Genomic DNA, 57,415 nt, shown 5'->3' with positions numbered 1-57,415 from the left:
CAAGAAGCGCGACGTGTCGCCGAGCAGCACCGTCGGCAGCATCGGCGCCGCACGCCGGATCCGCCACACCGCGGCCGCGGAGAATGACATCACCACCGCGCGGGCCAGATCAGCCGACGGCGGTGCCGCGATGCCGTAGCGGTGCAGCAGGGCCAGCACCTTGCTCTCCACCAGCGCGCCGTAGCGAACGGGGTGTTTGGTCTCGATGAACAGCTTGACCGGACGGTTCCAGTCCAGCACCAGCGAGATCAGTTCGTCCAGCGTCAACAACCCGGTGTCGCCGGCGTCGTTGCGCTGGCTGGGATGCCATGAGCCGTAGTCGAGTTCACGCAGCTGCGCCAGCGTCATCTCGCTGACGACACCGGTGCCGTTTGACGTGCGGTCGATTTTGCGGTCGTGCAGACACACCAGATGGCCGTCGCGGGTCAGGCGCACGTCGCACTCGACGCCGTCGGCGCCCTCTTCCAGCGCCAGTTCGTAGGCCGCCAGGGTGTGCTCGGGCCGGTCGGCCGAGGCGCCGCGGTGTGCAACGACAAAGGGGTGAGTCCCGGGTGCTGGCCCGGGACTCGCCGATCCGGCGGCTCCGCCGTCATCCGAAGTCATACGGCGGCGGTTGCCGGGCGCTGCTCCGAAGCCTCGGCCGATGCTGCGGTTTCGGGCTCGGTAACCACCACCCAGCGTTTGGACGGCCGCTCGACGGGTTGCCGTTCGAAGCCCTCGAAGACCTTGTAGGCCAGCAGCAGCGCGGCCAGCGCCAGCAGGTAGGCCACGGTGGTCGTCACGGTGTTGTCGGCGATGCCCTGAGCGTCCTGGGTGAAGCTGGTCGCGATGGACCAGATCGATACGGCGTAGCTGGCCAGCCACACCAGCCACCACACCACCACGGGACGGCGCAGCCACGTCAGCCGCTCCTCGACACCGGCGAGTTCGAGCACGAACACAGGCGCCCACGCGAGGTTGACCAGCGGAACCAGGCATCCGGCCCGCAGCGCCCACGCCGGCCGAGGATCGTCGTGCCCGCGATGGGCGAACGCGGCCGCGCGCCGGGTGACCAGCCAGTTGGCCAGCACCACGATGCTGGCGACCACGCAGAACATCGCGATCACGCTGATGCCGACGCCCAACCACGTCGCCGACCCGGCGATCCACGGGTTGAGCAGCGTGCCGCGGTTGATGATCAGCAGCGCATAGCGCACCAGGTGGATCAGCGCCGCCGCGCCGAGCACCACCATGGTCGCGACGAGCAGCGTGCGCACCTTCGCCGGCACCGGACCCGTCTGCGGCGTCGACTGCTGCGGTTCGACGTGCTCGAAATGGTCGGTGAGCCCCCATCGGGGGATGAACGGGTAGCGCGGCGTGGGGCCCAGCGGTCTGCCTACCCGTCGCGGCGGCGGTGGAGTGCCCGGGCGCACCGCGATCCAGCGATAGCCCGGCGGCAGCCGCGGGGGCGTCGCGCCGGGTGACGACGGACGCGCGGAAGTGGCCGGGGCGCTCCATTCGGTTCCCGGTTCGGGACCGGTCGGGGCCAGGAGGCTGCCGTTGCAGCGCGGGCACCAGACCCGGCGGCGGTCGCGCACGTTCCACCGCGTTCCGCACTGGGAACACACCTGGATCATCCGACCAGCCTAGCGACGGCGGCACACGACCTCGCAGTTGCGGCCCGATGCCCGATGTCAGCAATTTCGAGCTATCCACAGTTTCCACAGGTTCATCCACAGGTCCATGATCGGCCGGTATCCGCTGTGAGCCGCTCAATCTGTGCGGTTGCTGAAGATCACTGTGGATAACCTGGACATCTTCTGACCAAGACTCCACCGAGCCGAGCGAAATCGATAGCTGTACTAGCTGGGCGTCTGGCCGCAGCGACGACTACCCGCCGAACCGTGGCGGCCGGGCGATTTCACGGCACCGTCCACAAGCGCTATGATCGGCGTCACAACTCGCACTTGTGACAGGGCTCACTGAGGAGAACTAGCGAACGTGCAGGTCAGGAGTACTTGATGGGGTCATATCCGATGGGTCCGGGATCCGCGATACCGCCATCTGAGTGGCAGTCCTCCTCGAACGTCTACAACCGCTCGCAGCTGGTGGCCTGCGTGCGCGCCGGCATCATCGCCTTGGTGCTGCTGGGCATCCTCGCCCTGATCGTCCTGTTCTGACCTCGACGCCCTAAGCGATACGAAAAAGCCGCCGGAACTGAAAGCGTTCCGGCGGCTGTGTGCGGGATGGAAAGGGACGTCGATCAGGCGGGCGGGTAGACGCCCATGCCCTTGGCCTTCTCGGTCTGCCAGAAGATGTCGGCGATCTCGTCGATGGTCTTGAGCAGGTTCTCAGCGACGGCCACGTCGGTCGACTTCTTCACGTCACCGGCACCGTGCACACCGTCCCAGAACAACTGGTGCAGGTTGGGGAATTGTTCGAAGTGCTCTTTGGTGAAGAAGTCGGCCCACAGCACCATCAGGTGGTGCTTGACCTCCTCGGCCTGCCGCTCCTTGATGATGACGCAGCGGGTGCGGAAGTGGTCATCGTCTGAATCATGGTACTTCTGCAGTGTCTTCAGACACGAAAGCGCTTCAATCTTGGCCTGGGCGGGGTCGTACACGCCGCAGTACAAATCGCAGTGGGCATGGGCAGGGGTTGCGTTGGCGAACAGTCGATGCAGCATGGCCTCTAACTTACCCTTCGGGGGTGAGCCGCAACCATGGACCGTTCAGTTGGCCGCTGCGTCGATTCACCGTCGTCGAAGATTCGATGCGCCCCACACTGACGCCGGGCGACGGTCTGCTCGCACTGCGTTGCGGAACGCCCCGGCCCGGGCAACTGCGGGCATTCCGCGATCCGCTGCTGTCCACCCGGTGGCTCGTCAAGCGCGTCGGCGAGGTGCGCCGAGCCGGTAGCAGTACGACTTTCGAGGCCCGCTCGGAGAATCCCGGTGTACCGGGCGCCATGGATTCGCGTGAGTTCGGCTGGGTCGCCGCAGCAGATACCTACCGCGTGGTGTGGGTCGTCCGACGGAAAGTTGACCGTTAGCACTCGTGTCGTCTTGTGTGCCAAGCATTTGCAACGCATCCTGAGCCAATAACAATGGCGCGGAGGCGACATGGAACAGAGCTCCGGTCGGGCGATCGGCATCGCCCCGTTTCATTCACGAGGTGCCTTGAAGGGCTTCGTCATCTCCGGACGTTGGCCAGACTCCACCAAAGAATGGGCGCAGCTGTTGACGCTTGCCGTGCGGGTCGCGTCTCTGCCCGGCTTGCTGGACACCACAACGATTTTCGGCGCTCGCGAGGAGTTGCCCGATGAACCCGAGCCCGACACCGTCGGGCTGGTGGTCGCCGAGGGCACAGTGGTCGGCGATTCGGCGGTTGCGCCAGGACATTTCGCGCAGCACCAGCCACCCGCACTGCTCATGCTGCACCCGCCGTCCGAAACCATGCCGTCACTGCCCGAGTGCACAGGCGCCGCGTCGGGTTGTGTCCTGCTGCCCGGGCTTCCGCACCTGGGTCTCGAACACCGCGCTGCGTGGGTGGAAGCTGAAGCCGACGGCACGGTCACCTCGATGGTGAGCCGCGTCGGAGTGGATCCCATCAGCCATCCCGACACCGCGATTCTGGCGATGCTGCTTGCGGCGTAAGGGGTTTCGAATACCCAGATTCGCCTGCCTGAACACTTGATTCGGGCACCCGAAAACCCCCGTATGCGGTGGCGCGCCTCGGATATCGCCGCTATGGTCGGTCTCATCAGCGAAGGGGAGTAGCCCCCAATCGTCGTGTCGACATACTGGCGCGAGCCCGGCCGGCGAACCGCGACCTCTTGAAGGGCGCGGTGGGCGAGACCTTCGACCGAAGCCGGACGGGCCGCTGAGCACGGAGTCCGACGGCGACGCGTCGAAAGGTCGTATTCATGCTTACCGCGATAGCGATCAGCCTCGCCGTGGTATTCGTCGCCGAACTGGGCGACAAATCGCAACTGATCGCCATGACCTACGCGCTGCGGCACCGGTGGTGGGTGGTGCTCTCGGGCGTCGGCCTGGCGGCGCTGCTGGTGCACGGCCTATCGGTGGCCATCGGCCATTTCCTCGGGCTGACGCTGCCCGACCGTCCGATCGCGTTCGCCGCAGCCATCGCCTTCGTGCTGTTCGCCGCGTGGACGTGGCGTTCCGCCCGCACCGGCGACGACGGTGACGTTCGGGTCGCCGAAACCCGGTGGATCATTCCCGCGATCGTGTCGTCGTTCGTGCTCGCCGAACTGGGCGACAAAACGATGCTCGCGACGGTGACGCTGGCCAGCGACCACCGCTGGTCCGGGGTGTGGATCGGCGCGACTGTCGGGATGGTGGCCGCCGACGCGGTGGCGATCGCGGCGGGCGCCTTTTTGCACAGGCGGTTGCCCGTGCGGTTCCTGCACAACCTGGCGAGTGTGCTGTTTCTGTCGTTCGGCGTGTGGATTCTCTTCGACGCGGCCCTCGGGATGCGATGGGCCGCGCTTTTGGGCACCGGTTCGGTGGTCGCGGGCGCCGGCTGCTGGCTGCTTGTCAGCCTCGTGCGGCGTCGACGCGTGCCGGCCGGCGGCCTGCCTGCGCCGACGCCGCCTCGTTACTAAGCTCAACTTGATAACAGCAAACGCTCACAGCGCCCGGCGGCGGCGTGATGGACGTTGCCAGTGGGATTGGACACCATTACTGAGGCGCGGGCGCCGGGCGGGCTGGCAAATCAAATACGACGCGAGCGTCATTATTTGCCAGAACGCCCCACAGGCCTGCGCGATGCGCATACCCTACAGACGTCGCCACCGCCCGTGGCGGCTACCGACAACGACAAGGTGGGTCAACTTTTACGCGGTTTGCACTTGGTTGACAGCACAACACTCGCTACGATGATCAGCAAATATGCCGCCAATAAACCCGCTCGTCTACGCATGTGGAGGTCATATCGATGAGCACGACGTTCGCCGCCCGACTAAACCGGCTGTTCGACACGGTTTATCCACCGGGTCGGGGCCCGCACACGTCGGCTGAAGTGATCGCAGCGCTCAAGGCAGAGGGCGTCACGATGTCAGCCCCGTACCTGTCTCAGCTGCGCTCAGGCAACCGCACCAACCCGTCCGCGACCACCATGGCAGCCCTTGCCAACTTCTTCCGGATCAAGCCGGCGTACTTCACCGACGACGAGTACTACGAGAAGCTCGACAAGGAACTGACCTGGCTCGCCAACATGCGCGACGAAGGCGTCCGCCGTATTGCGGCACGCACCGTCGGGCTGTCCCCTGAAGCGCAGCAGGACATTGCGCAAAAGGTGGATGAGTTGCGTCGCCGGGAGCACCTGGACGATTAGCCCGCCGCTCGCCGGGCCCCAGGGCCCGGCGAAGTACCAGGGTTGATTTACCGCGACGCCGGTTGAGGCTGCGTATTTCCGGACGCGTCCCCCGAGCGGTTCCCGGCTCGGGCGAGCATGCGGTACTGCTCTGCGATTTCGAGTATCCATTCGCGGTCTGAATAGCTTTCCGGTTGGCGCAGCCAGCCCGGACCGGGAAAAACCGCCTTCTCCGCGTCTGCGGCGTCCGGGCGGCCGGTGTAGATCCACTGCGCGATGGCGCGCGCCTGTTCGCGCGGCGGCACGTCCGGCGTCTCGGCCTCCTCGCCAGCCTCCTCGACGTCCGAACCGGCTCCGGTGGCGTCGACCCGTAGCTTGCGCTTGTGGTCTGCGGCGGTGGCCTCCAGAAACAGCGCGTCAGAGATCAGCGACATCCGTTCGGCCACCCGAAAGGCCAGCGGGCCGCGCGGACGCACCCCGATCCCGATGTCCGGCTGCCGACGCCCGAGTTCGGTCAGCAGCGGTTGAATGACCCGCAATTCGCGGCGGGCGCCGAAATAGTCCTCGATGCTGGGCAGCAGCGATCCGGCCGCGACGACGAGCATCGCGCAGCCCAGCAGCGTCGCCGCGGTACGCACCCCCACCGGGCCGGCATCGCCGACCACGCGCAGGAAGAAAAACCCCGCCGCGGCGACGATCAGCACGATGCCGACCGTGAAGACGAACAGCGCACGCCCGCGTCGGCTGCGGTTGGAGTAGCGCATCCCCGCCCACGACACCAACGACAGCGCGAGCAGCACGTAGAGCAGCGGCAACAACCACGGCAGCGAGTTACCGCCGGAATCGAGGTTCTGCCGCAGATACTCGTCGGGCGCCATCTCGGGCTGCTGACCGGCGCTGAAGAAGGCGATCAGGCTGATCGTGGCGATGACGGCGGCGACGCCGTACTGCACCGTGGCGATCTTGCGGATCGTGGCGGGTTTACGGCCGGATGAGACGGTGGTGATCATCACCGAGCTGCCCGCCGCGCAGCCGATCAACGCGATCTGGGTCAGCCCCATCGAAATGTTCGGCCAGTGCAGCGCCGTATCGATCAGAAGGGTCAGCGGCTGCCAGTTCAGCGCGGCGACCAACCCGAGGCTGCCCAACGCCAAGATCATCGCGGTGCTCACCAGCGACTGCTTGTTGACCAGCGCCCAGCCGATGCGCAGACCGGTGGCCAACCCGAGCAGACCGGCGATCACCCAGACGATCAACCAAACGCCTCTCCGAGCCGTACCTGCACGATCGATGAGCGGTCAGATGGCAGCCGGCCCAGCCGGTAGAGCAGCAGCGCGGCAAAGTCCTCGGCCTCCTGCTCGGCGTCCTCACCTGCGGGTCCCATGCAGCCGGTCCGCTGGTTGAGCATGTATCCGATGAGGTCGAAGCTGGCCACCTCGACGTTCTCGCGGGCCGCCTCGACCACCGGTGTGCCCTCGTGGCCGAGTACCAGATGGCCGAGTTCGTGGGCCAAGGTGCGGTCCCAGGCGGGCAGACCCTCCTGGATCAAGAACACGTCGCGGTCGGTGTACTGGCGCCATTGGCCGCACACGCCGGGCGGCAGTTCGGCCATCTTCAGCTCGATCGGGCGGCCGCGGTCCTTGCTGACCGCATCGACGAGACGGGTCAGCGACACTTCCCCGTGTCGCGGGGCCAGATCCAGGACCGCACCCACGGCTCGGGTGACACGGCGGCTGGCAGCCATTCAAACCCCCTATCAACGACGTCCACTATGCTCGCTCCGCCCCGTCGAGGCGGGCGATTCTGCTCGGTTGACCAACCTTGCGGCGCCCCCGTGGGTCCAGCATGCCCGTTACCGATGGTGCTGCCAAGGCCGCCTCGGTCGGCCTCGATCTGCCGGACGATAATGTTGGGCTGCACCGTGACCAGAACCCAGAGCCGGGAGGCAGCCGCGATGAGCCCGTTCAAGCGACGCAAAACCCGCGCCACCCGTCGGGCCGAGGCGCGTGCCATCAAGGCCAAGGCCAAGCTCGAGGCCAAGCTGTCGGCCAAGAACGAGGTCCGGCGCTTCAAAGCCGAGAAGAAGGCCGAGAACAAGGCGCTCAAGGCGCAGCTGAAAGCTCAGCGCGACAGCGACCGCGCCGCGCTCAAGGTGGCCGAGACGCAGTTGAAGGCAGCCCAGGAAGGCAAGGTGTTCGCACCGGGGCGGATCCGCAGGATGCTCACGGTGACCCGGTTGCTCGCCCCGGTCGTGGTGCCGCTGGCCTACCGCGCCGCCACCTCGGTGCGGGGCGTGCTCGACGAACGCCGAGCCGAGCGGCTGGGTGTTCCGCTCAGCCAGCTCGGCCAGTTCTCCGGGCACGGCGCCGAACTGTCGGCACGCATCGCCGGTGCGGAGAACTCGGTGCGACTGGTCGCCCAGAAGAAGCCCAAGGACGCCGAGACCAAGCAGTTCGTCGCGGCCATGACCGAGCGGCTCAGCGACCTGTCGGCCGCCGTCACCGCCGCCGAGCACATGCCGACGCCGCGTCGGCGCTCCTCGCACGCCGCGATCGCCCGCCAGCTCGATGGCATCGACGCCGACCTGATGGCACGGCTTGGCGTGAGTTGAGGTGGCAGCCGAGATGGCAGCTGAGGTGTCCATGTCGCCGGCACGCGTCGCGGTCCGCATCCGCGGGTTGTCCTGCGGTCTGCTGACCGCGGCACTGGCGGTCGCCGCGCACGGGGTGGGCAGCGGTGTGCCGCCGACCGGAGCGTCGGCCACGCAGCTGGCCGTGCTGGCCGCGACGGTGGGCGCGGTGGCCGCGGCCCTACCGCGCGCCGGTGAAATCCGCGTCCTGATCGGGCTGCTGGCGGTCGGCCAACTCCTCGGCCACGCGATGCTGGTCGTCGGCCACGACCACACCCAGGCTGCCGCCCTACCCGCCTGGGTCATGCCGGCCGCCCATGTGGTGGCAGTCGGGGTCGGCGCCGCGCTCATCGCAACCGGCGAGCGGTGGTACCGCGCCGCGCTGCGGGTCGTGCGTGCGGTGGTGCGGGTCGAGCGCCCGCCGGTGGCCGCGACGACGGTCGCCGTCGTTCACCGGGCCGAGCAGCCGATGCGTTCGGCGTTGTTGCTCGCCGCTTCGGTGTCACATCGGGGTCCACCGGTCCGCGCCTGCCGCTGACCCGAACCCCGTAACCGACACCAGAAAGCATCCATACACATGAGTTCCTTCGCGAAGGCGTCTTCGCGCGCCCTGATCGCCGGCGCCGCCGCTGTTTCGACCGGGCTGATCGGAGCGTTGGCGACCGCAGCGACGGCCTCGGCCCACGTCCACGCCGAGGCCGACCACGCTGACCCAGGCAGCACCGCCACCGTCACGTTCCGTGTGCCCGGTGAGTCCGAAACCGGCGCTTTGACAACAGAATTGAGCGTTGAGTTGCCCGATGTGCCGTCCGCGCGAACCGAGGTGATGCCGGGCTGGACGGCTCGCCTCGACCGCGACGTCGCCGCGGGCACCGTCTCGTCGGTCACCTGGACCGCGGCGCCCGGCACCGGCATCTCCTCCGACCAGTTCGCGCTGTTCCGGATTACGGTGCGGCTGCCCGAGAGCGAATCGGTTAGCTTCCCGGCCACCCAGACCTATTCGGACGGCGAGGTCGTGCGCTGGGACCAGCCTCCGCTGCCCGACGGCGGCGAGCCCGAACTCCCCGTGCCCGTTCTGGAGTTGACCGGGTCGACCGCACCGCAGCCCGCTAGCGCCGACACCACGGCGCGCTGGTTGGCCGGCGGCGCGTTGGCGCTGGCCGCAGTGGTGGGGGCCGGAGCGCTGCTGGCGCGGAGGCGGTCATGAAACGCCTTGTCGCGACGGCGCTTCTGACGGTCGCGGTGGTGGCCGGCGCACTGGCGACGGCAGCGGGCGCGTCGGCGCACGCCACCCGCATCGCCACCGACCCCGCCGAGAACGCCCGGCTGACCGAGTCACCGGCCACCGTCGCCGCGACGTTCAGCGAGGCGATGCAACCGCAGTTCGCGGCGATGACCGTGGTGGGACCCGACGACAACCTGTGGTCGACGGGCGAACCGAAGGTCGACGGTGCCGTCGTCAGCGTCGGCGTGCGACCACTGGGCCCGACCGGCACCTACACCGTCAACTACCGGGCGACCTCGGCCGACGGGCACGTCATCTCCGGGTCCTGGGCCTTTGAGCTGACGGTGGCGGGCGCCGGCGCCCCGGGGTCGCCTGCGACGACGGCCGATGATCCGGGCGACGACGGGTTCCCGATGTGGCCGCTCTACGCCGGCGTCGTCGTGATCGTCGGCGGGGCCGTCCTGTGGGCGGTGCGGCGCCGCTCGTGACGCCTCGCAGGGCGGTGGCCGGCGCGACGCTGGTGGTGGCGGCCGCCTCGGTGCTGGCGTGGGCGCTGGCGTATCCGCAGGCGTCGCTGACCGTGACGCTGGTGCGCGCGGTGTCGGTATGCGCGGCGGTCGTCACGCTCGGGTTGGCCGCGGTGCCGATGCTCGACGCAAGCCGGCACCGCGCCGAGGTGATCTCGCGGGCCGCGACCCCGCTGGCGGTCGCGGCCGCGGTGTGGCTGCTCTCGGAGCTGACCCGGTTGGTGGCGGCGGCCGCCGAGAGCGTTGGCGTCCCGGTCCGTGCGCTGGGCGCCGGTACGGTCGCTGATTTCGCGGTCGCGACGGCGGCGGGACGGTCCGGCTTGGTGGCGCTGGTCGCGGCCGCGGTGGTGGCCGTGGCGGCGCTTGCCGCGCCTCGGGCGGTGTCGACGGCGGTGGCGCTGACCGGGGTGGCGGCCATCGGCGTGGTGGCGCGACCGTTGACGGGTCACTTCGCGCACAGTGCGTTGGGCGGGTTGGCGGTGGCGGTGCACATGCTGGCGGCGGCGCTGTGGTGCGGAGCGCTGGCCGCGCTGGTGTTGACGGTCGAGCACCGCGGACAGTGGGCCCGGATGTTGCCGGGGTTTTCGACGCTATCGCTGGGGTGTGTGCTGGCGTTGGTGGCCGCGGGCACGGTCGGCGCGGTGGTCCGGCTGGATTCCGCTGCGGATCTGTGGGCCACCGGATACGGCCGGGTGTTGTCGGCGAAAATCCTGGTGACGGTCGCCTTGGTGGTGCTGGGCTGGCGCAACCGAACGATGTGGCTGCCCGCCGCGCGCTCGCATCGGGCCACCGCGGGGGCATCGCGGTCGCGGTCGATGGTCGAATTGACGATGATGGCCGTCGCACTGGCCTTGGCCGCTGGGCTGGCCGTCACCGGTTAGCGCTTGGCCGACCTGGCATGATGGGACCGTTGCCGGTTCCCGCGCGCATGCCGACAGGCCGAGACAAAAGATACTGCAAAGGAGCAGCCCGATGGCAGACCAGCAGGGCCGACCCGACGAGAAGCCGGAAAATACGCCGCCGGCCGCCGAGTCGAAGCCGCCGGTGCCGGACGCGCAGTCCACCGAACCGCCCGCCAAGGCGGCTAAGAAGGCTTCCCCGGCCAAGGCAGCCAAGAAGACGCCAGCCAAGAAGACCCCGGCGAAGAAGGCGGTCAAGAAGGCGCCAGGCAAGAAAGCACCGGCTAAAAAGGCGTCGGCCAAAAAGGCGCCGGCCAAGCAGGCGCCGAAGCCGCCCGCGGCTGAGGACACCCTGACGTCGGCGGCGAAAGTCACTGCGGCACAGGCAAAGGCGACGGTGGCGACGGCGAGCAACCCGGTGTCGGGGCCCGAACCGGTTCCGCCGCCCGGCCCGGAATCCTCGCGGCTGCCGGTTGCGGCCGCCGTCGCGGCCGGTGTGCTGGCCATCCTCGTGGTGCTGCTGGTGCGCCGCGGCTCCGACAAGAGTTGACCCTCACGCGACGTCATAGTCGATAGTGGCGTCATGGCCGCCAGAACCGTCGGCGCGGTAGCCGCCCGCACGGGTGTCTCTGTGCGCACCCTGCACCACTACGACCACATCGGTCTGGTGGTGCCCAGTGTCCGCACGCCGTCGGGCTACCGGGGTTACACCGACGCCGACGTCGAACGGCTGCACCTGGTGCTGGTCTACCGATCGGTGGGCATGTCGCTCGCGCAGATCCGCACGCTGCTCGACGACGCCGACGCCGATGTGCTCGAGCACCTGCAACGCCAGCACGGTTTGTTGCTCGAGCAGGCCGACCGGCTACAGCACACCATCAAGGCAGTGGAGGAACTGATGAACGCACACCGCAGCGGTATCCAGTTGACCGCCGACGAGCAGATCGAGATCTTCGGCACGACCGCATTCAGCGAGGAGTACGCGCAGGAAGCCGAACAGCGCTGGGGCGATACCGACGCATGGAAGCAGTCCCAGCAGCGGGTCTCGACGTTCACCAAACAGGACTGGATCGACGCCAAAGAGCAGAACGACGCGCTGTTGGCGGCGTTGGCTCAGGCCAAACGCGACGGCGTGACGCCCGGTTCGGCCGAGGGCGACGCGCTCGCGGCCCGGCACCGCGCGTCGATCGAGCGGTACTACGAGTGCAGCGATGACATGCACGTCTGCCTCGGGCAGATGTACGTGGCCGACGAACGGTTCACCCGCTACTACGACGACGCCGAACCGGGCCTGGCCCAGTTCGTGCACGACATCATCGTGGCTAGCATCAAACGGTGAGCATCGAGCCCCGCCCGACTGCAGACCTGGTCGACGAGATCGGCACCGACGTGCGCAGCTGCGATCTGCAGCTGCGCCAGTTCGGCGGCCGCGCACAGTTCGCCGGTCCGATCACCACGGTGAAATGCTTTCAGGACAACGCGTTGCTGAAATCGGTGCTGTCGGAACCCGGTGACGGCGGGGTGCTGGTGATCGACGGCGACGGCTCGGTGCACGCGGCGCTGGTGGGCGACGTGATCGCCGGTCTTGGCGTGGAGAACGGCTGGGCGGGACTGATCATCAACGGTGCCGTGCGGGACGCGGCGATGCTGCGCACGCTCGACATCGGCGTCAAGGCTTTAGGCACCAACCCGCGCAAGAGCACCAAAACCGGTGCCGGACAACGGGATATCCCCGTCGGCTTCGGCGGTCTGGTGTTTGCCCCCGGTGATATCGCCTACAGCGACGACGACGGCATCGTCGTGGTCACCCCGTAAGCGAGTTAAACCGTGACCGGTGCGCGCCGTTTGGTGAACTTCAGCGCCTCGTCGTCGACCTTGCCGTGGCGGATCAGGCGCAGGTCGAGCAGATAGTTCTGCTTGAGCCGCCACGGGGCAACGGCTCCGGCCTTGGGCAGGTAGTCCAGTGCGCGCAGCACGTAACCGGGTGTGAAGTCCATCAGCGGCCGCTCGTCGACACTGTTGCCGGGATGCTGCGGCTCGACGACGTCATAACCCTTGGCGTCCATGTAATTGAGGACGCGGCAGACGAACTCGGACACCAGGTCGGCCTTCAGGGTCCACGACGAGTTGGTGTAGCCGATGGTGAACGCCAGGTTGGGCATGTGCGTCAACATCATGCCCTTGTAGGCCATCGTGTTGTTGAGCTCGACCGCCTCACCGTTGCGCGAGATCGTCGCACCACCGAACAGCTGCAGGTTCAAACCTGTTGCAGTGACGACGATGTCGGCCTCGAGTTCCTGACCGGATGCCAATCTGATCCCGGTCTTGGTGAACCGCTCGATCGTGTCGGTGACCACGTCGGCCTTACCGTGCCGGATGACCCGGAACAGATCGCCGTTGGGCGCCAGGCACAACCGCTCGTCCCAGGGGTTGTACGTCGGGCTGAAGTGCTTGTCGACGTCATAGCCCTCGGGCAGGCGGCGCTCTGCCATCTTCATCAGGACCTTGCGCATGGCGTTCGGGAAGCGCCGGGCGAACTGGTAGCGCCCGGACTGCACCAGGATGCATTTCCACCGGTTCACCACGTAGGCCAATTTCTCGGGAAGTGTCTTGTTCATCCGCACGGTGAACTGATCGACGTCGGGCAGCGCCCCGATGTAGGAGGGTGATCGCTGCAGCATCGTGACATGTCCGGCGCCCGAATTGGCGAGTGCGGGAATGAGGGTCACGGCGGTGGCACCGCTGCCGATCACGATGACCTTCTTACCCTGATAATCCAGGTCCTCGGGCCAGTGCTGCGGATGGATCAGCGTGCCTTCGAAGTCGTCGTAGCCGGCGAACTTCGGCAGGTAGCCCTCGTCGTAGTTGTAGTAGCCGCTGCAGGCGAACAGGAAGTTGCACTTGATCTCGACTTCCTGGCCGTCACGTTCGACCCGAACCGTCCACTTGGTCTCTTCGTCGGACCAGTCGGCGGCCAGCACCCGGTGCCCGTAGCGGATGTGCTTGTCGATGCCGTACTCGGCGACGGTTTCCTTCAGGTAGTCCATGATCGACGGGCCGTCGGCGATGGCCTTCTCCGAAGTCCAGGGCTTGAACCGGAAACCGAGCGTGAACATGTCGGAGTCCGAGCGGATGCCCGGGTACTTGAACAGATCCCAGGTGCCGCCCAGGTTCTCGCGGCGCTCCAGCACCAGGTAACTCTTGTCGGGGCAGCGGTCCTGCAGATGCCAGGCGGCGCTGATGCCGGAGATGCCGGCACCCACGATTACGACGTCGACAAATTCAGTCATGCTGTCAATCTATCAACACACTGTCGAGTAAGTCAACGGGATGTTGAAAAACTCGACATCGTGTAAAGTCGCGCTGGTGACGACCACTAGCCAGCCCCGCGCCGCCCGAGCCCGTCGCACGAACCGGCCCTCCGGCGACGAACGCGAGCAGGCGATCCTCGACACTGCCGAACGGTTGCTCGAGCAGCGCCGGCTGGCCGATATCTCCGTCGACGACCTCGCTAAAGGCGCCGGTATCTCCCGGCCGACGTTCTACTTCTACTTCCCGTCGAAAGACGCGGTTCTGGCGGCGCTCGTCCGGCAGGTGATCAATGAGGCGGACCGTAACGCCGATGAAGCGATGGGCGGTATGGACGCTTCCGTGGATCCCGCCGCTGTGTGGAAGGCGATCAACGCGCTGTTCGGGACGTTCGGCTCACATCGAGCGGTGACGCTCGCGGGTGCGGTGGCGCGCCCGGCGAATGCCGAGATCGGCGCGCTGTGGTCGCGGTTCATGCAGAAGTGGATCGACCACACCGCCGCGTCCATCGACGCTGAGCGCGCCCGCGGTGCAGCGCCGGACACCATCGACTCGGCCGATTTGGCCACCTCGCTCAACCTGATGAACGAACGCACGATGCTGGCGGCGTTCGCCGATGAGCAGCCCGCCGTCGCCCCCGGTCAGCTCGTCGACACCCTCGCGCACGTCTGGGTCACGAGCATCTACGGCACAACCGCGCACTGACCTCCGCTTGTCGGCCCATGATGCGAACATATGTTCGTGTCCTCGTCGGTCGCGGCCATCCTGCACGCCGACCTCGATTCGTTCTACGCGTCGGTCGAGCAGCGTGACGACCCCGCGCTGCGCGGCAGGCCGGTGATCGTCGGCGGCGGCGTCGTGCTGGCGGCCAGCTATGAGGCCAAGGCCTACGGGGTGCGCACCGCGATGGGCGGGCGCCAGGCCCGCCAGCTGTGCCCGCACGCGATCGTCGTGCCGCCGCGGATGGCCGCGTACACCGAGGCCAGCCGGGCGGTGTTCGAGGTGTTCGAGGACACCACGCCGGTCGTCGAACCGCTCAGCGTGGACGAGGCCTTCCTGGACGTCTCGGGGCTGGGGCGGGTGTCGGGAACGCCGGTGCAGATCGGCGCACGGCTGCGCGAGCAGGTCCGTGACCGGGTCGGCCTGCCCATCACCGTTGGCATCGCGCGCACCAAGTTCCTGGCGAAGGTGGCCAGCCAGGAGGCCAAGCCCGACGGACTGCTTCTCGTGCCGCCCGACCGGGAGTTCGCGTTCCTGCACCCGCTGCCGGTGCGCCGGTTGTGGGGCGTCGGTGCCAAGACGGCCGAGAAGCTGCACGCCTACGGCATCGAGACGGTGGCCGAAGTCGCCGAACTCGGTGAGTCGACGTTGGCTTCGCTGGTCGGCGGCGCGATGGGCAGCAGGCTTTACGCGTTGGCCCACAACGTGGACCGACGCCGGGTGGTGACGGGTGTGCGCCGCCGCTCGGTGGGCGCCCAACGCGCGCTCGGCCGGGCGGGTAACGCGATGTCGGCGGCCGAGGTCGACGCGGTCGTGGTCAACCTCGTCGACCGGATCACTCGCCGGATGCGCAAGGCCGGCCGCACCGGCCGAACGGTGGTGTTGCGCCTGCGGTTCGACGATTTCAGCCGGGCCACCCGCTCGCATACGATGCCGCGCGCGACGGCGTCGACGGACGTCATCCTGGACACCGCGCGGGCGCTGGTGGCGGCGGCTGCGCCGCTGATCGCCGAACGGGGCCTGACTCTGGTCGGGTTCGCGGTGTCGGGTATCGACCGTGAAGGGGCCCAACAGCTGGAACTGCCGTTCGAGGCACAGGCCGACCCGTTCGCGATCGACGCCGCCGTCGACCGGGTGCGACAGCGTTATGGCAATGCCGCGGTCACCCGCGGGGTTCTGCTGGGGCGGGATGCGGGCCTGGAGATGCCGCTGCTGCCGGACTAGAAGAACTGTGCAGCAACAAATCCCGCGAGCAGGACCGCAAAGCCGCCGATCTCGCCGATGATCAGCGCCACCATGCCGCCGTGCAGGGCCGAGCTGGGGTGCTCGAACTGGTTGGTGGTGTCGCGGCGGGCGCCGTGCGTGATGTAGCTCGCGATGGCCACGACGAAGAAGAACACCAGCACCATCGCCGCGGTGAGGTTCACCCAGGTGGGCCACCGGCTCAGCTCGACGAACGCCGCGATCAGCAACGTCGCGAACGAGTACAGCAGGGCTGCGCGGTGCGCGATGTCGACGTAGGGGTGCGCCAGGTGGTTCTCCGCGGTCGCCATCTGCCGGTACTTCCATACGCCGAGCACGAGGGCCAGCAGGAAGATCAGCCCCGCGGCCAGCAGGGTAATCGTCGTGTCGATACCGAGGTCAGCGCGCATGCGCGGAGTCTAAGCCGCCGCAGTATGCGGCTTAGCCGCGGCCCACGCACACAGGCGCTTAACGCGGGTCGGTTCGGAAGAGTGCGTTGATGTTTTCGGCCGGTACCCTCGAAATGCCCTCGCGCTTAGTGACATAAACTTCCGGCTGCTGAACATCCGCGAAATCGATGTCGACGAAATCGTCGCCGACCGCAAACTCGCCCAGCACGCCGAGTTCGAGGCTGATCACCGTGACCTTGTTCTCAGCGGCGGATGCGACGAGAAACACCTCGCTGTAGGGCGTGGCGGCCACACTCGTCGGGGTTGCCCAGACGTCGTAAACGGCGTAGGTCTCGTTGGTGAAGGTGTTGATGACGGCCACCCTGTTGTTGAGTCCATCGGCCACATATGCGAAGTCGCCCGCGACGGTGATGCTCGGATCCGCGACGGTGGTCTCATCCCAGGCGCCGCTGTACACAACCTCTTTGGACCCGGTCTCAACGTCGACCGCCCACACTTCGTTGTTGATACTGCCGACGTACAGGGTTTCGGTGTATTCGCTCGCCGCGATGGCGTTGCTTCGAAGACCTATGTCGAGGATCTGCTGTTCCCCGGTCGCCCTGTCGATCATCTTCACGGTGGCGTCCCGATAGTCCGCGACGTACAGGGTGTCGCCATAGCGGTCCAGCGCCATCGCCGTGGCTTCGCCGACCTCGCCGACCGGAGTCGAGGTGCCCGAGCGGAGATCGACCTTTGAGACGGCCGAGACATCGGTGGCGTCCTTCGTGGCGACATAGGCGTAATCTCCGCGAGGACTCACCGCGACGCTCGATGGCGTCGCGCCGAGTTCGACGGTGCTGAGCCACTCCCGCGTGACAGGGTCGACGATTCGCAGTTCGTCATCCGCCAGCACGTAGATTCGGTGCGTGAAGTCGGGGAAGAACGCTTCCGACAGCTGCGCTGCGTCGTCAAAGGTAATCGGGTCTGCGTCCTCGACCGTAACCGCCACGGTGGCGGTGGCGGCTGCGCCGACGCCGTTGGCGACGGTGTAGGTGAACGAGTCGACACCATCGAAGCCGGAGTTCGGCCGGTAGGTGATGACACCGTCGTTCACCATGACAGTGCCGTTTCGGGCCTCGCTCACCTGGACCACGGCCAGTTCCTGGTCGTTAACCTCGAAATCGTTGGCCAGCACATCGATCTCAACGGTATCTGAGTTCGCATCGACGACGACGGTGTCATCGATAGCCCTCGGGCCGCCGGTGACAGGGTCGACCGTGATGGTGACGGTATACGGGTGGCTGACGCGGCCGTCGGCGCCCACCAGTTGGTAGGTGAAGCTGTCGGTGCCGATGAAGTGCGGCCGGGGCGTGTACTCCAGCGTGAACTGCTGTTCGCGTTGTTCAACCAGTCGAACAACACCATTCTCGGAATTGTCGACCCTAATGGTGATGTCGGTCTCGCCGTCGGGGCGGGTGTCTATTACAGATATACGGATAAGCCCGGGGTTATTCTCGTCGGTGTCCGCCGCGATGTCGTTGGCAACAAGCGTTCGCTCACGCACATCAATGTGGACGACGGCGCTAGCGCCGACACCAGTGTCGACGCTGATCTCGTACCGGATCTGGTCGGAGCCACGGTAGTCGGCGGTCGGCGTGTAGGTGATCGTGCCATCGTCGTTCAGTTCGGCGGTGCCCATGTGGGGTTGGCCGATGATCCGCACTGAAAGATGTTCTCCTCCAGTGGGGTTGAAATCGTTTCCCAGCACGTCGATTACGACCGGTATGCCCTCCTCCGTCGACGCAAAGTCGTCGTTGGCGACCGGAGGGTTGTCGACCCACACATGCACAGTCGCGGTCGCGATCCCATCGTTGCCGTCCGAAACGGTGTACGTAAATGAGTCGCTGCCAACGAAATCCGCGCTCGGCGTATAGGTGATTACGCCACCGGAAAGGTCGACGGTGCCGTTGTTCGCGGTCCCCACGTCGGTCACCAGAAGATCGTCGCCGTCGACATCGGTGTCGTTGCCCAACACGTTGACCACAGTCGCGCCGGAGTTCGCCCTGACCGTGACGATGTCATCGGACGCCTCTGGGTCGTCGTTGACGGGATTTACCGTGATGGTCACGGTGGCGACGTCGCTGGCGCGGCCATCGGCGTCGCGCAAATAGTACGTAATCGTGTCGGTACCGAAGAAGTCCGGCCGAGGAATGTAGGTGATCGTGAACCGCTCAGGATCACGCAGGTCAATAGCACCGTCGCCGTCATATTCGATGGTGATGCCGGTGATCGTGTCGCCGGTGGGATCGGAGTCGTTGGCCAAGAAGTCGATGAGAACGGGTGTGTCCTCGTCAGTGACCACATCGTCGTCGTTGGCGACAAGTGGTGCCTGATGCACCGTGATCGTCACCCTAGCGATGCTGCTCGTATCGGTGCCGTCGTAGAGCCCGTAGGTGAAAGTGTCGATGCCACGGTAGTCGGCGTCAGGCGTGTAGGTGATCGTGCCGTCGTCGTTGAGGACAGCGACGCCGTGGGTCGGGGGCCGGAGCAGCGACACCGCCAGCTCGTCTTCCGTATCGGCGTCGTAATCGTTGCCCAGCACATCGATGACGATCGGCGTGTTCTCGTTCGTTGACACCTCGTCGTCGTTGGCGACCGGAGCGTCGTTGACCGAGTTCACTGTCACATACACAGTGGCACTGGCGGTTCCACCATTACCGTCGGAAACGGTGTAAGTGAACGAATCGGCGCCATGGAAATCGGCGTCCGGAGTGTAGGTGATGACGCCGTCGATCAACGTGACCATGCCATTGCCCGCTGCACCGGCGGCCGTCACCGACAATTCATCCCCGTCGACGTCGGAGTCGTTCGCCAACACATCGACCACGGCGACACTGTCCTCATCGACCGCCACGATGTCATCAAAAGCCACAGGAGCGTCATTGACAGAGTTCACCGTCACATGCACAGTGGCACTGGCGGTTTCGCCGTTACCATCGGTGATGGTGTAAGTGAACGAATCAGCGCCGTGGAAGTCCGCATCCGGGGTGTAGGTGACCACCCCACTGGACACCGTGACCATGCCATTGCCCGCTGCACCGGCGGCCGTCACCGCCAACGTATCGCCGTCGACATCGGAGTCGTTGCCCAACACGTCGATAACGACCGGAGTGTCCTCGTCGGTGACCACATCATCATCGCCGGCCACCGGCGCATCATTGACGGGCGTGACCCTCACATACACAGTGGCCGTGGCGGTTCCACCATTACCGTCGGAAGCGCCGTAGGTGAACGAATCCAACCCGTGGAAATTCTCGAACGGTGTGTAGGTGAACGACCCGTCCCCGTTGAGCTCGATGGACCCATGGGCGGGCGAGTTGATCAGGTGCGCTGACAGATCATCCCCGTCCACGTCGATGTCGTTGTCCAACACCCCCGGTGCGGGGATGGTCAGCGGCGTGTCTTCTTCGGTGGTGTAGGCGTCATCTTGCGGCGCCGGCGCATCCTGCACGGCGGCGACGGTGACGGCCACGGTGGCAGTAGCGGTGCCGCCGTTACCGTCGGAGATGGTGTAGGTGAACAAATCTGTGCCGGAGAAATCTGTGTCCGGTGTGTAGGTGATGACACCGTCCGTCAATGTAACGATGCCGTTGAAGGCGGCGCCGACCTCCGTCACGGCCAGCTGGTCACCGTCGCTATCGGTGTCGTTGCCCAACACGTCGATGACGTTGGCCCCGGAGTCCTCGTCCACCGTCACCGCGTCATCAACCGCGACCGGCGCGTCGTTGACCGGTGTGACCGTCACGCTGACCGTGACGGTGGTGGCGTGTCCGGCGTCACCGCCGAAGATGGCCGCCCACAGCCCTTTCAGCCCGTGAATATGTAACGGGCTTTCCTCATCGGAGATGGTGTAGGTGAAGGTGTCGGTGCCGTGAAAGTCGGAGTTGGGCGCGTAGGTCAGCGTGCCGCCCTGAAGGGTCACCGTCCCGTTCTGCGGCTGGGTCACCTCGGTCACGGTCACCACGTCACCGGCGACCGCATCGGGGTCGGTTCCGGTGACCACGTCAACGGTGATCGGGGTGTCCTCGGACGTAGTGACGGTGTCAACCACCGGCTGAGGGGTGCGGTTCAACAGCATGTGCTGCCACTCGCGACGCACAAACGCCAGCAGTGCCCACGCCAACGGCGGTTCGGCAGGCGCGACCGGGCTCGGCGCCAGGAACGGCGACAGCAACGCGGCCACAACCGTGCTCGCGGCTCTCACGATGGTGTCCGGAACCTCCGTCGACGTCGGCGCCGCCTCCGGCTCCTCGCTGACCACTGTCGTCGACACCTGACGCTCGTCGACGAAGTTCTCGACGGCCAGCACCACCTGGCTCGTCAACGACTCTGGCGGCGCCTGCTGCTCGGTCACGTCGTCGGCGTCGCGCTCCACCACGTCCTCGACGACGGCCGCCACGTCGTCGATACGTCCTGAGTCCTCGTCACTCTCATCCAAAACGCCGGATTGCGGCCCTGAATCGCGTTGGCTAACAGCCGGTTCCGTTGTGCCCGAAGTACTTTCCTCGCCGTCGCCTTCGTCCTCGTCATCGGCGTCCGATTCCAGTTCGTCGCCGAGGTCGGACTCGTCGCCCTCTTCCTCGTCGGTAAGCACGGTGGTGTCGGTGGACTGCCCGGCGTCATTGACCGAGGTATCGACCGAACCCGAACTACCGAACCTCGTCCGGGGTTCATCACCGTCGGGGGCGTCAGCTTCGGGCGCATCATCGTCGCCGCCATCCCCGCCCGTCTCGGCGTCGTCGGCGCTGCCGCTGTCCGGCGAAGGCGCCGCGGAGTCCCCGTCGCCGCCCTGCCCCGCCGATGTCCCGGCGCTTTGCGAATCACCGGTTGAACCAGCGTCGGCCCACGCCAACCCCGACCCTCCGGTCGCGATGGCGACGCCCACACCCAGCGCCACTGCCAATGCGCCAACTCGACCCACATAGCGTGCGTAAGCGGTGGAATTCACCGCCTTCGCACAGCCGGAAAACAGCGGCTTGTGGTTGCTGGAGCCGAACTCATACCTTGCTGCGGCGGCCATCGAGTTATCCCTTCTGTCCGATCGCGAATTCAGCGATGCGGTTGGCCATCGGCGGGATGCATTCAAGGCGAGACCATAACAACTTCCGTGAACTGGGGTAACAATTTCGAAAAGTTGTCTACGCAAATTGGTCCCGCATTCATTTGGTGCGGGGAGCGGCCACGAATCTTTGCGCTTTTACACGCTTGTATCGGCCGGACATTCGGCCAGAAGTCAATTAGCTAGCGGCCGACGTTGCATATCCCCCGAGCGAACCGATAGCTCCGACTTACGCTAGCGTCGATTTACGGATTAGTCCAGACCACCAATTGCTCGGCCGGCCACGTATTGACGATCCGCTCGACAGGCACGCCTGCGTCGAGCGCGCGCTGAGCGCCGTATCCGAGGAACTCGAGTTGCCCGGGTGCGTGCGCGTCGGTGTCGATGGAGAACAGGCAGCCGATGTCCAGTGCCAGCTTCAACAGCCGGGTGGGCGGATCGCGCCGCTCGGGTCGGGAGTTGATCTCGACGGCGGTGTCGTTGTCGCGGCAGGCGGTGAACACCTTCTCGGCGTCGAACTTGGATTCGGGGCGGATGCCGCGCCCGCCGCTGACCAGCCGGCCGGTGCAGTGCCCGAGCACATCGGTGTGCGGATTGGCCACGGCTTTGAGCATCCGTCGCGTCATCGCGGCTTCGTCCATCGACAGCTTGGAGTGCACGCTGGCCACCACCACATCGAGGCGTTCCAGCAGTTCCTCTTCCTGATCCAGCGACCCGTCCTCGAGGATGTCGACCTCGATACCGGTGAGAATCCGCATCGGCGCCACCGTCTCGCGCAGTTCGTCGATGACGTCGAGTTGCTTGCGCAGCCGCTCAGCCGACAGCCCGTTGGCGATCTTCAGCCGCGGTGAGTGATCGGTCAGCGCACAGTACTCGTGACCCAAATCCCTTGCTGCCAGCATCATCTCCTCGATCGGCGCCGAGCCGTCCGACCAGTGCGAATGCAGGTGCAGGTCACCGCGCAACGCAGCGCGGACGTCTCCCCCACCGAGATCTGCTGCGTTGGAGCGCAGTTCGACGAGCGCGTCGGGTTCCTGGCCGGCCCATGCCTGCGCGATGACCTTCGCGGTCTTGGGTCCGATTCCGGGCAGCGACTGCCAGGAGTTGGCCGCGCCGTGCCGTTCCCGCTGCGAATCGGACAATCCCTCCACGATGTCGGCGGCGTTGCGGTAGGCCATCACCCGGCGTGGGTCCTCACGCGCGCGGTCCTTGTAGTAGGCGATCTGGCGCAGGGCGATAACCGGGTCCATCCCTCCAGTGTGCCCGGTCAGGGCACGCACCATGCCGGGTCACGCCCGGTCAACGCGATGATGCGGTGCACGATCGGCGCGTCGTCGGCAACGGGAACCGCCGGCCCGAACAAACCCTCGACCGGTCCTTCCGCGGCGCTGTTGGTGACGTGCGGCAACACGGCGGCCGCGGTGGCGGCGTCGACGTCATAGGGCTGCCCGGTCGCGCGTGCCACATCCCATCCGTGGACGACGATCTCGGTGAGCGCGATCAACCCACCTACTTCGCCGGGGAAGTCGACGCCTCCCGCCCGCGTCATGCCGCCCCAGGCCGACGGGTCAGCGTAGGCAGCGGCCAGTTCGGCGAGCCGAACCGGATACGATGTGCGCCAGTCGTCGTCGAGAGGGTGCGCACCCACCTCCGGAGGTGTGTCGGTAAGCGGCCCGAAGTCCTTGCGCGCCGCGGCGGTGAACGCCAACGCCAGCCCACCGATGTGGGCCAGGAGTTGGTCCAGGCGCATGTCCGCACAGGGCGTGGCCGCGCTCAGTTGGTCGTCGGTCACGGTCGCCAACACGTCGGTGGTGCGGCGGCAGGCCGGCGTCAAGTCAATCATGTCGATATCGACCCGCGGGGCGGCCGGAACTCATCGCGGCGTCACAGATCGTTTCCCGCGTAGGACAGGTTGAAGCTTTTGTTGGTCAACGGGAAGTCCGGGACGATCGTGTTGGCCATTGCAACCGGAAGGGCCGGCCAGTTGAACCAGGAGGGGTCGACGATCTTGGCCCGCGCGAGGTTTCCGTCGGCGCCCACCTCGACGCGGTGCACGATGGTGCCGCGCCAGCCCTCCACGATGCCGACGCCGCTGGACGGACCGCGGAACCCGTCGACCGGTTCCTGGTAGTCGAGGGGTCCGTTGTGGGATTCGATGAGCGCGCAGGCCAACTCGACCGAGGCGGCGAACTCGTCGCGGCGCACGGTGTAGCGCGCGAGCACATCTCCGGTGGTGGCACCGGCCTCGGTGACCGGAAGGTCGGTCGTCGGATGGTCGACGCGGGCGTCGGTGCGCAGCCCGCTGGCGCGGGCGGCGTAGCCGAGACACCCCAGGGCCTGCGCGTCGTCCTTGGTGAGCACCGAGGTACCGGCGAACCGGTCGTAGACGACGTTGTTGCGCAGCGTCAGCTCGGCCACCTCGGCCAGATCGACGGCGATCTCACGCAGCACGGCGGGTTCGGGCAGCGCTTTCAGCATGATTCCGCCGGGACAGATGGCGTCGCGCAGCAGCCGGTGCCCGGTCACCTCGGCGTTGATGCGCAGCAGGCGTTCCCGGATCCGCAGCGCGTGGGTGTTGGCGATTCCAAGCGAGACGTCGTTGGCCAACGCGCCGAGGTCAGCGGCGTGGTTGTAGAGCCGTTCGAGTTCGACGACCAGTGCCCGGAGCCGGTGCGCCTCGTCCGGCAGCCGAGTGCCCACGGCGTCCTCGACGGCGAGGCTGTGCGCCAGTGCATGTCCGGCCGAGGTGTCGCCGCTGATGCGTTCGGCCAGCGCGACGGCATCGGTGACGGGTCGGCCCTCGAACAGCTTCTCCACGCCGCGGTGCACGAACCACAACCGGGCCTTCAGCCGAAGCACGGTCTCGCCGACCACCGAGAACCGGAAGTGGCCCGGTTCGATCAGCCCGGCGTGCACCGGCCCGACCGGGATCTCGTACACGCCCGTGCCCTCGACGGTGACGAACGGAAAGCGTCCGCGGGGCTCGAATTGCGGTGGCGGGCCGGCATCGTGGCGCATGGGGTGCCAATCCTGCGGCCAATGGGCGTGACGCACCAACCGTCGTGGGCGCGGATGCCCGACTGGGCGGAGACCGAACAGGTCGGCCATCTCCCGCTCGAAGCGGCTGGCCGGAAACGACAGGTACGCCAGCGACGGCAGCTCGGGATCGTCCGACGGCAGAACACACTCGAGTTCGACACGGCGGTCGGGCCGACCGGCGAGGAACAGATACACCACCCGCAGCACGCCGGCGCCGTCGTCGTGCGCCGCCGCCAACGCCAACCGGAAACCCGACCCGAAGAGCTCTTCGGCCTTATCCCGCAAAGTGCCTCGTGAGACACGGTGGCGTACGGAGTCTTTCATCACAACGCTCCGAGGATGTTGGCGGCTTCGGTGAACAGAGCCGTCAGCGGGCCAGCAGTGACGCCGAGGACGATCGAGACGGTTACGCCCACCAGCAGCGCCGCCGCCACCGAGCCGGGCACCGCGATGGCGGGTGCTCCTGTCGGGGCGTCACCGAGCAACATGCGACCCGAATTGCGCACGAGCGCTGCAAATGCCACGGCGATCAAAGCCAACGCCGCACCAAGCGCCCAGGCCAGGCCGGCGTCGGCCAGCGACCGGGCGATGGCGATCTCGCTGGCGAACATCGCGAACGGCGGCAACCCCAGCAGGACAAGCAGGCCGACGGCGAAGGACCCGCCGACCAACCGCGATCGGCGCACCACACCGCTGATGTCGCGGATCGCCGTGGAGTCGTGCGCGAGCTGCAACTGGCCACCGGCCAGGAACAGCACCGTTTTTCCGACTCCGTGCGCGAGCACGTGCAGCAGCAGGCCCGCGATCGCCAGCGGTGTGCCGGCCGCGGCGGCGATCGCGATCAGCCCCATGTTCTCCATCGAGGAGTACGCGAGCATACGTTTGACATCACCGGTGACGATGAGCATCAGCGCGGAGATCAGCAGGGTCAACAGGCCGAGCACGATCAGCCCGGTGCGCAGGAAGACCTGGCCGGTCGCCGCATCGACGATCGGTTTGATGCGCAGCAGCACCGAGAACGCCACGGCCAGAAGCACGCCGCTCATCAACGCCGACACCGGCGCGGGGGCCTGGCTGTGCGCGTCGGCGAGCCAGGTGTGGAACGGGAACAGCCCGACCTTGGCGCCGTAGCCGATCAGCAGCAGCCCACCGGCCAGCCGGGCCACGCCCGGATCGAGGTTCGCCGCATAGGCGGCCAGCACGTCGAGGTTGAGCGCGTACGCCTCGGGCGCACCCGCGTGCAGCGCGGCGAAGTACATCAGCACCGTGCCCAGCAGTGCCACCGCGATCCCTACGGAGCAGATCATCACGTACTTCCAGGTGGCCTCCAGGGCACCCCGGGTGCGACGGTGTCCGACGAGGAACGCGGTGACCACGGTGGTCGCCTCGACGGCGACCCAGATGATGCCGATGTTGTTGGCGCTCACCGCAAGTGCCATTGACGCGACGAACGCCGGGGTCAGCACGCCGTACAGCCGCGCGGCGCCGACATCGGTGTGACCGTGGTCGAGTTCGGCGCCGATGTAGCCGATGCTGGCCCAGGTGCTCAGCGTGGCGACGACGCCGATGACGATCAGCATGGTGATCGACAGCGCGTCGACGCGCAGCAGACCGTCCAGCGCCAGGTGCGGTGTCGATCCGACTTTCACCGCAAGCACGATGCCGCAGACCAGCACCGTGGCGGCCGAGGCCACCGACAGCGCAGCGGTCCAACGTCGCCATCCGACAGCGAAATTCACCAGTGCCGCCGCGGCGGGAACGAGAACGGGCGCGAGAAGCAGTGTGGTCATCAGTCCCGCAGCTCCTGCAGACGATCTAAGTCGGCGCCGCCGAACGCCCGGCGCAGCCGCCCGGTCAGCACTCCGATGATCAACACCACGAACAGCACGTCCAGCGACGCGCCGAGCTCGACGATCAACGGCACACCCGCGGTCAACAGGAACGCCGCAGCGGTGATCCCGTTGTCCAGCATCAGGAAACCCGCCGCCTGCGACACCGCGTGCCGTCGGGTGACCATCACGAACAGCGCGATCAGAATCACCGCGAACGCCGCGGGGACCGCGTTGACGACCGGGTCGGGTGCCAGGTCGATCAGCGGTCGGGTAATCGCGAACGCGACGACGGTCAGGATGCCGGCGATCAGCAGCGAGGTGGCGGTGTTCACCAATGGCGTCGCCTCGCGTTGCGCCTCCGGCTCGGCGGCCACGGCCCGCGCCAGCAGCCACGGCAGCAAGGCCGCACGCAACACCAGCACCGCGGCGCCGACGGCAACCAGCGCCATTTCACCGTCGTGCAGACCGCGCACCACCGGGATCGCGGCCAGCGCCACGCCCTGCCATGCCAGCAGGTGCACGATGGCGCGCAGGTCACGTCGCCACACGATGAGCACCGCGGCCAGGGTGAGCCCGCCGGCGGCGAACCCGATGAGGGTGATGAAGTTTGCGTCGATCATGAGGCCCCCACCGTGAAGAAGCTGGCGGCGGTCACCGCGAGCAGCGCGAGCAGAAACGAGCCGGCCAGCAACTCGGGCACCCGGAACAGCCGAAGTTTGGCGATGAACACCTCGACGCTGGCCAGCAGCATCGCCAGCACGGCGACCTTCACCGCGACGGCGCCCACCCCGACGACCACGGCGAGCGCGCTCGGATCGTCGCCGGCAATTCCCCACGGCAGGAACAGGTTCGCCAGCAGCGCCAGCAGCACGGTCAGCCGCATAGCCGATGCCCATTCCACCAGCGCCAGCTTCGGTCCGGCGTATTCGAGCACCATCGCCTCGTGCACCATCGTCAGCTCGAGGTGGGTGGCGGGGTTGTCCACCGGCAGCCGCCCGGTCTCGGCGATGATCACGACCACCAGCGCCGCGAACGCCAACACCCCGGCCAGCGAGATCACCCGCCCCGGGTCGTCCAACGTACTGGACACCAGCGCACCGAGATTGGCTGACCCGGCCGGTATCGACAACGCGAAGACGGCCACCAGGATTGTGGGTTCGACCAACGCCGCGAACGTGATCTCGCGGCTGGCGCCCATACCGCCGAACGACGTGCCGGTGTCGATGCCGGCGAGGGTGAGCGCGACCGTGCCGAGGAACAGCAGCCCGACGACGGCGAACAGGTCGGCGCTGGAGTCCAACGGTGATCCGGTGGCCACCACCGGGATAATCGCCGCGATCAGCAGCGTGGTCGCAGCGAGCACGACGGGCGCGGCGGCGAAGACGAGCGTGGTTCCTTCGGGTGTGATCCGTTGTTTGCCAAGCTGTTTGCGCAGATCCCGCCACGGCTGCAGCACCCCGGCACCCGCGCGGCCTTCCCAGCGCGCACGGACCTGTCGCATCAACCCGATCACGAGCGGCGCGCCGAGGGCCACCGTGGCGAGTTGTGCGACGCCGGCAAGATAGGACATTAGGGTCATGTGGCGACCACCAGCATGATCAGCACGCCCAGCGCGCCGTAGGCCAGGTAGAGGTGGATGCTGCCGGTGTGGGCCCGACGCATGGCGCCGGCCGCGGCCGCTACCGCCCGCACGACCGGCGTGTACAGCCGCTCCTCGATGGCGTCGCCGATGCGGTTGCGGTACGTGACACGATCGGCCATATAACGCGATTCGGCGGTCGGGGTGACCTCGATGGCGGTGTCGGGCCGAAGGACGTCGTCGAAGACTCGTTGCAGCGGTTCGGCGAACGATGTTGCGGTGTATTGCATGCGGGCCGTCAAATCGCCTGCACCGCAGGCCCACAGCGGTAGCCTTTCGGCGGCGGGTCGCCGGCGTGCGCGCCATTGGCTGGCCACCATCACGGCCAGGATCGCGGCCACCAGCGTCGCCGCGATCACTCCCGGTGCGATCGAACCCGGCACACCGGGCAGCCGAATCAACGTGCCGAAATCGGTGAACGCGACGTTTTGCGCGGCGGGCAGTGTTTCAAGGACCCGGCGCAGCGCGGGCGCAATCACACTGGGCACGACGGCGATCACCGCGCAACCGACGGCGGCGATGGTCATGCCGACGATCATGGTGCGTGGGGATTCGCCTGCCGAGGCGGCTGGTTCGGAACGCGGCCGCGCCAGGAAACCGATGCCGAACGCCTTGACCATGGTGGCCACCCCGAGTCCGGCCGTCAGCGCGACGGCTCCCATGGCCAGCGGACCGACCAGCGCCACCACCGCGTCGGCGCCCGGGGCGCGAATCAGCGACTGCAGCAGCAGCCACTCGCTGACGAACCCGGCGCCCAGCGGAAGCCCGGACGCGCCGAGGGCTGCCACGCCGAAAAGTGCCGTCGTCGCTGGCATCCGGCGGGCCAACCCGCCGAGCCGGTCAAGGTCACGCAGCGCCGTCGCCGCCAGCACCGAACCCGCCGCCATGAAGGCCAGGGATTTGAACACCGCGTGCGCGAGCAGGTGCAGCATCGCTGCGGTCGCCGCGATGGTGGCCGGCGCGGCCGCACCGGCGTCGGCGAACAACGTCGCTGCGCCGAGCGCCAGCGTGATCAGGCCCATGTTCTCGGTGGTCGAATAGGCAAGCAACCGTTTGAGATCGGTGGCCACCGACGCCTGCAGCACACCGTAGAGCGCGGATGCCGCACCGACCGCCAGCAGCGTCAGCGCCCACCACCGCGGCCCAGGGCCGAGCAGTTGCAGGTCGATGCGCACGATGCCGTAGATGCCCAGGCTCACCATCGCCGCGCTCATCAGCGCCGACACCGGGCTGGGCGCCTCGGGATGTGCCCGCGGCAGCCAGGCGTGTAGTGGAACCAGGCCGGCCTTCGAGCCGAAACCCGCCAGCGTGAGCAGGAAGACCACCGTGCGGGTGCCGTCGGACACGCCGGTCAGGTCGGCGAAGCGGTCGGCACCGCCCGCCGCGGACAGCACCATCAGCCCGATGAGGATGGCGACGAAGCTTAGCTGGGTCATCACCGCGTACACCAGCGCGGCCGAGCGCACGCGGGGCCGGGCGTGCTCGGCGAGCACCAGCACCAGTGACGCGAGCGCCATCAGCTCCCAGGCGAGCAGGAATGTCGTCACCGATGCCGCCGCGGGCACCAGCAGCATGGCGGCCACGAACAGCGGAAGCACGGCCATGGCGGTGCGGCTCAGATGATCGGCGTAGCCGATCGCGTAGATGCCGACGGGCACCGCGACGACGCCGATCAGCATCAAAAAGAACCCGCCGAGCGGATTGAGTTGGAGCTGCACCCCGGCCAACGGCAGCAACCAGCCGATGCGCACTTCACGGGCGGGGCCGAACAGGCCGAGCACACCCAACCACACGCCGATGACGCCGACGCCCGAGGTGCCCAGCCCCATTACAGTGCTGAACCCACTATGGGACACGGGTTTTCGTGCGGTATGGACTGGAGCCGGTAACGTGGCGGTCACTTGTTGGTCACCGATCGCAGCGCGGTGACGATCTGGTCGGGGGTGGGCGGGCAGCCCGGGATCTCGACGTCGACGGGGACCACGTCATTGACCGCGCCGACGACCCCGTAGGCGTCGGCGAAGACGCCCCGGTTCAGCGCACAGTCACCGCACGCGATGACCACCCGCGGCTTGGGGGTGGCCGCGACCGTGTTGCTCAGCGGTTCGGCCATGTTGCGGGTGACCACGCCGGTGACCAGCAGAGCGTCGGCGTGCCGGGGTGAGGCGACCAGCCGCGCCCCGTACCGCTCGGCGTCGTAGACCGGGCCGAACGCCCCGCCGATCTCGACCTCGCAGCCATTGCACGAGCCGGCGTCGACGTGGCGGATCTGCAACGAACCACGCACGCCCGCCGGCGGTTCGACAGCGGCCTGCGGCGCGGGGCCGGACGGTTCGACGATTCGCCCGACTCGAAAGATCTTGCGTAGCCAGCTCATTGCTCACCTCCGGCATCGTGTAGGTCCGACAGCATCGCAACGCGGTCGCTGAAGACCGTGGTCAGCACCTTGCGTGCGACCGCGAGCAACTCGGCGATGTCCGGTGATGCGATGGAGTAGATGACGTTGTTGCCGTCCTTGCGGGCCGTCACAACCCCGGCACGACGCAGCACGCCCAGCTGTTGGGACAGGTTCGATGACTCGAGGCCGACCTCGGGCTGCAGTGCCCCGACGGACAGGTCCTTTTCGGCCAGCAGTTCCAGGATCCGCACGCGGGCTGGATGGCCGAGCGTCTTGAAGAACTCGCCCTTGAGCTTGTACAGCGGCTGCACCCGGGACTCCTGAAGAACTGTCAAATCTGTCAGTTGAAAGATTCTTCAGATAGTAGACGGAATCGGTGGGGCGTTTCAACTCGGCGTTCTCAGCGGGCGGGGGGAGCCTGTTCGCCGAGGGGTTGGACGGCGCCCTGGACCAGGGCCGAGACGGCGTTGTTGTCTCCGCCGCCGGTGAAGAACAGCATCTCGTCGCCGGCTTCGAGCGCGTCGTCGGGTTGGGGGATGACTATTCCGCTTTCCCTGATGATGACCGCCAACGCGGTGTTTTCCGCCAACGGCAACTCCGCCACCCGCCGCCCCACCAACGGATCCCCTTCGGGCAACGTGAGTTTCGCCAAGCTGACCTGGCCCTGCCGCAGTTCCATCAACCGGACCACGTGGCCGATGTCGATGGCCCCCTCGATGGCCGCGACAAGAGCCGCCGGCGCGGACACCGCGAGGTCAACGCCCCACGCGTCGTTGAACAACCACTGGTTGCGCATGTCGTTGACCCGCGCCACCACCCGGTCGACGCCGAACTCCGTCTTGGCCAACAGCGAGGCCGTCAGGTTCACCTTGTCGTCGCCCGTCGCGGCGATCACCACATCGCAGGTCTGAAGCCCGGCGTCCTGCAACGCCGTGAGCTCACAGGCGTCGGCCAACAACCAGTCGGCTTCGGGCACCGTGTGTGGTTCGTAGTGGCGGACACTGTGTTCGATCAGCAAGACCTTGTGGCCGTAGCCGATCAGCTCCTGGGCCACGGAGCGACCGATCGCGCCCGCGCCCGCGATGCCGATGCGCATCGACCGACGTTCCTCGGTGCGACCCGACGCTTGAAAAGGTCGCTTCCTGAGACGGAACACGAGTTCATACTGACGTATCCACTGCCGTGGTAGGTCTGTACTGCAGACCGCGCCAGCCATCCGGTCCCGAACGGGGAAGAAATGACCCTGCAGCAGCTCTATCTGGTGCTGCTGGCGGGCGGGCTGGTGCTGTTGGCCAGCATCGTGGCCACCCGGGCCGCCAGTCGCATCGGTCTACCGAGCCTGTTGTTGTTCTTGGCGGTCGGCGTCATCGTCGGCGAGGACGGGCTTGGCCTGCAGTTCGACGACTACCTGCTCGCTGATCACCTCGGCACCGTGGCCCTGGCGATCATCCTCATCGAAGGCGGTCTGACGACCCGGTTCGCCGACGTGCGCCAGCTGTTGGCCCCCGCCGGTGTGCTGGCCACCTTGGGGGTCGCCATCAGCATGGTCGTCACCGCCGCGGGCGCGCATCTGCTGCTGGGCATGGATTGGCAACTAGCGCTGTTGCTGGGCGCCATCGTCTCCTCGACCGACGCGGCTGCGGTCTTTTCGGTGCTGCGGGTGGTGCCGCTGCCGCGCCGCGTCGCGGGTCTGCTCGAAGCCGAGTCGGGGTTCAACGACGCCCCCGCCGTCATCTTCGTCCTGCTGTTCAGCGTCACGCCGCTGGAGTTGTCTCCGGTGCACACGTTCGTCGAAGTGATCTACGAGTTGGCCGCGGGCGGTGTGATCGGCGTGATCTTCGGCGTCGTAGGGGCTTTCGGCTTGCGTAGCATCGCACTGCCGGCGTCGGGCCTGTATCCGCTTGCGGCGTTCGGCCTCGGCATGGTGGCCTTCGCGGCGGCGGGCACGGCACATGCCAGCGGGTTCCTCGCCGCGTATGTGTCCGGGCTGGTGCTCGCCAATTCCGGGCTGCCGCACCGCTCGGCGACCCGTTCATTCGCCGAAGGGCTCGCCTGGCTGGCGCAGATCGGCCTGTTCGTGTTGCTCGGCCTGCTGGTGGACCCGAGCGACCTGGGCGCCGAGATACTACCCGCGATAGCGATAGGGCTTGTCCTCTTGTTGATTGCGCGGCCGCTGTCCGTTGCGGTTTCGCTTGTCGGGTTCCGAATACCTTGGCGGGAGCAATTTTTCGTATCCTGGGCCGGTTTGCGCGGCGCGGTACCCATCGTGTTGGCCACGTTCCCGATCGTTGGCGGAGTACCCGACAGCCTTCGGCTGCTCAACATCGTCTTCATCCTGGTCGTGGTGTTCACGTTGGTGCAGGGTCCCAGCCTGGGTTGGGTCGGCCGGCGGTTGGGGCTGGTCTCGAAGGAAGCCACCCGCGAGATCCAGGTGGAATCGGCGCCGCTGGATGTGTTGGAGGCCGAACTGCTCACGATGACGGTGCAGGCACCGTCGCGCTTGCACAATGTCACGGTGCGGGAACTTCGGCTACCTGACCCCAGCGTGATCACCCTGATCATCCGCGACGGCCACACATTCGTGCCTCAGCCGGACACCCGAATCGCCATCGACGACGAACTGCTCATCGTCACCACGAGCAAGACTCGGGAGGCCACCGAGCGGCGACTGCGGGCGGTCAGTCGTCGCGGAAAACTGGCCCACTGGTTCAACGAGTACGGCGAAGCGGGATAACGGCGACTACGCTCAACCGGGTGCGATTCGCCTTCAAAACCTCCCCGCAGAACACCACCTGGGCAGACATGCTTGCCGTCTGGCAGGCCGCCGACGACATCGAAATCTTTGAATCCGGTTGGACTTTCGACCACTTCTACCCGATCTTCTCTGACTCGACGGGCCCATGCCTGGAAGGCTGGATCACGCTGACGGCGTTGGCCCAGGCGACCAAGCGCCTGCGGCTCGGCACGTTGGTGACCGGCATTCACTACCGTCATCCGGCCGTGCTCGCGAACATGGCCGCGTCGTTGGACATCGTGTCCGACGGCCGGCTGGAACTGGGCATCGGCGCCGGCTGGAACGAGGAGGAGTCCGGTGCCTACGGCATCGAGCTGGGCACCATTAAGGAACGGTTCGACCGTTTCGAGGAGGCCTGCGAGGTGCTCACCGGGCTGTTGAGCCAGCAGACGACGACGTTCGACGGGACGTTCTACCAACTCCAAGACGCGCGCTGTGAGCCGAAGGGCCCGCAGCGGCCGCACCCGCCGATCTGCATCGGCGGCAACGGTGAGAAGCGGACGCTCAAGATCACCGCCAAGTACGCCCAGCACTGGAATTTCGTCGGCGGTCCGCCCGATTTGTTCGCACGCAAGCGCGATGTTCTGGCCTCGCATTGCGCGGACGTCGGCCGCGACCCCAGCGAGATCACGCTGTCGGCGCACGTGCGGCTGAATTCGGACCTCAATTACGGCGCGGTCGTCGAAGAGGCCGCGGCGCTGGGCAGGGAAGGGCTGGACCTGGCGATCGTGTATCTGCCGCCGCCGCACGATCCGGCGGTTCTGGAACCGCTGGCGCAGGAGATCCGGGCGTCTGGTCTGTTCGACGGCAAGGGCTGAGGATCACGAAGAGGTAACGATTCGGCAAACGAGCGTGACCGTTCGATCACGCGTGGCGGACCGTGGGTAGCGAGTTCGCTAGATGCCGTAACGAAGCATCTCGTCGGCGGTTATCAGCCGCTCCGCCTTGGCGGGAAAACCGCGGCTCTTCAAGGGATGACGGAAAAATGACCAGGCGATTCGACTCACCCGTGACCGAGAAAGCGGGTTGAGGTACACGGAACTAACTCCTGCGTCGATACAGATAGCTGATCGGGGCCCACTCTATCGCAGTGCGCTCACTGAAGTCATTAAATCGCGCTGGTCGGGCAAACGGTCTAAGGCGCGCCGAGAAATCATCTGATGTTTTTTCTGAGGCAGTTGTGACTGGTGTGGTTACCGGGTATAGCCGCTGTGAGGGGGTCGACGGCCACTCTCTGATGGCCCCGAGCGCACCGCACGGCAATATTGGTCCGAATGTGTTTGCTGGCTTGTCGATGTGTGGACGCTTTTCCTGGGATAGTCGGGGGTTGGCGTCGATCGGTCTAATAACTCTCCGACGTGGCGATTTGAGACTTTTAGCTGGTGAGCCGGTGCGTCGGGCGGCCCGGTTGGCGCCGTATGCGTGCACAAATTCGTGCAATTGGCGAGGTTGCTGTTCCGGTACCATTTCCGTGGTGACGCCTGAATGTGCTGGCCAATTGCTAAGCGCCGGATCGGCGGCCGTGCGGAGTGACAATGACTGAGACCTTGCGGATCGACGCGCCGCTGGTGCAGCAGGCGGGAAGCCGGTTGCAGGCGCTGGCTGCCGCGATCCCGCCGCCGCCGGCCGCGTTCAGCCCAGCGGGGGCTGACGCGTTGTCGGTCGCCATCGCGGGCAAGGTCGCCGAAGTGGTGGATCCGGTCCTGGCTCAGTTGCCGGTGACTAAGGAAGAACTGACGCGATACGCGCAGAACGTGTTGACGGCTGCGGGCATGTACGACGCGACCGACCGGCAGTTGGCCGAGGAGATTCTGAAGCGCTTGGGTGAGTTCGATGAGGGCCGGACCGGTGCGGGGTCGGCCGGTGGTGGCGCTGGAGCGGGCAGCGCCGGTGGTGCGACGGGCGCGACGACGACGGGCGTGGGAGCGGCGACGACGGGCGCTGGTGCGGCCGACCCGGCCGGGCAGATGGGCCAAATGATGCAGATGCCAATGCAAATGGCGCAGCAGGCGGCTCAGATTCCGATGCAGTTGGCGAGTATGGCGGGCGCGATTCCGGCGGCGATGATGCAGGGAATGCAGAGCGCCCTGCAGCAGGTCGGCCAGCTCTCGGAGTTGTCGGGTGTCGAAGATGAGCTGAAACCCGAAGCGGAAGAACCCAATCCAACGGAGATTTCAGACGAAAAGCCGCCACAAGAAGAGAAGGAGCCTCAGGTCGAGGGAGCGGCGCCGGGTTCCGGTGGTGAGAGAGTGCCGGAACCGCAGGCACAGGAAGCGCAACCACAGGCGCCTGAGGCGCCGCCGAAGCCCGCGCCGACGCGGCCGGCTGAGGCGTCACCGGAGATCGCGTTGTGAGTTTTCCGCCGCCGGGAAATCCGCCGTACCCGCCGCCGCAGGGTGGTACGCCGGGGCAGTACGGTCCCCCGCCGCAACAGCCGCCGTGGCCTCCGCAGCAGTGGTCGCCGGGACCTCCGCCGAAAAAGCGTGGCAATGGGTGGAAGTGGGCGCTGGGCGCGGTGGCATTGCTGGCAGTTATCGGAGTGACTGTCGCGGTGACGATTTCGGTGACAAGTGACGAAAACGGTAACGGCGCCGATCCATCGGGCAACACCTATGGCTTAGCAAGCGCGGATGACAAAGGCCCCGCCAACATCATCACCGAAGACCCGACGTGCGCGGCCTGGCGTAGAACCAACGCGAACCTCGCCGAGTCACAGAAGGAGTGGGAAAACCGTGATCCTTCTGTCCCCGCCGCAGAGTGGACGCCGGAAGAACGCTCGCAATACGAAGCGGCTGGGCAGGCGTTGCGAAACGCTGCTGACCAAACTGTGCAGTTAGCCAAGTTGACGCCTCACCGTGTGGTACGCGAGTTGTATGAGCAATTCATCGCCTACGCGCGCGCTTACGCCGACGCGCTCCCGACATATACAGCTGCAGACAACCACCTAGTCGGAGTTGCTCTAACAACCTCGGGCGCAGTGACTTTCGCATGCACCGCAATTGAGTGGGATTCAGCCCAAACGTGGGCGCCCTTAATCCCTGCCCCTGCGCCTCCGTCGAAGCTTGCCGGCCTGAGCGATCCCAACGATCCACAGCGATTCCTCAAAGGGGAAGACCCAATCTGTTCACAATGGGATCAACTTTTGAATCAGTACACAAATGAAACTTTAGAGTGGCAATCCCTTGACCCGAATATTCCTGCGTCTTCATGGACAGCGGAACAACGTGCAGTGATCGACGCAGTCACTCCGACGATGTCTCAGCACGCCAACGAACTTGAGAATCTCGGACGTAGCAGCGCCAACCCGATAGTCCAGGATTTCGCGGTTTTCGCCGCCCAGTATCGAAGAGCATATGTCGCGACGTTACCGAACTACACGCCAGCGGACTCATATCTATCGAGGGCATCAAACCGAGCTAGTACGGCGATCAATGAAGCGTGCAAAGCGGTTGGAAACTAGGGCGACATGGGTATCGGTAGACCTCATGATCCATACGATCTGACGGTCTCGCCTGCTTGGCCGGAAGTGGACGAGGAGGTTCTTCGTAGTTGTGGAGACGCTTTTAACAGCGTGGCGCAAACTGTGGGTGCAAAATTGGAGTCGACGAAACAAGAACGTGCCCAAATGTTCAGCGGCGTCGGGATCTGGTCGGGTGGTGGCGCGACGGCCGCTGGCGGTGCGCTTGCCGCACGAATTGCCGACTTGGAATCAGTCAAGGAGAATCTCGACAACTCAGCCAAGCTTTTCAACGACTCGGCGCGCGTAGCCACCAACACCAAGACTCAAATTATCAACACCGTCGAGACTGCCAATAAGATTCTAGATTGGATCCGAAACCACCCCGAATTCACGGATGAGGCCAAGGACGCGGCAATTCAAGCGGGCGTAAATGCAATCCGCAGTGAGAACGTCGATACAGTCATTACGGCAGCCGCCAGCATTTCAGGGCCATCATCAACCGATCTGCCGCAAGAACCAACCGATGGAGTTCGACTTCTTGATCATGACCGAACGAAAGATGCACCAATTGTCCCTGTTCGCAACGAAGCGCCACTGGCGACTATTGGTCACGACAACCCAAATTCCCCAATCATCGCGGGACGACATGCGCCGCTAGTCGCTGAGCCTGAAGTCTCGGTACCGCCCGCAAACAGCGACAATCCTCAAAATCGTGCGCCGGTTGGTACTCCGACGGATTTCACTGTCCCAGACAATACAGATGTGCCGACGGGCGTCGACAATCCCGGACCTCCGGCACTCTTTGGACCCGGCATGTCCACACCTGTCCCATCGGGCTACCCTTCGACATCGCCCGGCACACCGGCCTTTTCAGGAGCTTCTGCGCCACCACCCACTCCAGGGATCAGCACACCGGCAACCCCTCTATCCGGCACATCCGGCGCATCGGCACCATCGACATCCGCGCCTAGCGCACCGAGCACCGCGACTCCTGCGGCGGCAGCAGCCAATCAGACCCAGATGGCCGAGTTCCAACGCTCCGTCGCCGAGGCCGCAGCGAAAGCCGCTGCGCAGACACCAATTCCACCTCCTCAGCCGACCGCGGCACCAATGAACGCTGCGCCTGCTCATCAACCGCTCGCTGCACCCGTGGTACCCGACACCCCGACGAATCCCGCTCCGCCCGCACCCAATTCATCTGCGGGTGCGGGCACTGGTGCCGCCGTTCCGGCTCCCGTCGCACCCCCACCCGCCGGTGGCGCGCCTCCCGGGGGCGCAGTTCCATTGGGTCCACCTCCTACACCCCCACCGGCAGCGCCCGTCGCTCCCGCGAGTCCCACCGGCCCTACGGTCGCACCAGCTGCGGCGGCACCAGGCTCGAGCACTGTGGGCGCGCCTGCACCGGTGCCGGTCTCGGCTGCGCGTGCAGAACGTGAAGCCATCGCGGCCGCATCTCTTCGGCGTCCGTCCTCCACCGACCCGACGCAAGTCGCCCACCGCATCGCCGCGGCCCTTAACGTTGGTATCACCGATCTCGGCTTCTTCTGGATCACCGGCCTGGCCAAGGAGGGCACGATCGTCGTCGCCAACAACTATGGGCTGGGCTACATCCCCGACGGCGTCAATCTGCCAGACCATGTGAAGATGGCGACCGCCGACGAATCCATCCCGCCCACCCTCCGCGGCACTTGGGCGACGTATCCCATTCTTGCCCTTCATGGTTGGGCGCAACACCACAACACCGATCTGCGCGCTGTCATCGCCACCGAGGACCAGTTCAAGGGCTTTGACCCCGGTGCACCCAAGATCGTTCTGCGTCCCGACGACATCCCCGAAAGCGGTGAGATGGAGGGCCGCCACCGACTACAGGTAATCGCTCCCGACGCCGCAGGAAAGCTCGCTGCCCTCAGCGGCGGCGGTCTTTCGGAAGTATTGCCTCCGGCACCTACGGATGCCAAAGCCCCGGATGATCGGCAATCGGCGTTGTGGTTCGAAGTGTTTCGGCCGCTACTCAGCAATGCACCGGACCGAGGACAGGCGCAACTCGAGGCCTTCGTCGCCTACGCCGAACATGCCCAGGAGTTGGCGCTGCACCGCGCCCACGTCGCGACCGAGGCTGCCGACCAGCGCGCCGCGATCGCCGACTGGATCTACTGGCAACACCTAGGCGTCCTCATGGCGGACGCGAGCGCCGCACGCGCCGGCGTCTGACATCGAAAGCCGCAAACACTCCTTTAGAGCGCCTGTGGACAACTTCAAAACTGTCGTACCCTTCTGGCAAAATCGAACGTATGTTCGCTTCGGAGTTTCGGTCGGCCGAGGAGGCCGCGCTGGTCGCCGAGATCGAGGCGTGCGCTCGCACTGAGGCGAGCACGGCGGCGCGGCGGTTGGCCGCGATCGGCGAATTGGCGGCACGCGCTAGCGAGCCGGAGGATGAGGAACGCCAGCGCTGGGTGGTCGACTTGTGGAATTGCGCGGCAGCCGAGGTGGCCGCCGCGATGGGCATCAGCCGCTATCGGGCCGGTCAGGAGATGGCGATCGGGTTGGCGCTGCGTGATCGGCTGCCCAAGGTCGCCGCCCTGTTCAGCGAGGGAATGATCAGTGCCAAGGTGATTTCCACGATCACCTGGCGTACCCATCTGGTGCTCGGTACCGAACCGCTGGCCCGCGTCGATGCCGAGATCGCCCAGCGGGCCGCGTCGTGGGGGGCATTGGGCCAAGAGCGGCTGGAGTTGGCCGTGGATGCGGTGGTGGAAACCCATGACCCGGATGCGCAACGGCGTTTTCATGAGGCCGCCCGGCGGCGCGATGTGCAGGTCGGCAAGCCCGATGACGCCACCGGCACCGCATCGGTTTACGGGCGGCTCTCGGCCACCGACGCCGAACTGCTCAAACGGCGGCTGGCCGAGATGATCGCCGGGGTGTGTGAGGACGATCCGCGCAACAGAGGCCAGCGTCGCGCCGATGCGCTGGGCGCGTTGGCCGTCGGCGCTGATCGACTCAAGTGCCAATGCCGCAGCCCGCAATGCCCGTGGGCCGGTCAAGACGATCCGCGCGCGACCGCGTTCGTCATCCACGCCATCACCGACACCACCCCCGCGAACACCAACAAGTCCACCGCGGGCCTTTCCCGCGACACGAGCACCACCACCGAAACCCCGACCCCAGATGTGCCGATCGAGGTGGCGCCCGCACCGGAATCCGAGCCGGCGCCGGTCGCCGACGAGCTGGCCGCGCCGCCGGAATCCACACCCGCGCCGGTGGCCGACGAGCCGGCCTCGCAGCCGGAGACCGAGCCGGTGTCGCCGCCGAAGTCCGCAGCGGTCTCGGGGGCCAATCTGTGGGCGCCCCAGCCCGATAACCCGATGTCGGCGGCGTTGATTGTCGGTGGCGGGGTGATCCCGCCGGCGTTGTTGGCTGAGTTGATCAACAACGGCGCGAAGGTGCGCAGCGTGTATCGGCCCCCCGACATCGCCGATCCGGGTTATCGCCCGTCACGATCCTGTGAGCGGTTCGTGCGCATGCGCGATATGACGTGTCGGTTCCCCGGCTGTGAGCACCCCGCCGAATACTGCGATGTCGACCACACGGTTCCGTATCCGGGTGGGCCCACCCATGCGTCAAACCTAAAGTGTCTGTGCCGTTTTCATCATTTGCTGAAAACGTTTTGTGGTTGGCACGACGAACAACGCCCCGATGGCACCGTCATCTGGACCGCGCCCAGCGGGCGAACCTACCGCACCCAACCCTTGAGCCGGCTGTACTTCCCGCACTGGGACACCACCACCGCCGATCTGCCACCGCCGGCCAACTCGCCCCCACCCTCGGCGCGGCGCGCGCTGAAGATGCCGCGACGACGACGCACCCGCGCCGCCGACAACGACGCACGCGTCAACGCCGAACGCAAGCTCAACGCGACGACGCCGCGGTCCTATCCCTAACCGTCGCGGGTTGCCGACTGCTGGCGGCAACCTCACCACCCAGCGCGGTGAGCCCCGCCGTTCAAACAACCTGGAGCGCCGCGGAACTCGACCGCACCACCGCTGCGGCCAGAAACAGTATTCCGCCCAACCCGCAGCTCCGCCACGACCCGCGCCAACCACGAATTCATCTTCAGTGTTTGGCCCGCCCCTCAACGGGCACGTTCTAAGGCAACGACGACGAGGAGGATGCCCATGCGCGCAGTGACCTGGCAGGGGCGGCGGAACGTCTCCGTCGACAACGTGCCCGACCCGACGATCAAGGAACCCAACGACGCGATCATCCGCGTGACCAGCACCAACATCTGCGGCTCCGATCTACATCTCTACGAAGTGCTCGGCGCGTTCATGAGCGAAGGCGACATCCTCGGTCACGAGGCGATGGGCGTCGTCGAGGAAGTCGGACGCGACGTCAACGGCCTCACGGTCGGCGACCGCGTCGTCATCCCGTTCAACATCTCCTGCGGGCACTGCTTTATGTGCGACCAAGGCCTGCAGAGCCAATGCGAAACCACCCAGAACCGCGACCAGGGCACCGGCGCCGCCCTCTTCGGCTACTCCAAGCTCTACGGCGAGGTCGCCGGCGGCCAGGCCGAATACCTGCGCGTCCCCCAAGCCCAGTACACCCACATCAAGGTGCCCGACGACGGACCCGACGAACGCTACGTCTACCTCTCCGATGTGCTGCCCACCGCATGGCAGGGCGTCGAGTACGCCGCCGTGCCCGACGGCGGCACGCTGGTGGTGCTCGGCCTCGGCCCGATCGGATCCATGGCGTGCCGGATCGCAGCACATCGTAAGGACTGCAAGGTGATTGGTGTGGACCTGGTCGACGAGCGCCTGGACCGTGCCCGCGACTATTGCGCGGAGGTCATCGATCTCCGTAAAGACGACGCCGATGAGATGGTCAAGAGCCACACCCAGGGCCGCGGCGCGGATTCGGTGATCGATGCCGTCGGCATGGAGGCTCACGGATCCCCGGTCGCCGAGGTCGCACAGACCGCCAGCGGCTACCTGCCATCCCCGGTGGGACGGCTCATGATGAAACGCGCCGGCGTCGATCGGCTCGCCGCCCTGAACTCTGCCATTTCGCTGGTGCGCCGCGGCGGCACCATCTCACTGTCCGGCGTCTACGGCGGCGCCGCCGACCCCATCAACATGATGACGTTGTTCGACAAGCAGATTCAGCTGAGGATGGGTCAGGCCAACGTCAAGAAGTGGGTGCCCGACATCATGCCGCTGCTGACCGCCGACGATCCGCTCGGCGTCGAACAGTTCGCCACCCACCGCCTTCCGATGGAGGCCGCGCCCGACGCATACGCCAAATTCCAGAAAAAGCAGGACGGCATGGTCAAGGTGGTGCTTACCCCGTAACCGGGGTATTCCGCCCAAATGGATCAGTCCGAAGCGCCACTTCTGGATGCGCTGGTCAACTACCGGAAACGCGACCGCTACGGATACAGCCCGCCCGGTCACCGGCAAGGCCGCGGCGTCGACGAACGCGTCCTCGCCGTGCTCGGGCAGGAAGCCTTCCGGGACGACCTGCTCGCCAACGGCGGCCTCGACGACCGCCGCTCACAAAACAAATACCTCCGGCGGGCCGAAGACCTGATGGCTGAGGCCGTCGGCGCCAAAGTCGCTTGGTTCTCCACCTGCGGCAGCTCACTGTCGGTCAAGGCCGCGATGATGGCCGTCGCGGGCGGTCCGGACCAGTCCGCCGCGTCATCGGGCGGCGGCAGCCTCATCGTGCCCCGCGACAGCCACAAGTCCATCGTCGCAGGCCTGATCTTCTCCGGTGTCCAGCCGCACTGGGTCACCCCGCGCTGGGACACCGAACAGCACATCTCCCATCCCCCGTCGCCCGCCGAATTCGAACGGGCCTGGGACGCCCACCCCGAAGCCGCCGGCGCCCTCGTCGTCAGCCCGAGCCCGTACGGCACCTGCGCCGACATCGCCGGCATCGCCGAGGTATGCCACGCTCGCGGCAAGCCGCTGGTCGTCGACGAGGCCTGGGGTGCTCACCTGCCGTTCCATGAGAACCTTCCGACATGGGCGATGGATGCCGGCGCCGACGTCTGCGTGGTCAGCGTGCACAAGATGGGTGCCGGGTTCGAACAGGGCTCGGTCTTTCACCTCCAAGGTGATCTCATCGACCAGGACCGGCTGTCGGCCTGCGCCGACCTGTTGATGACCACCAGTCCGAGCGTGCCGATCTACGCCGCGATGGACGGCTGGCGCAGACAGATGGTCGAGCACGGCCGCGACTTGCTCGGCGCTGCAATGGAACTGGCCTGGGGTCTGCGCGACGACATCGAACTCATCCCCGGCGTCGAGGTGCTTGACGACGAACTTCTCGGCGTCGAAGCCTCACACGACCTCGACCGCCTGCAGGTGCTGATCGACGTGTCGGCCGTCGGAACGACGGGCTACCAAGTCGCAGACTGGCTCCGCGACCACCGCCACATCGACCTCGGCATGAGCGATCACCGCCGCGTCCTGGCGACGATGTCCTTCGCCGACGACAAGGCGACCTCCGAACGCCTGCTCGACGCGCTGTGGACGTGGCGCAAGGCCGCCAACGATTTCGACAAGCCACCACCGATGCGGCTGCCCTCCCCGTCGGAGATCGAGCTCGAGACCGTCGAGCTGCCGCGCGACGCCTTCTTCGGACGCACCGAATCGGTGCCTGCCGTCAAGGCCGGCGGCCGCATCGCCGCCGAGCAGATCACGCCGTACCCACCCGGCATTCCCGCCGTCGTCCCCGGTGAGCGCCTCAACGACGCGGTGATCGACTATCTGCGCTCGGGGTTGCGCGCGGGCATGAACCTTCCCGACGCCGCCGATCCGACACTGGAGACGTTCCGGGTGGTGGCCTAGTGCCCGCCTGGTTTGGCCACCCGGATTTCTGGCAACATTACTGCACAGTAAGAAGTTTCCTCCGACATCAACCGGGTAGGGCACACGATGGACACGACGGAAATTTCCCTCCTTGCGCAGGACGAAGGCGGAGGCGCCGCGCTCGACGAAGTGATCGGCTTGTCGATCTTCGCGGCGGTCGTGACCGCCCTGCTGCTGTGGATCGGTTGGCTGCATCGCAGCCGCAAGATCAGCTGGTTGACCCGCCTCGCCGACTGGTCGGGGCGCCGCTTCAAACGCCCGTCGTGGGTGGCACTGCCCATCGCGGTGTTCATCACGGCGATCATCTGCGCGCTGTTCGGCTTCATCTGGGACGTCAGCCTGCACATCGGCGCGGGCCGCGACGAAGGCCCATTGGCCAACCCGGCGCATTACTTCATCCTGGCCGGCCTGTTCTTCATCTTCGTCGCGGGCTGCCTGGCGATGGTCCTGCCCCTCGGGGGCGCTGAAGACAAGCCCGGACCGTCGGCGGTGCGGATCACCGACACCTGGTACGCACCGGTCGGCGGCATCGTGATGGCGGGTTGCGGTCTGTACGCGCTGCTGGGGTTCCCGCTCGACGACGTCTGGCACCGTATCTTCGGTCAGGATGTAACCCTCTGGGGCCCAACGCATTTGATGATGATCGGCGGCGCCGGCTTTTCCACCATCGCCGCCCTTTACCTCGAACACGAAGGGCGGCGGGCGGCCAGTGCGGACACGCCGCCCGACGGCATCGGTTTGAAGTTCGTCCAGTACCTCGCCTTCGCCGGGGTGCTCATCGGTATGTCGGTCTACCAGATCGAGTTCGACTTCGGCGTACAGCAGTTCCGCCAGGCGTTCCAGCCCATGCTCATCGCCGCTGCGGCCGCCTTCGCCCTGGTCGGCGCACGGCTCTTTATGGGCAAGGGGGCAGCCATCATCGCCGCTCTGCTGGCGATCGGGCTGCGCGGACTGGTCTCCCTGGCGGTCGGGCCGGTGCTCGACGCGCCGAACAGTTGGTTCCCGCTCTATCTCGGCGCGGCGGTGCTCGTCGAACTGATCGCGCTGACCCCACTGCTGAAGCGGCCGATCGTGTTCGGCCTGGTCAGCGGCCTGGCGATCGGCACCGTCGGGCTCTGGCTGGAGTCGCTGTGGATCAACGCCGTCTACCCCTACCCGTGGGAGACCAGCCTGTGGGCCGAGGGGCTGGCGATGGCGGTTCCGGTCGCCGTGCTCACCGGCGCCTGCGGCGCCCTGCTCGGCATGGTGCTCTGCGGTGAACGGTTGCCGCGACGCGCCCTCGGAATCGGGCTGGTCGCACTCACCGTCGTCGTCATCGGCGCCGCCACAGCCAACGGGCTGCGCTACAACGTTCCGGAAAGCGCCACCGCAACAATCACTCTCACCGAGGCGCCGAGTATCGGCGACCAACAGCAGGCCACCGCCGACATCCAACTCACCCCCGCAAACCTGCTCAGCGACAATCCCAATTGGGTGTCGGTGCTGGGCTGGCAGGGCGGCATCGCCAATCAGCGCGGGCTCTTCATCGACCACCTGGAGGAGGTCGGCCCCGGCCACTACCGCTCGACGAAGCCGATGCCGGTTTCGGGTTCGTGGAAGACGCTGCTTCGGGTGCACGACGGTAAGACGTTGGCCGCGGTGCCGCTCTACCTGGCCGGCGACCCCGGTATCGGTGCGGAGGAGGTGCCGGCCGAGGCTCAGACGACGCGTCCGTTCGTCGCCGAGATCACGATCCTGCAGCGTGAGCGCAGCCCGGACATCCCCGAGGCGTTGTGGCTGATCGGTTGCTTGATCGTGCTGTTCTGCACGTTGGCCATGGTCGCCGGCGTCACCTGGGGCGGGGGCCGGATCAACAGGCACGAACCGACCGGCAGCGAGGCGGAATTGCGACCAACAGTGCAGGCGTGACGGCATGACGGAAGTCCCCAACGACCCGAACGTCGTCATCCTGGCCGACCATCCGATCTGGCTCGCCGTGCCGGCGTTCGCTCCGGCGATCGTGGTCGCGGCCGTCGTCGTGTACATCGCCGTGAAGAATCGCCGCAAACGCGAGAACAAAGATGGAGGATCGTGATCAGTGGTAAGGCACTTGTCGTCCTGGCCACTGCCGCCGTTGTCGCCGTCGGATGCGGCTCACAAGACGGCGACACCGCGGAGGGCACCTCGCCGCCGGCGACGACCGTCAACCCGTCGGACATGACCGACCAGCAGCGCCCGACCGATCGCGTAACCCTCGACGTCACCATCGAAGGGGGCCAGGTCGATCCCACCAACGCCCAGTTGGAGGCCAAGGTCGGCGAACCGATCGTCATCCGCGTCAACAGCGACGCCCCCGACGAACTGCACGTGCACTCCACCCCTGAACACACCTTCCCGGTCAAGGCGGAACCGGGCCAGCAGTTTCAGTTCACCGTCGACGTGCCCGGTCGCGTCGACGTGGAGTTGCACGACGCGAACAAGACCGTCGCGACCATCCAGGTGCGGTGAGAACCGACCCGTCGCTGGCCGTACTGGCGCACGGCCTTGGCGGCTCGACCGATCTGCCGATCCCGTTCACCTACGCCCTGATCGGCGCCGCCTGGACGCTGACCTTCACGTTCGCCATCGTCGCGTTCGCGTGGCGCAAACCCCGCTTCGATCCCGACAAGCCCGCACACGCGTTGCCGCGCTGGGTGACGACGGTGATCGACGCACCCGTCACCCGGTGGGTCGTCGCGCTGGCCGGTTTGGCGTTCGCCGTGTGGGTGGCGGTGGCGTCCATCATCGGACCACAGGACGCCGACAACCCGTTACCCGGCGTGTTCTATGTGCTGATCTGGGTCGGCGTGGTGGCGCTGTCGCTGGTGGCCGGCCCGGTGTGGCGGGCGATCTCACCCGTTCGCGCGGTGCATCGGCTCGGGGGTTGGCGCTCTCTGGGCCGCGCCTACCCGGCGGCGTTGGGATACTGGCCTGCCGCGCTGGGCCTGTTCGCGTTCGTGTGGTTGGAGCTCGCCAGCCCCGACCCCGGATCGCTTGGCGCCATCCGGATTTGGTTGCTGATCTATCTGGTGATCACGCTGGCAGGTGGGCTGCTGTGTGGTCCGCGTTGGTATGGCCGGGCCGATCCGTTCGAGGTGTACAGCGTGGTGGTGTCGCGGCTGTCGCCGTGGCGGCGCGACCCGCGCAGCGGGCTGGTCGCGTTCGGCAATCCGTTCGATCACCTGCCGTCGTTGCCGATCCGGTCCGGGATCGTCGCGGTCATGGCCGTGCTGCTGGGATCGACTGCGTTCGACAGCTTTTCGGCGATGCCGCGCTGGCGCGATTTCGTCGACGAGAACTCCACGTCCACCCTGACCGCCACCTTGATCCGCACGGCAGGTCTGCTGCTGTTCATCGGGGTGGTCGCGGGCACGTTCTGGCTGGCCGCAATTGCGACCGGAGGCGTCGACCGCGAACAGCGCCGCGCGCTGCCCGGACAGATGGCGCATTCGCTGATCCCCATCGTGATCGGCTATGTCTTCGCGCACTACCTGACCTACCTGGTGGAACGCGGTCAGCAGACGATCATCCTGCTGTTCGGGCTCGACGCGGAAGTCAACTACGTACTGTCGCTTCATCCTTCGCTGCTGGCCACCATCAAGGTCGGTAGCGTACTGGCCGGCCACGTCGCCGGGGTGATCGCCGCGCACGACCGCGCGCTGCGGCTGCTGCCCGCCGACCACCAGCTCACCGGTCAGCTCGCGATGATGCTGGTGATGGTCGGCTACACGTTCACCGGGCTGTATCTGCTCTTCGGCGGATGACGGCGCTACGGTTGAGGTATGAAGGCGCTGATCATCGTCGACGTGCAAAACGACTTCTGCGAGGGCGGTTCGCTGGCCGTGACCGGCGGCGGCGAGGTGGCCCGCAACGTCACCCGCCTCCTCGCCGACCGATCCGACTACGCACATATCGTGGCCACCAAGGACTTTCACATCGATCCCGGTGACCACTTCTCCGACAACCCCGACTACAAGGTGTCCTGGCCCAGGCATTGCGTCGCCGATACCGTCGGCGCGGAGTTTCACCCGGAGTTCGACGCCACCGCCGTGGAAGCCGTCTTCCGCAAGGGCCACTATTCGGCGGCCTACAGCGGGTTCGAGGGCACCGACGACGACGGCACCGCGCTCGCCGACTGGTTACGGCAGCGCGGCGTCGACGAGGTCGACGTGGTCGGGATCGCCACCGACCACTGCGTTAGGGCCACCGCCGCCGACGCCAACGCCGCCGGTTTCACCACCCGGGTGCTGCTGGATCTCACCGCGGGCGTGGCCCCGGATTCGACCGCCACAGCCCTCGAGGAATTGCGCGCGGCCGGCGTGCAGGTCAGCTAGCCGAGCCGCGCACCTGCGTCGCTGCCGCGACCATATTGCGCAGCGACGCCGTCACCTCATCGGTCCTGCGGGTCTTGAGCCCGCAGTCCGGGTTGACCCACAACCGCTCTGCCGGAACGGCTTCCAGCGCCTCGCGCAGCAACGTCGCCATCTCCTCGGTGCCGGGCACCCGCGGCGAGTGGATGTCGTAGACACCTGGCCCGACGCTGTTGGCGAACCCCGCGGCGTTGAGATCCTCCAGCACCTCCATATCCGAACGCGCCGCCTCGATCGACGTCACATCGGCGTCGAGCGCGGCGATCGCGCCGATCACTTCACCGAACTCCGAATAGCACAGGTGGGTGTGGATCTGGGTGGCGTCCGCGACACCCGACGTGGACAGCCGGAACGCATCGACCGCCCACCGCAGATAGGCGTCTTTGTCTTTCGACCGCAGCGGCAGTAACTCGCGCAGCGCCGGCTCGTCGACCTGGATGATGCCGATGCCGGCCGATTCCAGATCGACCGTCTCGTCGCGGATGGCCAACGCGACCTGCGCCGCCGTCTCCGCCAGCGGCTGATCATCACGAACGAACGACCACGCCAGGATCGTCACCGGACCGGTGAGCATGCCCTTGACCGGCTTGTCGGTCAGCGACTGCGCGTAGCTGATCCACTCCACGGTCATCGGTTGGCGCCGCGCGACATCGCCGTACAGGATCGGCGGGCGCACGCACCGGCTGCCGTAGGACTGCACCCAGCCGTTCTGTGTCGCGAAGAAGCCGTCGAGTTGCTCGGCGAAGTACTGCACCATGTCGTTGCGTTCCGGTTCGCCGTGCACCAGCACGTCGATGCCGAGGTCCTCTTGCAGCTTGATCACCTCGGCGATCTCGGCCTTCATCCTGCGCACGTATTCGGCGTAGTCGATCTTGCCGGTCCTCAACTCGGCGCGGGCCACCCGGATGGCCGACGTCTGCGGATACGACCCGATGGTGGTCGTCGGCAACACCGGCAGCTTCAGCCGCTCCTGCTGGGCGGCGCGACGCTTGTCGGCCGGTCCCCGCTTGGCGCCCGACGCGGCGATCGAGGAAATCCGCGACCGCACCTGTTCGTTGGTCAGGCGCGGGTCGGAGCGCCGCGACGCGGCGGCGGCGTTGGACGCGGCCACCTCGGCCGAAATGGCGTCGCGCCCGGTCGTGATGCCCCGCGACAGCGCCACCACCTCGGCGACCTTCTCGAACCCGAACGCCAGCCAGCTGCGCAACTGCGCGTCCAACCCCTCCTCGGCGTCCAGCGAATACGGCACGTGCAGCGTCGAGCATGACGTCGAGACCGCCACGTGGTCGGCCAGGCCCATCAGCGTCGCCAGCGTCGCCAGCGCGGACTCCAGGTTCGTGCGCCAGATGTTGCGGCCGTCGACGACGCCGGCCACCAGGGTCTTGGTGGCCAGCTCGGGCACCGCCGCCACCGCCGACACTCCCCCGGCGACGAGGTCGACCCCGATGGCCTCCACCGGTGTCCGGGCCAGCGCGGGCAACGCGTCGGTGAGCTCGCCGAAGTAGGTCGCGACGAACAGCGCCGGCCGTCTGGTCAACCGGCCCAGCGTCGCGTACGTCCGCTGGGCCAACTCCGCGGTGTTGTCGAGGATGTCGGTCACCAGCACCGGCTCGTCGAACTGCACCCACGCCGCGCCGGCATTGGTCAGCTCTCCGAGCAGCTCCGCGTACACCGCGACGAGCTCGTCCAGCCGATCGATCGGCGCGGCGGCTCCGTCGACGGCCTTGGACAGCGCCAGGAAGGTGATCGGGCCGACGAGCACCGGGCGCGCGGGCACGTCGAGGGCTTGCGCCTCCTTCAGCTCGGCCAGCACCTTGGCCGGATCCAGCGTAAACCTGGTGTCGGGGCCCAGCTCGGGCACGATGTAGTGGTAGTTGGTGTCGAACCACTTGGTCATTTCCAGCGGTGCGATCTCGTCGTTGCCGCGGGCCGCGGCGAAGTAGCGGTCCAGATCATCGGCCACCCCCGAGACGCGTGGCGGTAGCGCCCCGACCATCACCGCGGTGTCGAGCACCTGGTCGTAGTAGGAGAAGGTGTTCACCGGCACGGAGTCCAGCCCGGCGGCGACGAGGGCTTCCCAGGTGTCGCGGCGCAGCTGCGCGGCCACCGATTCCAGCTCGCTGCGATCGGAGTTGCCTGCCCAGTACTTCTCGGCGGCGCGCTTGAGTTCGCGGTTCGGCCCGATGCGGGGAGATCCGAGAATGGTGGCGTTGAAAGCGGTGGTGTTCATGACGTGGTCCTCTTGCTACGGCGGATGGTCATCGCCGGGGACGCGCACCGAATACGGGTTTTCACCGCTTCGGCCACTGCCCATTCCACGAGGCGATGAACCACCGGACGCGGCGCGTCCGGCACAGCTGGCAGGTCTTCGGACTCGCAGGCACGCACCGAAGTGCACCTAGTGGCCGTCGCTTCCCGGCCCCGGTGGGCCAGTGCTGATGACGGCAGTCGTTCCTGCATACCGCTGCGGGACAGTCCCGGATTCTCACCGGGTTCCCTCTCGCCACACATGTGGCTCGATGCCGACGCCAAACTTCAGCGCCAACAGACCAACTGCACCGCCCACCCTATCCGACGGACCACGGTTGCGATGCGCCGCGATTGGGCATCCCCCGTATCGTCTCGTTCACCGATCACTGGAGTGCAATCTTGGAAGTCTGGCCCGGCAAGGCATATCCCCTCGGCGCCACCTACGACGGCACCGGCACCAACTTCGCCCTGTTCAGCGAGGTCGCCGACAAGGTGGAGTTGTGTCTGTTCGACGTTGACGGCACCGAATCCCGGCTGACGCTGCCCGAGGTCGACGGGTTCGTCTGGCACGGCTTCATCCCCAACATCGAACCCGGCCAGCGCTACGGGTACCGGGTGCACGGCCCCTACGACCCGGCCGAGGGACAGCGCTGCAACCCGAACAAGCTGCTGGCCGACCCGTACTCGAAAGCCATCGACGGCAACTTCGACTGGGGCCAGGCGCTGTTCGGTTACACCTTCGGTGAACCCGACAGCCGCAACGACGACGACTCGGCGGCGTCCATGCCGAAGTCCGTCGTCATCAACCCGTTCTTCGACTGGGGCAGCGACCGCCCGCCCGGCTACGAGTACGCCGACACCGTCATCTACGAAGCCCACGTCAAGGGGCTGACCCAGACGCATCCCGACATCCCCGAACAGATCCGCGGCACCTACGCGGCCGTCGCGCATCCGGTGATCATCGAGCATCTGACCTCGCTGGGGGTCACCGCGCTCGAGTTGATGCCGGTGCACCACTTCGCCAACGACTCCACGCTCCTGGAGAAGGGCCTCACCAACTACTGGGGCTACAACACCATCGGCTTCTTCGCCCCGGACGCCAAGTACAGCTCCAGCCCCAACCCCGGCGGACAGGTGCAGGAGTTCAAGGCGATGGTGCGTGCGCTACACGAAGCCGGCATCGAGGTGCTGCTCGACGTCGTCTACAACCACACCGCCGAGGGCAACCACCTGGGCCCGACGGCCAGCTTCCGCGGTATCGACAACGCGGCCTACTACCGGCTGGTCGAGGACGACAAGCGCTACTACATGGACTACACCGGCACCGGCAACAGCCTCAACGTCGGACACCCGCATTCACTGCAGCTCATCATGGATTCGCTGCGCTACTGGGTCACCGAGATGCACGTCGACGGCTTCCGCTTCGATCTGGCCTCCACACTGGCCCGCGAGTTCTACGACGTGGACCGGCTGTCGACGTTCTTCGAACTCGTGCAGCAGGATCCGACGGTCAGCCAGGTCAAGCTGATCGCCGAGCCGTGGGACGTCGGACCCGGCGGCTACCAGGTCGGCAACTTCCCGCCGCAGTGGACCGAGTGGAACGGGAAGTACCGCGACACGGTTCGCGACTACTGGCGCGGTGAGCCGGCGACCATCGACGAGTTCGCCTACCGGCTGACCGGCTCGGCCGACCTCTACGAGCACACCGCGCGCAGGCCCGTCGCCTCCATCAACTTCGTCACCGCACACGACGGCTTCACGCTTCGTGACCTGGTGTCCTACAACGAAAAGCACAACGAGGCCAACGGCGAGGACAACAACGACGGCGAAAGCCACAACCGGTCCTGGAACTGCGGCGCCGAAGGCCCGACCGACGACGCGGAGGTCAACGCGCTGCGGGCACGCCAGCAGCGCAACTTCCTGACTACGCTGCTGCTGTCTCAGGGCGTGCCGATGATCAGCCACGGCGACGAACTCGGGCGCACGCAGCAGGGCAACAACAACGTGTACTGCCAGGACAACGAACTGTCCTGGATCGACTGGGCCAACGCGGACACCGAGTTGATGGAGTTCACCCGCACGGTGTCCGCGCTGCGCGCCGCCCACCCGGTGTTCCGGCGGCGACGGTTCTTCTCCGGGGACCCCGTACGCCGGCGCGGCGGCGGGGGTCTGCCCGACATCGCCTGGCTGGCGCCCGACGGTTCGGAGATGAGCGACGAGGACTGGGAGAGCGGGTTCGCCAAGTCGATCGCGGTGTACCTCAATGGCCAGGGCATCCCGTATCTGGACGTGCGAGGTCAGCGGGTGCTCGATGACTCGTTTCTGCTGTGCTTCAACGCGCACCACGAGCCGATCGAGTTCGCCCTCCCGGCCAAGAAATACGCACCGGCGTGGCTTCCCGTCGTCGACACCGCAGCCGGCGGTGACGACGAGAGCGCCGAGGTCGCGGCGGGTGCGAAGGTCACCGTCGAGGCGCGCTCGATGCTGGTGCTGCGCACCCCGACGGATTGACCGCTACTCGACGACGGGAAAGATCGAGCTGCCATCCTCCGGCGCGCCGTCGACATCGCCCTCGCTGCGGCCGTGGCTTTCGGGGTCGATGCGCTCGACGTCGTCGGTGCCTTGCGGGGACGGCCTCGGGGTCTGGTCGGGCCGCTCGGCGGCCAGCTTCTCGTCGAGGGACTCACCGTCGGGTTCGGCGGCGATGTGGTCGGCGGCCGCCCACTCCTCCGGCGGATCGACCACCTCATCGCCTTCGTCGTTGCGGACGTCGTCGGAATCGGTCGCCTCCATCGGGCGCAGGGTGTCGTCGACCCCGCCGGCGTCGTTGGGCGAGGCGTCGAATTCGGTGTTATCGGGCTCCACGCACATCCGGTTGCCCACTCGCGGAGCCGCTAAACGCCCGGGATGGGCAGCCGGGTCGGGCGCGGCGTCAGAAGCGTTGTGCGCCAGCAGACTTCCGTGCAAAACCGGCCATTCCGTACCAGCCCGTATGGTATGGTCCCCAGCTATAGCAACCGTGGCCGCCGCGCTGGCACGAGGGTTTTAAAAACGGGTGCCTCCGGTCGGGCGGGCCGGAGTAGGAGCCGACGAGCGGCGGCGCCTACCAGGCGGCCGCGGTTGCCACAATGAATATATTCGTCGGTGTCAATAACCAGCGTATGCTCGCCCTATGACGGCGCCGACCGGTGCTGGCCGGCGGGTGACGGCCGACGACTGGATTCAGGCCGGTTTGGCGGTCCTCGCCGAGGGGGGTCCGGCCGCGCTGCGGATCAGCCGGTTGTGCGACCGGCTGTCGGTCACCAAAGGCAGCTTCTACTGGCACTTCACCGATATGCCGGAATACCGGGCGGCATTGACGCACGCCTGGGGCAACCTCCACGACCAACGACGGCGCCGGTTCGAGGAGACCTTCGAAGCTGATCCGCGCCAACGGTTGTCGGCGATGCTGCAGACGCTGATGCGTCCCGACCACTGTGCGCTGGAACGCGCGATGCGGGTCTGGGCGCTGACCGACGGCGCGGTGCTGGCGAGCGTTCGACGCAGCGACGAACGCGTGCTGTGCGCGGTCCGGCAGGCCTTCGTCGACTACGGGTTCGAGCGCGACGACGCCGACTTGCGCGCGACGGTGTTGTTCGCCGCCGGTGTCGGCCTGTTGCACGAGGCGACGTCGAGCCAGGAAATGTCGGCGTCGCTGCGTGAGCGGGTGCTGGACCTGATGCTGCGCCAGTAACCTGATCGCGGGCAGCCAGCAAACCGGGCGCGTACCACGCGATAATCAGCGGCAACGTCAATCATCCCGGTATCGACGTCCGCCCGTTTGGGCGCCGCCGGGTTTTGGTTAACTTCCTCACGGGCAATCCCGATACACCTAACAAGATCAGGTCCGAGATAGGAAAAACGTGCGCAAACTCTTACAGACGGTCCTCGCGCTGGCGGCCGTGGTGGTGGTATCGGCAGGCCTCACCCACATGCTTCGTCCCGACGCGGACAACAGCCGCAGCTATGCCGTCACCGAGACCGCTGCCGTCTCCTCGCTCGGGTTCGCCGACTCGTGGCTGTGGTTTCTATCGCCCGAGGATGTGAACCGTCAACTGGACCTCATGGTCAACACCGGGGTGCGCAGCGCGCGGATCATGATGCCGTGGGCCGGCATCCAGCCCTCCCCGCAGGAGTGGAACTGGGGTCAGGCCGACCTCATCGTCAACGCCGCCAACGCACGCGGCATCGCCGTCGTCGCGCTGTTGAACTCCACGCCCGGCTGGGCCACCGGCGGTGGACCGGCGATCGCCGCACCGCCGGCGTCGGCCGAGGCGTTCGGCACGTTCGCGGGCACGATGGCATCGCACTTCGCCGGGCGCATCGCCGCCTACGAACTGTGGAACGAAGCCAACGCCGTGCAGTTCTGGGCCGGGCCGCAGGGTCCGCAGCCCGACCGGTTTGCGGACCTGCTGAAGGCCGCCTACCCGGCGATCAAGGGCGCCGATCCGAACGCCACGGTGGTCCTGGGCGGATTGTCACCGACCATCAACTTCTTCTCGATCACCAGAAACCCGGTGGACTATCTCAACGGCGTGTACGCGGCCGGCGGCGGTGGAAACTTCGACGCCGTGGGCTATCACCCGTACCTGTTCACCAACAACGAGGCCTCCCGGTTCTCCACGGGTCAGGCGAACTCGCCGCGCGGCCTCTACGACCAGCTGCGCGGTGTGATGGGGGCCAACGGTGACGGCGGTAAGCAGATCTGGGCCACCGAGTTCGGCGAGGCGACGTCGAAGGTCAGCGAGGCCACCCAGGCGGACCGCATCCGCGACTTCATCGTCTCGTGGCGCACGCTGCCGGGCGCGGGTCCGGCGTTCATCTACACCACCCGCGACCGCAGCACCGGTAGCGCCGACCCGCAGGACAACTACGGCGTCTACCGCACGGACTGGACACCCAAACCGGCCGCCGACGTGCTGCGCAGCCTCGCCTAGACCCGCCAAGAGCTGGGATTAGCTCACGATCTTGGCGATCGACTTGAGCGGGATCGGCAACCAACTCGGCCGGTGCCGCACCTCGTAGGTGGCTTCGTAGACGGCCTTGTCCAGCTCGTAGGCCGCTAGCAGCGCCGCCGAGTCGCGCGGGTCGGCGCCGGCGTGCTCGGCGTAGCCGTCGCAGAACGACGCGGCGTTGCGGTCCACCCACTCGCGGGCGCGCGCAGCCAGTTGGCGGTCGCGGTCCTCGGCGCCGGACTCCGAAGACTGGTCCATCAGGCGTTGGTAGGCGGCATATTCGAAGGACCGAAGGATCCCGGCCACGTCACGCAGCGGGGAGTCGGGCCGGCGGCGCTCCTCCAACGGCTGGCCGGGCTCCCCCTCGAAGTCGATCAGCAGCCAGCGTTCCGGGGTGCGCAGCACCTGCCCGAGGTGCAGGTCGCCGTGGATGCGCTGCACGGTGATCGGCTCGTCGGCGAGCTTGCGGTACCGCTCCTCGATCAACGAAACATACTGCTGCAGTTGGGGCACCGCCTCGGCCGACGCGTGCAGCCGCGCGGTCACCGCATCCGTCGGAAACACGGTCGTCTCAGTGCCCAGCCGGTCGGCCAGCGTCGCGTGCACCGACGCAACCGCCTCACCGAGCCGGTAGGACTCGCCGGCGAAGTCGCCGCCGACTTCGTCGGCGTAGAGGTCACCCTCGGCGAACAGGTCGCGGGTGCTCGTCGTGGCCATATTCCAGCCCTCGGCGGAGTTGGCGGCGAACTCGGCGACCATGCCCAGCGCATACGGTTCACCGTTCCACCGCGCCTCGTATGAGCCGAGCAACCGGGCCACGTGCGGGTTGCCCGCGTCGGCCAGCACCCGGTTCAGCTCGATGTCGGGGGTGATGCCGGGACTGATGCGACGAAACACCTTGAGGATGGCGTCTTCTTCGAACACCACGCTGGTGTTGCTCTGTTCGGCGCTCGACAACCGCGCCACCGAATCCAGCGGCAACTCGACGCCGGGTTCCTTGCTGAACCGGACGTCGCCCACGGTGGCCGAGCTGTCGATGAGCGCCAGCAGCGCCTTGGCCGCGGTGGGGTCGTACAGCGCGTCGTATCCGGTGCGGTCACCGTCGTGGGCGGCGGAGCCGATGGTGGCAACGTTGAGGAACTCCGCGATCGGGCCACCGCCGGCAGCGCCCGCGTCGTCCCACCAGACGATCACCTGATAGCGCTCGGCAGAGCCGTCGGCGTAGGACACGTCGAGCAGCATCAGCTCGAGGTCCAGACCCGCAGCCGGATTAGCAATGTCGGGCAGCGCCACCACGACGGCGGGTTCGACGGACGCCAACTCGCGGTTGCGCCCGGCGTACCACCGTTGCTGCGGTAACCATTCGTCGAACGGCAAGGTCATGGCTGGTCTTTCGGTTCGGGTTCGGGAGCACGCAACGAGAACCAGTAGAACCCGTGGCCGGGCAGGGTCAGCAGATATGGCAGCTGACCGATGGACGGAAACTCGACGTAGCCGGTCATCTCGATCGGGGTGTACCCGCTGTAGGCCTGCAGATTCAGCTCGATGGGTTGCGGAAAGCGGGACAGGTTGTTCACGCAGAGCACCGTGTCGGATCCGCCGTCGCGGTTGATCTCGCGGACATAGGTCAGCACCGACGGGTTCGATCCGCCCAGTTCGTGGAAGCTGCCAATGGCGAACGCCTCGTGGCGCCGACGCACGGCCAGCATGGTGCGCGTCCAGTTCAGCAGCGAGTTGGAGGTGTCGCGCTGGGCTTCGACGTTGACGGCCTGATAGCCGTAGATCGCGTCCTGGTTGGGCGGCAGATACAGCCGGCCCGGTGTGGCGGTGGAGAACCCGGCGTTGCGGTCCGGGGTCCACTGCATCGGGGTGCGCACCCCGTCGCGGTCACCGAGCCAGATGATGTCGCCCATGCCGATCTCGTCGCCGTAGTACAGCATCGGTGAACCCGGCAGGCTCAACAGCAGCGCGGTGAACAACTCGATCTGGTTGCGGTCGTTCTCCAGCAGCGGCGCCAGGCGGCGGCGGATGCCGACGTTGGCCTTCATCCGCGGATCCTTGGCGTACTCGGCGTACATGTAGTCGCGTTCTTCGTCGGTGACCATCTCCAGCGTCAACTCGTCGTGGTTGCGCAGGAAGATCGCCCACTGCGCCAGTTCCGGGATATCGGGCGTCTGTGCGAGGATCTCGCTGATCGGGAACCGGGATTCGCGCCGCACCGCCATGAAAATCCGTGGCATCAGCGGAAAGTGGAACGCCATGTGGCATTCGTCGCCGCCGGTGTCGGGATCGCCGAAGTACTGCACCACGTCGGCGGGCCACTGGTTGGCTTCGGCCAGCAGCACACTGCCGGGATATTCGTCGTCGATCAC

The 57,415-nt window shown here is 66.7% G+C and carries 54 protein-coding genes, 1 pseudogene and 1 riboswitch (2 of these 56 only partly in view); of the genes and pseudogenes, 33 read left to right on the top strand and 22 right to left on the bottom strand.

The genetic code is table 11. The annotated features are described in order from the left end of the window. On the bottom strand, positions 1-603 hold the 5' portion of the coding sequence (locus ABQE44_RS13005) for a glycerophosphodiester phosphodiesterase (protein ID WP_448430132.1). Its footprint begins 243 nt before the window's first position; only the first 603 of its 846 coding nucleotides appear in the window; it begins with the start codon at positions 601-603; its stop codon lies off the left edge, out of view. Next, a complete protein-coding gene (locus ABQE44_RS13000) occupies positions 600-1,616 on the bottom strand; it encodes a DUF4328 domain-containing protein (RefSeq protein ID WP_448430130.1) in 1,017 nt (338 codons plus the stop codon). The genes ABQE44_RS13005 and ABQE44_RS13000 overlap by 4 nt, the downstream gene beginning before the upstream one ends. 384 nt (positions 1,617-2,000) lie before the next feature. Between ABQE44_RS13000 and ABQE44_RS12995 the strand changes: the two genes are divergently transcribed. Beyond that, positions 2,001-2,159, top strand: coding sequence for a hypothetical protein (locus ABQE44_RS12995; protein ID WP_448391748.1), 159 nt, complete (start codon positions 2,001-2,003; stop codon positions 2,157-2,159). Between the two features lie 83 nt (positions 2,160-2,242). Here ABQE44_RS12995 and sodN read toward each other — a convergent pair whose 3' ends face one another. After that, positions 2,243-2,665: a superoxide dismutase, Ni gene (gene sodN / locus ABQE44_RS12990; RefSeq protein WP_448391747.1), complete on the bottom strand. Its 423-nt coding sequence runs from the start codon at positions 2,663-2,665 to the stop codon at positions 2,243-2,245. Positions 2,666-2,751: 86 nt separating this feature from the next. Here sodN and ABQE44_RS12985 point away from each other — a divergent pair, with 86 nt between their 5' ends. The 4 genes from ABQE44_RS12985 (at position 2,752) to ABQE44_RS12970 (ending at position 5,333) form a co-directional block, all read left to right on the top strand. Further along, positions 2,752-3,030: a S24/S26 family peptidase gene (locus ABQE44_RS12985; RefSeq protein WP_448392028.1), complete on the top strand. Its 279-nt coding sequence runs from the start codon at positions 2,752-2,754 to the stop codon at positions 3,028-3,030. A 70-nt stretch (positions 3,031-3,100) separates the two neighbouring features. Continuing rightward, positions 3,101-3,634, top strand: a complete 534-nt coding sequence (locus tag ABQE44_RS12980) for a peptidase (RefSeq protein WP_448391746.1) — start codon at positions 3,101-3,103, stop codon at positions 3,632-3,634. A gap of 269 nt (positions 3,635-3,903) precedes the next feature. Beyond that, complete coding sequence (locus tag ABQE44_RS12975) at positions 3,904-4,602, top strand: TMEM165/GDT1 family protein (protein WP_448391745.1); 699 nt, start codon at positions 3,904-3,906, stop codon at positions 4,600-4,602. Between the two features lie 332 nt (positions 4,603-4,934). Continuing rightward, positions 4,935-5,333: a transcriptional regulator gene (locus ABQE44_RS12970; protein ID WP_448391744.1), complete on the top strand. Its 399-nt coding sequence runs from the start codon at positions 4,935-4,937 to the stop codon at positions 5,331-5,333. Between the two features lie 47 nt (positions 5,334-5,380). Here the strand turns inward: ABQE44_RS12970 and ABQE44_RS12965 are convergent, their stop codons facing one another. Continuing rightward, complete coding sequence (locus tag ABQE44_RS12965) at positions 5,381-6,568, bottom strand: hypothetical protein (protein WP_448391743.1); 1,188 nt, start codon at positions 6,566-6,568, stop codon at positions 5,381-5,383. Further along, positions 6,565-7,056, bottom strand: a complete 492-nt coding sequence (locus ABQE44_RS12960) for an ImmA/IrrE family metallo-endopeptidase (RefSeq protein WP_448391742.1) — start codon at positions 7,054-7,056, stop codon at positions 6,565-6,567. The genes ABQE44_RS12965 and ABQE44_RS12960 overlap by 4 nt, the downstream gene beginning before the upstream one ends. Before the next feature lie 210 nt (positions 7,057-7,266). Between ABQE44_RS12960 and ABQE44_RS12955 the strand changes: the two genes are divergently transcribed. The 8 genes from ABQE44_RS12955 to rraA all read left to right on the top strand — a co-directional run bounded on the left by ABQE44_RS12955 (position 7,267) and on the right by rraA (position 12,407). Continuing rightward, positions 7,267-7,923: a DUF6474 family protein gene (locus tag ABQE44_RS12955; RefSeq protein WP_448430128.1), complete on the top strand. Its 657-nt coding sequence runs from the start codon at positions 7,267-7,269 to the stop codon at positions 7,921-7,923. Positions 7,924-7,936: 13 nt separating this feature from the next. After that, positions 7,937-8,479 carry a hypothetical protein gene (locus ABQE44_RS12950; RefSeq protein ID WP_448391740.1) on the top strand — a complete coding sequence of 181 codons (543 nt, stop codon included), beginning with the start codon at positions 7,937-7,939 and terminating at the stop codon, positions 8,477-8,479. 39 nt (positions 8,480-8,518) lie between these two features. Beyond that, a complete protein-coding gene (locus tag ABQE44_RS12945) occupies positions 8,519-9,148 on the top strand; it encodes a YcnI family copper-binding membrane protein (RefSeq protein ID WP_448391739.1) in 630 nt (209 codons plus the stop codon). Next, on the top strand, positions 9,145-9,654 hold the full coding sequence (locus ABQE44_RS12940; RefSeq protein WP_448391738.1) for a copper resistance CopC family protein: 510 nt from the start codon (positions 9,145-9,147) through the stop codon (positions 9,652-9,654). The genes ABQE44_RS12945 and ABQE44_RS12940 overlap by 4 nt, the downstream gene beginning before the upstream one ends. Next, on the top strand, positions 9,630-10,574 hold the full coding sequence (locus ABQE44_RS12935; protein WP_448391737.1) for a CopD family protein: 945 nt from the start codon (positions 9,630-9,632) through the stop codon (positions 10,572-10,574). The genes ABQE44_RS12940 and ABQE44_RS12935 overlap by 25 nt, the downstream gene beginning before the upstream one ends. A gap of 91 nt (positions 10,575-10,665) precedes the next feature. Beyond that, the gene (locus ABQE44_RS12930; RefSeq protein WP_448430126.1) at positions 10,666-11,142 is read left to right on the top strand and encodes a hypothetical protein; all 477 of its coding nucleotides are present in this window, start codon (positions 10,666-10,668) and stop codon (positions 11,140-11,142) included. A 33-nt stretch (positions 11,143-11,175) separates the two neighbouring features. After that, the gene (locus ABQE44_RS12925; RefSeq protein ID WP_448430124.1) at positions 11,176-11,931 is read left to right on the top strand and encodes a MerR family transcriptional regulator; all 756 of its coding nucleotides are present in this window, start codon (positions 11,176-11,178) and stop codon (positions 11,929-11,931) included. After that, positions 11,928-12,407, top strand: a complete 480-nt coding sequence (rraA, locus tag ABQE44_RS12920) for a ribonuclease E activity regulator RraA (RefSeq protein ID WP_448391734.1) — start codon at positions 11,928-11,930, stop codon at positions 12,405-12,407. The genes ABQE44_RS12925 and rraA overlap by 4 nt, the downstream gene beginning before the upstream one ends. A gap of 5 nt (positions 12,408-12,412) precedes the next feature. Here rraA and ABQE44_RS12915 read toward each other — a convergent pair whose 3' ends face one another. Further along, positions 12,413-13,882, bottom strand: a complete 1,470-nt coding sequence (locus tag ABQE44_RS12915; protein WP_448430122.1) for a flavin-containing monooxygenase — start codon at positions 13,880-13,882, stop codon at positions 12,413-12,415. Positions 13,883-13,958: 76 nt separating this feature from the next. Between ABQE44_RS12915 and ABQE44_RS12910 the strand changes: the two genes are divergently transcribed. Beyond that, entirely contained in the window at positions 13,959-14,606 is a 648-nt protein-coding gene (locus tag ABQE44_RS12910) for a TetR/AcrR family transcriptional regulator (RefSeq protein WP_448430120.1), read from the top strand. 30 nt (positions 14,607-14,636) lie between these two features. Then, on the top strand, positions 14,637-15,845 hold the full coding sequence (gene dinB, locus ABQE44_RS12905) for a DNA polymerase IV (protein WP_448430118.1): 1,209 nt from the start codon (positions 14,637-14,639) through the stop codon (positions 15,843-15,845). Here the strand turns inward: dinB and ABQE44_RS12900 are convergent. Both ABQE44_RS12900 and ABQE44_RS12895 read right to left on the bottom strand, forming a co-directional pair. Continuing rightward, positions 15,842-16,273, bottom strand: a complete 432-nt coding sequence (locus ABQE44_RS12900) for a hypothetical protein (RefSeq protein ID WP_448430116.1) — start codon at positions 16,271-16,273, stop codon at positions 15,842-15,844. The genes dinB and ABQE44_RS12900 overlap by 4 nt on opposite strands. A gap of 58 nt (positions 16,274-16,331) precedes the next feature. After that, positions 16,332-21,209: an Ig-like domain-containing protein gene (locus ABQE44_RS12895; RefSeq protein WP_448430230.1), complete on the bottom strand. Its 4,878-nt coding sequence runs from the start codon at positions 21,207-21,209 to the stop codon at positions 16,332-16,334. A 40-nt stretch (positions 21,210-21,249) separates the two neighbouring features. Between ABQE44_RS12895 and ABQE44_RS12890 the strand changes: the two genes are divergently transcribed. Continuing rightward, entirely contained in the window at positions 21,250-21,411 is a 162-nt protein-coding gene (locus tag ABQE44_RS12890) for a hypothetical protein (RefSeq protein WP_448430114.1), read from the top strand. A 205-nt stretch (positions 21,412-21,616) separates the two neighbouring features. Here the strand turns inward: ABQE44_RS12890 and ABQE44_RS12885 are convergent, their stop codons facing one another. From ABQE44_RS12885 to ABQE44_RS12840, 10 genes are all read right to left on the bottom strand, one after another. Continuing rightward, positions 21,617-22,621 carry a PHP domain-containing protein gene (locus tag ABQE44_RS12885; protein WP_448430112.1) on the bottom strand — a complete coding sequence of 335 codons (1,005 nt, stop codon included), beginning with the start codon at positions 22,619-22,621 and terminating at the stop codon, positions 21,617-21,619. A gap of 17 nt (positions 22,622-22,638) precedes the next feature. Beyond that, positions 22,639-23,214 carry a TIGR03086 family metal-binding protein gene (locus ABQE44_RS12880; RefSeq protein WP_448430110.1) on the bottom strand — a complete coding sequence of 192 codons (576 nt, stop codon included), beginning with the start codon at positions 23,212-23,214 and terminating at the stop codon, positions 22,639-22,641. 41 nt (positions 23,215-23,255) lie between these two features. Then, complete coding sequence (locus tag ABQE44_RS12875; RefSeq protein WP_448430108.1) at positions 23,256-24,734, bottom strand: hydrogenase large subunit; 1,479 nt, start codon at positions 24,732-24,734, stop codon at positions 23,256-23,258. Beyond that, positions 24,734-26,200, bottom strand: a complete 1,467-nt coding sequence (locus ABQE44_RS12870) for a proton-conducting transporter transmembrane domain-containing protein (RefSeq protein ID WP_448430106.1) — start codon at positions 26,198-26,200, stop codon at positions 24,734-24,736. Before ABQE44_RS12870 ends, ABQE44_RS12875 begins: the two co-directional genes overlap by 1 nt. Beyond that, positions 26,200-26,862, bottom strand: coding sequence for a hypothetical protein (locus ABQE44_RS12865; RefSeq protein ID WP_448430104.1), 663 nt, complete (start codon positions 26,860-26,862; stop codon positions 26,200-26,202). The genes ABQE44_RS12870 and ABQE44_RS12865 overlap by 1 nt, the downstream gene beginning before the upstream one ends. Continuing rightward, a complete protein-coding gene (locus tag ABQE44_RS12860) occupies positions 26,859-27,812 on the bottom strand; it encodes a respiratory chain complex I subunit 1 family protein (protein ID WP_448430228.1) in 954 nt (317 codons plus the stop codon). The genes ABQE44_RS12865 and ABQE44_RS12860 overlap by 4 nt, the downstream gene beginning before the upstream one ends. Positions 27,813-27,817: 5 nt before the next feature. Continuing rightward, a complete protein-coding gene (locus ABQE44_RS12855) occupies positions 27,818-29,710 on the bottom strand; it encodes a proton-conducting transporter transmembrane domain-containing protein (RefSeq protein ID WP_448430102.1) in 1,893 nt (630 codons plus the stop codon). A 68-nt stretch (positions 29,711-29,778) separates the two neighbouring features. After that, entirely contained in the window at positions 29,779-30,258 is a 480-nt protein-coding gene (locus ABQE44_RS12850) for an NADH-quinone oxidoreductase subunit B family protein (RefSeq protein WP_448430100.1), read from the bottom strand. Continuing rightward, positions 30,255-30,590: an ArsR/SmtB family transcription factor gene (locus ABQE44_RS12845; RefSeq protein WP_448430226.1), complete on the bottom strand. Its 336-nt coding sequence runs from the start codon at positions 30,588-30,590 to the stop codon at positions 30,255-30,257. Before ABQE44_RS12845 ends, ABQE44_RS12850 begins: the two co-directional genes overlap by 4 nt. Before the next feature lie 89 nt (positions 30,591-30,679). Further along, entirely contained in the window at positions 30,680-31,375 is a 696-nt protein-coding gene (locus tag ABQE44_RS12840; protein ID WP_448430098.1) for a potassium channel family protein, read from the bottom strand. Between the two features lie 141 nt (positions 31,376-31,516). Here ABQE44_RS12840 and ABQE44_RS12835 point away from each other — a divergent pair, with 141 nt between their 5' ends. From ABQE44_RS12835 to ABQE44_RS12770, 14 genes and pseudogenes are all read left to right on the top strand, one after another. Continuing rightward, positions 31,517-33,013: a potassium/proton antiporter gene (locus ABQE44_RS12835; protein WP_448430096.1), complete on the top strand. Its 1,497-nt coding sequence runs from the start codon at positions 31,517-31,519 to the stop codon at positions 33,011-33,013. A gap of 20 nt (positions 33,014-33,033) precedes the next feature. Further along, positions 33,034-33,891 (top strand): LLM class F420-dependent oxidoreductase, encoded by an 858-nt coding sequence (locus ABQE44_RS12830; protein ID WP_448430094.1) that lies wholly within the window; start codon positions 33,034-33,036, stop codon positions 33,889-33,891. Between the two features lie 729 nt (positions 33,892-34,620). Continuing rightward, entirely contained in the window at positions 34,621-35,427 is an 807-nt protein-coding gene (locus ABQE44_RS12825; protein WP_448430092.1) for a PE domain-containing protein, read from the top strand. A gap of 161 nt (positions 35,428-35,588) precedes the next feature. Continuing rightward, entirely contained in the window at positions 35,589-36,533 is a 945-nt protein-coding gene (locus tag ABQE44_RS12820; protein ID WP_448430090.1) for an ESX-1 system-associated protein, read from the top strand. A 6-nt stretch (positions 36,534-36,539) separates the two neighbouring features. Then, positions 36,540-36,866: pseudogene (locus ABQE44_RS12815) on the top strand (WXG100-like domain-containing protein); the annotation flags it as partial. Between the two features lie 1,053 nt (positions 36,867-37,919). Continuing rightward, positions 37,920-38,744, top strand: coding sequence for an EspK C-terminal domain-containing protein (locus ABQE44_RS12810; protein WP_448430224.1), 825 nt, complete (start codon positions 37,920-37,922; stop codon positions 38,742-38,744). Between the two features lie 80 nt (positions 38,745-38,824). Next, positions 38,825-40,474 carry a DUF222 domain-containing protein gene (locus tag ABQE44_RS12805; protein WP_448430088.1) on the top strand — a complete coding sequence of 550 codons (1,650 nt, stop codon included), beginning with the start codon at positions 38,825-38,827 and terminating at the stop codon, positions 40,472-40,474. A 234-nt stretch (positions 40,475-40,708) separates the two neighbouring features. Then, on the top strand, positions 40,709-41,887 hold the full coding sequence (locus tag ABQE44_RS12800; protein WP_448391715.1) for a zinc-dependent alcohol dehydrogenase: 1,179 nt from the start codon (positions 40,709-40,711) through the stop codon (positions 41,885-41,887). An 18-nt stretch (positions 41,888-41,905) separates the two neighbouring features. After that, on the top strand, positions 41,906-43,390 hold the full coding sequence (locus ABQE44_RS12795; protein WP_448391714.1) for an aminotransferase class I/II-fold pyridoxal phosphate-dependent enzyme: 1,485 nt from the start codon (positions 41,906-41,908) through the stop codon (positions 43,388-43,390). Positions 43,391-43,477: 87 nt separating this feature from the next. After that, positions 43,478-45,319, top strand: a complete 1,842-nt coding sequence (locus ABQE44_RS12790) for a hypothetical protein (protein ID WP_448391713.1) — start codon at positions 43,478-43,480, stop codon at positions 45,317-45,319. 4 nt (positions 45,320-45,323) lie between these two features. Beyond that, entirely contained in the window at positions 45,324-45,485 is a 162-nt protein-coding gene (locus ABQE44_RS12785; protein WP_448391712.1) for a hypothetical protein, read from the top strand. Next, positions 45,482-45,898: a hypothetical protein gene (locus ABQE44_RS12780; RefSeq protein ID WP_448430086.1), complete on the top strand. Its 417-nt coding sequence runs from the start codon at positions 45,482-45,484 to the stop codon at positions 45,896-45,898. The genes ABQE44_RS12785 and ABQE44_RS12780 overlap by 4 nt, the downstream gene beginning before the upstream one ends. Next, positions 45,895-47,193: a hypothetical protein gene (locus ABQE44_RS12775; protein ID WP_448391711.1), complete on the top strand. Its 1,299-nt coding sequence runs from the start codon at positions 45,895-45,897 to the stop codon at positions 47,191-47,193. Before ABQE44_RS12780 ends, ABQE44_RS12775 begins: the two co-directional genes overlap by 4 nt. A gap of 18 nt (positions 47,194-47,211) precedes the next feature. Continuing rightward, a complete protein-coding gene (locus ABQE44_RS12770) occupies positions 47,212-47,763 on the top strand; it encodes an isochorismatase family protein (protein ID WP_448391710.1) in 552 nt (183 codons plus the stop codon). Here ABQE44_RS12770 and metE read toward each other — a convergent pair. Continuing rightward, positions 47,756-50,029: a 5-methyltetrahydropteroyltriglutamate--homocysteine S-methyltransferase gene (metE, locus tag ABQE44_RS12765; protein ID WP_448430084.1), complete on the bottom strand. Its 2,274-nt coding sequence runs from the start codon at positions 50,027-50,029 to the stop codon at positions 47,756-47,758. The genes ABQE44_RS12770 and metE overlap by 8 nt on opposite strands. A gap of 112 nt (positions 50,030-50,141) precedes the next feature. Beyond that, positions 50,142-50,348: riboswitch (cobalamin riboswitch) on the bottom strand. A 100-nt stretch (positions 50,349-50,448) separates the two neighbouring features. Here metE and glgX point away from each other — a divergent pair. Next, positions 50,449-52,560 carry a glycogen debranching protein GlgX gene (gene glgX / locus ABQE44_RS12760; RefSeq protein WP_448391708.1) on the top strand — a complete coding sequence of 704 codons (2,112 nt, stop codon included), beginning with the start codon at positions 50,449-50,451 and terminating at the stop codon, positions 52,558-52,560. A 3-nt stretch (positions 52,561-52,563) separates the two neighbouring features. Here glgX and ABQE44_RS12755 read toward each other — a convergent pair whose 3' ends face one another. Next, positions 52,564-52,920: a hypothetical protein gene (locus ABQE44_RS12755; RefSeq protein WP_448392023.1), complete on the bottom strand. Its 357-nt coding sequence runs from the start codon at positions 52,918-52,920 to the stop codon at positions 52,564-52,566. A gap of 301 nt (positions 52,921-53,221) precedes the next feature. Here ABQE44_RS12755 and ABQE44_RS12750 point away from each other — a divergent pair, with 301 nt between their 5' ends. Both ABQE44_RS12750 and ABQE44_RS12745 read left to right on the top strand, forming a co-directional pair. Next, positions 53,222-53,782, top strand: coding sequence for a TetR/AcrR family transcriptional regulator (locus ABQE44_RS12750; protein WP_448430082.1), 561 nt, complete (start codon positions 53,222-53,224; stop codon positions 53,780-53,782). Positions 53,783-53,951: 169 nt separating this feature from the next. Further along, positions 53,952-55,025 carry a cellulase family glycosylhydrolase gene (locus ABQE44_RS12745; protein ID WP_448430080.1) on the top strand — a complete coding sequence of 358 codons (1,074 nt, stop codon included), beginning with the start codon at positions 53,952-53,954 and terminating at the stop codon, positions 55,023-55,025. Between the two features lie 18 nt (positions 55,026-55,043). Here ABQE44_RS12745 and ABQE44_RS12740 read toward each other — a convergent pair whose 3' ends face one another. Both ABQE44_RS12740 and treS read right to left on the bottom strand, forming a co-directional pair. Continuing rightward, positions 55,044-56,426: a maltokinase N-terminal cap-like domain-containing protein gene (locus tag ABQE44_RS12740; protein WP_448391705.1), complete on the bottom strand. Its 1,383-nt coding sequence runs from the start codon at positions 56,424-56,426 to the stop codon at positions 55,044-55,046. Further along, positions 56,423-57,415: the 3' portion of a maltose alpha-D-glucosyltransferase gene (treS, locus tag ABQE44_RS12735; RefSeq protein ID WP_448391704.1), read on the bottom strand. It continues 810 nt past the right edge of the window; 993 of the gene's 1,803 nt are visible here — the last part of the coding sequence; its start codon lies off the right edge, out of view — the gene reads right to left on this strand; its stop codon occupies positions 56,423-56,425. Before treS ends, ABQE44_RS12740 begins: the two co-directional genes overlap by 4 nt.

The sequence above is a fragment of the Mycolicibacterium sp. XJ2546 genome (genome assembly GCF_053483195.1).
This window is presented reverse-complemented; position numbering and strand designations above follow the sequence as displayed.

Coding starts and splice junctions, on each gene's coding strand:
- ABQE44_RS12900 (WP_448430116.1), bottom strand. CDS start 16,273: ATGCGCGCTGACCTCGGTATCGACACGACGATTACCCTGCTGGCCGCG.
- ABQE44_RS12885 (WP_448430112.1), bottom strand. CDS start 22,621: ATGGACCCGGTTATCGCCCTGCGCCAGATCGCCTACTACAAGGACCGC.
- ABQE44_RS12835 (WP_448430096.1), top strand. CDS start 31,517: ATGACCCTGCAGCAGCTCTATCTGGTGCTGCTGGCGGGCGGGCTGGTG.
- ABQE44_RS12840 (WP_448430098.1), bottom strand. CDS start 31,375: ATGCGCATCGGCATCGCGGGCGCGGGCGCGATCGGTCGCTCCGTGGCC.
- ABQE44_RS12785 (WP_448391712.1), top strand. CDS start 45,324: ATGACGGAAGTCCCCAACGACCCGAACGTCGTCATCCTGGCCGACCAT.
- ABQE44_RS12755 (WP_448392023.1), bottom strand. CDS start 52,920: ATGTGCGTGGAGCCCGATAACACCGAATTCGACGCCTCGCCCAACGAC.
- sodN (WP_448391747.1), bottom strand. CDS start 2,665: ATGCTGCATCGACTGTTCGCCAACGCAACCCCTGCCCATGCCCACTGC.
- ABQE44_RS12980 (WP_448391746.1), top strand. CDS start 3,101: ATGGAACAGAGCTCCGGTCGGGCGATCGGCATCGCCCCGTTTCATTCA.
- ABQE44_RS12855 (WP_448430102.1), bottom strand. CDS start 29,710: ATGGGGCTGGGCACCTCGGGCGTCGGCGTCATCGGCGTGTGGTTGGGT.
- ABQE44_RS12795 (WP_448391714.1), top strand. CDS start 41,906: ATGGATCAGTCCGAAGCGCCACTTCTGGATGCGCTGGTCAACTACCGG.
- ABQE44_RS12770 (WP_448391710.1), top strand. CDS start 47,212: ATGAAGGCGCTGATCATCGTCGACGTGCAAAACGACTTCTGCGAGGGC.
- ABQE44_RS12955 (WP_448430128.1), top strand. CDS start 7,267: ATGAGCCCGTTCAAGCGACGCAAAACCCGCGCCACCCGTCGGGCCGAG.
- ABQE44_RS12800 (WP_448391715.1), top strand. CDS start 40,709: ATGCGCGCAGTGACCTGGCAGGGGCGGCGGAACGTCTCCGTCGACAAC.
- ABQE44_RS12950 (WP_448391740.1), top strand. CDS start 7,937: ATGGCAGCTGAGGTGTCCATGTCGCCGGCACGCGTCGCGGTCCGCATC.
- ABQE44_RS12930 (WP_448430126.1), top strand. CDS start 10,666: ATGGCAGACCAGCAGGGCCGACCCGACGAGAAGCCGGAAAATACGCCG.
- metE (WP_448430084.1), bottom strand. CDS start 50,029: ATGAACACCACCGCTTTCAACGCCACCATTCTCGGATCTCCCCGCATC.
- ABQE44_RS12870 (WP_448430106.1), bottom strand. CDS start 26,200: ATGACCACACTGCTTCTCGCGCCCGTTCTCGTTCCCGCCGCGGCGGCA.
- ABQE44_RS12880 (WP_448430110.1), bottom strand. CDS start 23,214: ATGATTGACTTGACGCCGGCCTGCCGCCGCACCACCGACGTGTTGGCG.
- ABQE44_RS12925 (WP_448430124.1), top strand. CDS start 11,176: ATGGCCGCCAGAACCGTCGGCGCGGTAGCCGCCCGCACGGGTGTCTCT.
- ABQE44_RS12985 (WP_448392028.1), top strand. CDS start 2,752: ATGCGCCCCACACTGACGCCGGGCGACGGTCTGCTCGCACTGCGTTGC.
- ABQE44_RS12970 (WP_448391744.1), top strand. CDS start 4,935: ATGAGCACGACGTTCGCCGCCCGACTAAACCGGCTGTTCGACACGGTT.
- ABQE44_RS12975 (WP_448391745.1), top strand. CDS start 3,904: ATGCTTACCGCGATAGCGATCAGCCTCGCCGTGGTATTCGTCGCCGAA.
- ABQE44_RS12915 (WP_448430122.1), bottom strand. CDS start 13,882: ATGACTGAATTTGTCGACGTCGTAATCGTGGGTGCCGGCATCTCCGGC.
- ABQE44_RS12860 (WP_448430228.1), bottom strand. CDS start 27,812: ATGTCCTATCTTGCCGGCGTCGCACAACTCGCCACGGTGGCCCTCGGC.
- ABQE44_RS12865 (WP_448430104.1), bottom strand. CDS start 26,862: ATGATCGACGCAAACTTCATCACCCTCATCGGGTTCGCCGCCGGCGGG.
- ABQE44_RS12750 (WP_448430082.1), top strand. CDS start 53,222: ATGACGGCGCCGACCGGTGCTGGCCGGCGGGTGACGGCCGACGACTGG.
- ABQE44_RS12740 (WP_448391705.1), bottom strand. CDS start 56,426: ATGACCTTGCCGTTCGACGAATGGTTACCGCAGCAACGGTGGTACGCC.
- ABQE44_RS12940 (WP_448391738.1), top strand. CDS start 9,145: ATGAAACGCCTTGTCGCGACGGCGCTTCTGACGGTCGCGGTGGTGGCC.
- ABQE44_RS12875 (WP_448430108.1), bottom strand. CDS start 24,734: ATGAAAGACTCCGTACGCCACCGTGTCTCACGAGGCACTTTGCGGGAT.
- dinB (WP_448430118.1), top strand. CDS start 14,637: ATGTTCGTGTCCTCGTCGGTCGCGGCCATCCTGCACGCCGACCTCGAT.
- ABQE44_RS12995 (WP_448391748.1), top strand. CDS start 2,001: ATGGGGTCATATCCGATGGGTCCGGGATCCGCGATACCGCCATCTGAG.
- ABQE44_RS12790 (WP_448391713.1), top strand. CDS start 43,478: ATGGACACGACGGAAATTTCCCTCCTTGCGCAGGACGAAGGCGGAGGC.
- ABQE44_RS12960 (WP_448391742.1), bottom strand. CDS start 7,056: ATGGCTGCCAGCCGCCGTGTCACCCGAGCCGTGGGTGCGGTCCTGGAT.
- ABQE44_RS12850 (WP_448430100.1), bottom strand. CDS start 30,258: ATGAGCTGGCTACGCAAGATCTTTCGAGTCGGGCGAATCGTCGAACCG.
- ABQE44_RS12805 (WP_448430088.1), top strand. CDS start 38,825: ATGTTCGCTTCGGAGTTTCGGTCGGCCGAGGAGGCCGCGCTGGTCGCC.
- ABQE44_RS13000 (WP_448430130.1), bottom strand. CDS start 1,616: ATGATCCAGGTGTGTTCCCAGTGCGGAACGCGGTGGAACGTGCGCGAC.
- ABQE44_RS12945 (WP_448391739.1), top strand. CDS start 8,519: ATGAGTTCCTTCGCGAAGGCGTCTTCGCGCGCCCTGATCGCCGGCGCC.